Source organism: Rhizobacter koreensis (assembly GCF_013366375.1).
Taxonomy (GTDB): Bacteria; Pseudomonadota; Gammaproteobacteria; order Burkholderiales; family Burkholderiaceae_C; genus Schlegelella_A; species Schlegelella_A koreensis.
On sequence record NZ_JABWMJ010000005.1, the window covers coordinates 277886 to 333669 of the forward strand.

A 55784-nucleotide genomic window follows, 5' to 3' on the forward strand; every position below is an offset into this window, starting at 1 on the left:
CGCCGCGGGCGCGAGCGCGGCCGCGTAGAGCAGCTGCAGCGGGCTTGCGGTCGCGATCGAGTTCAGCGCGAGCAGCACCGCGCCGATCCCGCAGGCGGCATTGCCGAGCGTCAGGAAGTCGGCGAGCTGGAAGCTGCGCAGCATCGAGAAGTGACGGCGCGTGCGCGCGCCGGTCGAGGGCTGGGGCACTGAGGACATGCGGGCTCCGCCGGGTCGCTCCCGGTTTGACGAGCCCCGAGTGTTGACGATCGGCGCGGCTGCGTATGCCGGCGCTGTCCGACACGACGCCGCGACCGGCGCGGCTAGGATGCGCCGGTTGCCACGACCTGCGCTGCCGAGGCGGCGCCTGCGAGACGCCGCATGACGCATCGACCGACCCCGAACGCCGCCGCGCTCGCCGCCTTCCGAGTCGACGAGGTGTCCGCTTGAGCGGCCTGCGCTGCGACCGCACGCTCGCCTGGGCGACGCTGCAGGGCCACTACGCCGCGCACGGCCGCGACCTCGACCTGCGCGAGGCGTTCGCGCGCGACCCGCAGCGCTTCGAGGCGCTGAGCTTCGAGGCGCCCGAGGTCTTCGTCGACCTGTCGAAGAACCTCGTCGACACCGCGACGCTGCAGTTCCTGCTCGAGCTCGCGCGCGAGTGCGGCGTTGCCGAGCGGCGCGACGCGATGCTGCGCGGCGACACCATCAACGCCACCGAAGGGCGCGCCGTGCTGCACACCGCGCTGCGCGCGCCGCCCGGCAGCGCGCCGTTCAGCGCCGACGTGCACGGCGTTCTCGACGCGATGCTCGGCTGGGTCGACGCCCTGCACGCGCGCATCGCCGACGGTTCGTCGCCGATCCGCCACGTGGTCAATATCGGCATCGGCGGCAGCGACCTCGGCCCGCAGATGGTCGTGGGTGCGCTCGAGCCCTACGTCGACCGCGGGCTCGACGTGCGTTTCGTGTCGAACGTCGACGGCCACGACCTGCAGGCCGCGCTGCGCGGGATGGATGCGCGCGAGACGCTGTTCGTGATCGCGAGCAAGACCTTCACGACGCAGGAGACGATGGCCAATGCGGTCGCGGCCAAGGCCTGGTTCGACGCCGGCGGCGGCACCGACGTCGCCGGCCACTTCGTCGCGACCACCAGCAACGTCGAGGCCGCCGCGCGTTTCGGCATCACGACCACGTTCGGTTTCTGGGACTGGGTCGGCGGGCGCTATTCGCTCTGGTCGGCGATCGGCCTGCCGATCGCGCTGGCGATCGGTTCGGCACGCTTTCGCGAGCTGCTCGCCGGCGCACACGCGATGGACCGCCATTTCACCGAGGCGCCCGCGGATCGCAACGTGCCGCTGCTGCTCGGCCTGCTGGACGTCTGGTACCGCAACTTCCACGGCTTCGCGAGCCGCAGCGTCGCGCCGTACCACCAGGGTCTGGCGCGCTTGCCGGCGTTCCTGCAGCAGCTCGAGATGGAGAGCAACGGCAAGCGCGTCGACGCGAGCGGCGCCGCTCTGCCGTACGAGACCAGCCCGGTGGTGTGGGGCGAGCCCGGCACCAACGCGCAGCACGCGTACTTCCAGATGCTGCACCAGGGGACCGACGTGGTGCCGGTCGAGTTCATCCTCGTGAAGCAGCCCGCACCGGGCGTCGACGGCTCGACGCCGCTCGGTGCGCAGCTCGCGCGCCAGCACCGCATGCTGCTCTCGAACGGGCTTGCGCAGGCGCAGGCGCTGATGCTGGGCAAGACCGCCGAGCAGGCGCTCGAGGAGCGCGCCGGCACCGGCGGCGCAGCGGAGGCCGAGCAGGTGCTCGCCCGGCACCGCACCTTCCCCGGCAACCGGCCGAGCAGCACGTTCGTGCTGGACGCGCTGACGCCGCGCGCACTCGGCGCGCTGGTCGCGCTCTACGAGCATCGCGTGTTCACGAGCGGCGCGGTGTGGCGCATCAACAGCTTCGACCAGTGGGGCGTCGAGCTCGGCAAGACGCTGAGCGCCGCGCTGCTGCCGGCGTTCGAGCAGCGGGGTGGGCCACTGCCGGCGCACCTCGACCCGTCGACGCGCGGGCTCCTCGGCCGCCTGCTCGGTTGACCGGCGCGCGGCGCCCGGCGCGCCCGTCCGTCGCCTGCGGGTTTTTTCTCGGTGCCCCTCGCGGCGTGCGCGGCGACCGGTGCGCAGGTTTCGCGCATGATTGCGGGATTGCCACTGAAGGAGTCTCGATGCGCCGCATTGCTTACCTGATACCCGCCTTGTCGTCGCTGGCGCTGATCGCCAGCTGCGGCGGTGGGCACGACAACGACGACGACGACCAGTCGGCCCTCGAGTGCCAGGTGCTCACCGACGCGGGTGGCTCGGTCGTCGTCGGCTCGGGCCTTCCGGGTGACCCGGCGGCCCCGGAGCCCGCATCGGGCTACCGCACCGGCAAGAAGGTCGTCACGTCCAAGTCGTACATGGTCGTCACCAACAACCCGCTGTCGAGCAAGGCCGGCTGCGACGTGCTGAAGGCCGGCGGTTCGGCGGTCGACGCGGCGGTCGCGGTGCAGGCGGTACTGGGCCTCGTCGAGCCGCAGTCGAGCGGTCTCGGCGGCGGCGCGTTCATGGTGCACTACGACGCCAAGACCAAGACGGTCGAGACCTACGACGGCCGCGAGACCGCGCCGGCGGCGGCGACCGAGAACTACCTGCGCTGGGTCAGCGACACCAACCGCACCACGCCCACCCCGAGCGCGCGCGCCAGCGGTCGCTCGATCGGCACCCCGGGCGTGCTGCGCATGCTCGAACTCGCCCACAAGGACCACGGCAAGAAGGCCTGGAAGGACCTGTTCGGCGAAGGCATCCGCCTCGCGTCGGACGGCTTCCCGATCCCCGGCCGCATGGCACAGGCGATCGAAGGCAGCGCGACGCAGCTCAAGGCCGATGCCGAAGCCGCGGCGACCTACTTCAATGCCGACGGCTCGCCGAGGGCGCTCGGCACGACCCTGAAGATTCCCGCGTACGCGCAGACGCTGCAGACGATCGCCGCCGGCGGCGCCAACGCGTTCTACACCGGCCCGATCGCGCAGGCGATCGTCAACAAGATCGGCGTCACGACCAATGCGCTCACCGGCGCCCCGATCACCCCGGGCGTGACCACGCTGAACGACCTCGCGAACTACCAGGCCAAGAAGCGCACCTCGGTCTGCACCACCTATCGCAGCTGGTGGGTCTGCGGCATGGGGCCGCCGTCGTCGGGCGGCATCGCGGTCGCGCAGTCGCTGGGGATCCTCGAGAACTTCAACCTGTCGCTCTACCCGCCAACCGCGCTCGACCTCGAAGGCGGCAAGCCGTCGGTGTTCGGCGTGCACCTGGTCAGCGAGGCGAACCGCCTCGCCTACGCCGACCGCGACAAGTACGTGGCCGACACCGACTTCGTGCCGCTGCCCGGCGGAACGTGGGACACGATGCTGAACAAGGACTACCTGCGCAGCCGCGCGGCCCTGATCAGCTTCACCCGCAGCATGGGAACCGCGCAGCCGGGCAACCTCGGTCCGGTTCCGCTCGCCAGCTACACCGGTACCGAGAACGGCACGACGCACATGACGATCGTCGACAAGGACGGCAACGCCCTCGTGATGACGACCACCGTCGAGAGCGGCTTCGGCGCGTTCCACATGACGAACGGCTTCATCCTCAACAACCAGCTGACCGACTTCTCGGCCGCGCCGACCGACGGCACGGGCACGCCGATCGCGAACCGCGTGCAGCCGGGCAAGCGCCCGCGCAGCTCGATGGCGCCGACGCTGGTGTTCACGAAGGCGGCCGACGGCAAGATCGGCGACTTCTACATGGGGACGGGCTCGCCGGGCGGCAGCACGATCATCCAGTACGTCACCAAGACGCTGGTCGGTGCGCTCGACTGGGGCCTCGATGCGCAGCAGGCGACCTCGATGGTCGACTTCGGCGCCTCGAACAGCGCCACCACGAGCCTGGGCGGCGAGCACCCGAACATCAACACCGCCAACAGCGGCAACAACGATCCGCTGGTCACCGGCCTGCGCGCGCTGGGCCACACGGTGTCGACGGGTGCCCAGTCGAGCGGCATCGCGACGATCATCCGCAAGCCGTCGGGCACGGGTTCGGTGCTGACCGGCGGCGCCGACCCGCGTCGCGAAGGCATCGCCCTCGGCGACGTGATGCGTCCGTGACCGTCGGCAGCGGCGCTGCCGCCGCTCGCTGACAGCCGAAGGGCCGGGGTTCTCCCGGCCCTTTTTTCTTGTGGTCCGCGGCGAGACGGCCCCGCAGGCCATGACGTGGGCGGCGCTCTGCGACGATGCGACGACGCTCGTCGCGGTCGCATCCGCAGGACGGCCCTCAGCGACCCCGGATGGCCTCCGCGAGCCCGCGTAGCCCGGCGCGGGTGGCATCCAGCGACTGCTCGATCACCTGCGCCTTCCACTCCGGCTCGTCGACGTAGAACGCGTCGCGGATCTGGCGCTTGATCGCCTGGCGCTTGCCGGCGTCGGTTTGCGGATGGTTTAGCAGCCACTGATCGGCGCGCAGGGCGTACAACACCTCCGGAATCGGCAGGGTTCCGAACTCGAGCGCGATGCCGGTGTACCGCGCCTGCGGGCACTCCTCGTACGCGACGCTCCACATCTCGCCGTTCAGCATCGCCGACGTCGAGGAGCCGTCGTGGGTCGAGGTCACGTCGCCCCACCAGGCCTGCACGCGCGCGAGCGTCTCCGGGTCGTTGCGACCGGCGAAGATGCGCTCGCCCTTGCCCTTGGGCCCGAGGCCGGTGTGCCAGTCGATCCAGCCGAGTTCGCGGCAGCGGCTTGCGTGACGCCGCAGCACCGCGCGCAGCGTCTGCTGGCTCCACGTCGGCGCGGTGCCGCCGAAGAAGATCCCGTCCGGGTGGCGATACTGCCCGGCCGACACGGCCTGCTGGAAGCCTCGCTCGCCGTGCTCGGCAATGAAGCGCTCGATCGTTTCCTGTGCCTCGGGCGGTGGCGGCCAGCTCGCCGGCACCAACGCGTCTGCGAGCGCGTCGTAGCCCGCGTTCGCCGGCGCTTGGGCGCCGAACGAGTGGAAGTTGCGGTTGAGGTCGACGTTCTCGTGGGTGGTCCGTCGCCACCACGAGAAGCCGTAGGAGTTCAGCGCGTGGATGTGCAGCACCGCCACTCCGGCGGCGCGCGCAAGCGCTCGCAGCCGAGCGTCGCCCAGCAGCGCGACCTGGGCAGCCGACCCGCAGAAACCTTCGACGCCGTGGCACGCACTGCTGACGACGAGCAGCGCGGAAGCAGCGGGGTCACCGTCGACGACGACGTCCATCGCCAGCGTCTCGCCGTCGCGCCCGCGCTCCGGATGCACGTGCGAGTCGACCGCGAGCCCCGCGGCCGACGCGGCAGCGAGGAACCGTGCCCGCGCCTCGGCGTAGCTCTGGGCGAAGCAGTCTTCGGCAGCCGGGCTGCCGGCCCCGTCGGACGTCACCGCGGCGCCAGCCAGGCCTCCGCCAAGCGCACCCACAGCGTCGCGCCAAGCGGGATGAGGTCGTCGTTGAAGTCGTAGCTGGGGTTGTGCAGCATGCACGGGCCCATGCCGTGGCCGCCTTCGCGATGGCTGCCGTCGCCGTTGCCGATGAGGAAGTAGCAGCCGGGCTTCTCGAGCAGGAAGAAGCTGAAGTCCTCGGCGCCCATGGTCGGCTCGAACACCTGCACGTTCTCGGCGCCGACCATCTCGGTCATCACGCGCTGCACGAACTCGGTCTCGGCCGGATGGTTGATCGTCGGCGGGTAGTTGCGCTTGAACTCGAACTCGCAGGTGGCGTCGAACGCGGCGCAGGTGTTCTCGGCGACCGTGCGCATGCGCTGCTCGATCATGTCGAGCACCTCGAGCGTGAAGGTGCGCACCGTGCCCTGCAGCTCGCAGCTCTCGGGCACGACGTTGGTGGCTTCGCCGGCGTGGATCATCGTCACCGAGATCACGCCGGGGTCGATCGGCCGCTTGTTGCGGCTGACGATGGTCTGGAACGCCTGGACCATCTGGCATGCCACCGGCACCGGGTCGATGCCGTTGTGGGGCATCGCGGCGTGCGCGCCCTTGCCGCGGATCGTGATCCTGAACTCGTTGCTCGACGCGAACGCCGGCCCGGTCTTGAGGGCGAACTGGCCGGCCGCCATGCCGGGCCAGTTGTGCGCGCCGAAGATCGCCTCCATCGGGAACTGCTCGAAGAGGCCATCCCTGATCATCTCGCGCGCGCCGCCGCCGCCTTCCTCGGCCGGCTGGAAGATCAGGTACACGGTGCCGTCGTAGTTGCGGTGCTTGGCCAGATGCTTGGCCGCGCCGAGCAGCATCGCCACGTGGCCGTCGTGACCGCAGGCGTGCATCTTTCCCGGGTACTGGCTCGCGTGCTCGAAGCGGTTGTGCTCGGTGATCGGCAGCGCGTCCATGTCGGCGCGAAGGCCCACCGCGCGATCGCTGGTGCCCTGCTTGAGGATGGCGACGATGCCGGTCCTGCCGAGCCCGCGGTGGATCGGGATGCCCCACGCGGTGAGCTGCGCGGCGATCACGTCGGCGGTCCGCTGCTCCTCGAAGCAGAGCTCGGGGTGGGCGTGGAGGTCGCGACGCACGGCGGCGATGTCCGCGGCGTCGGCGAGGATCGATTCGATCATCTTCATCGGCTGGCTCCGTTGCGCGGGGCGGCCGTGGCTCGCCCGGCGTCGGACGAGTGTACGCGTCGGCCATCGCCCTCGAGCCGAGGTGCGCGGGTGGCCTGGCCGGCGCAGGGCACAGGCGGCGCGCGGTCGCCGCCTGCGCCGGCTCGCCGGAGCCCCGCACGCACGCTCCCCGCGCGGCGAGCTCGCACCGAGGCCTGTGCAATAGTGGCGCAATGACCGTGACGAGCGTCGTCCGCGCGGCCTGTCCGCACGACTGCCCCGACACCTGCGCCATGCTGGTGACGGTCGAGGATGGCCGCGCGATCAAGGTCCACGGCGACCCGGCGCACCCGACGACGATGGGTGCGCTCTGCACCAAGGTCTCGCGCTATCCCGAGCGCACCTATCACCCCGAGCGCGTCCTGCATCCGCTCAGGCGCGTGGGCCCCAAGGGCAGCAAGCGCTTCGTGCGCGTCAGCTGGGACGAGGCGCTCGGCGACGTCGCGGCGCGTCTGCAATCCATCGCCGCGCGCGACCCCGAGGCGATCGTTCCCTACAGCTATGCCGGCACGATGGGGCTGGTGCAGGGCGAGAGCATGGCGGCGCGCTTCTTCCACCGCCTGGGCGCATCGCGTCTCGACCGCACGATCTGTTCGGCGGCGGGCGGCGCCGGCCTGGCTGCGACATACGGCGGCAAGGTCGGCATGCACGTCGAGCACTTCGCCGAGAGCCGCCTCATCGTCATCTGGGGCAGCAACTCGATCACGTCGAACCTCCACTTCTGGGCCTTCGCGCAGGCCGCCAAGCGAAACGGCGCCAAGCTGATCTGCATCGACCCGCGGCGCACCGACACGGCCGACAAGTGCCACCAGCACATCGCCTTGTTGCCGGGCACCGACGGCGCGCTCGCGCTCGGCGTGATGCACGAGCTGATCGGCAACGACTGGCTCGACCACGACTACATCGAGCGTCACACCGAGGGCTGGCCCAAGCTGCGCGAGCGTGCGCTCGAATGGCCGCCCGAGCGCGTGGCGGCAACGTGCGGCATCACGGCCGACGAGGTGCGCGGCCTCGCGCGCGACTACGGCAGCACCGCGCCGGCCGCGATCCGTCTCAACTACGGCATGCAGCGGGTGAGGGGCGGCGGCAACGCGACACGGCTGATCGCGATCCTGCCGTGCCTCGTCGGCGCCTGGCGCCATCGCGCCGGTGGCCTCTTGCTGTCCGCGTCCGGCTGGTTCGCGCCGCGCGTCGGCGACGCTGCGCTCAAGCGGCCCGACCTGCTGGGCGGGCGTCGGCCGCGCACGATCAACATGAGCACGATCGGCGACGACCTGCTGCGCGAGGCCGACGAACGGCTGCCCGACGGCAGCCGCTTCGGCCCGAGGATCGAGGCGCTCGTCGTCTACAACAGCAACCCGGTCGCGGTCGCGCCGGAGTCGCCCAAGGTGCTCGCGGGCTTCCGGCGCGACGACCTGTTCACGGTGGTGCTCGAGCACTTCATGACCGACACCGCCGACGAGGCCGACTTCGTGCTGCCGGCGACCACCCAGCTCGAGCATCTCGACGTGCACACGAGCTATGGTCATACCTATGCACTGATCAACGAGCCGGCGATCGCGCCGCTCGGGGAAGCCAGGCCCAACACGCAAATCTTCCGCGAGCTCGCCGCGCGCATGGGGTTCGACGACGCCTGCTTCAAGGAGTCGGACGAGGCCATCGCGCGGCAGGCGTTCGACCCGGCGCGCTCGGGCATCGCGTTCGACACGCTGCGCGAGCACGGCTGGGCCAAGCTGCAGCTCGCCGAGGCGCCGTTCGCGAACGGCAACTTCCCGACGCGCTCGGGGCGCTGCATGATCGATTCGCCGACGCTCGGCATCCCCGACCACGTGCCGAACCACGAGACACCCGCGACCACGCCCGAGCTCGCCGCGCGCTATCCGCTCGCGATGATCTCGCCGCCGGCGCGCCATCACCTCAACTCGACCTTCGTCAACGTGACGAGCCTGCGCGCGATCGAAGGCGAGCCGCTGGTCGAGATCCACCCCGACGACGCGGTGCCGCGCGGCGTCGTGTCGGGCGCGCTGGTGCGCGTGTTCAACGACCGCGGCAGCTACCTCTGCAAGGCCGAGGTCGCGACGCGCGCGCGGCCCGGGGTCGTCAACGGGCTCGGCATCTGGTGGCGCAAGCTCGGGCCGGACGGCACCAACGTCAACGAACTGACGCACCAGCGCGTGACCGACCTCGGCGCCGGCCCCAGCTTCTACGACTGCCTGGTGCAGGTCGAAGTCGCAGCGCCCGCGACCGCGTGAGGCGCGCGCGGGCGATGGCAGCGCTCGGCGGATCGGGACTCGCGGCAGCGCTGCTCGTCACCGCGACCGCGTGTCTGACGAGCGGCTGCTCGACGCTCGGCTACTACGCACAGGCGGTCTCGGGACACCTCGCGATCGTGCGGGCGGCGCGGCCCGTCGCCGACTGGGTCGCCGACCCGGCAACGCCGCCGGCGCTGAAGCAGCGCCTCGAACTCAGTCAGCAGATGCGCGACTTCGCGGTGCAGAAGGTCGGGCTGCCCGACAACGCGAGCTACCGTCGCTACGCCGACCTCGGGCGTCCGGCGGCGGTGTGGAACGTCGTCGCCGCGCCCGAGCTCGGCCTTCGGCTCAAGACCTGGTGCTTCGTCGTGGTCGGCTGCGTCGGCTACCGCGGCTACTTCGACGAGGCCGCCGCCGAGGCGCTCGGCGCCGAGCTGCGCGCGGAGGGCTGGGACGTCGCGGTCTACCCGGTGCCGGCCTACTCGACGCTCGGCGCGCTGCCGGGTTCGTGGTTCGCCGACCCGCTGCTCAACACCTTCATCCGGCAGCCAGACGGCGAGCTGGCGCGGCTGATCTTCCACGAGCTCGCGCACCAGGTCGCGTTCGCCAAGGGCGACACGCTGTTCAACGAGTCGTTCGCGACCGCGGTCGAGCGCATCGGCGCGACGCGCTGGCTCGCGACGCACGCGGACGCGGCAGCGCTCGCCGCCGACGCCCGCCGCGATCAGCGTCGTGCCGACTTCCGCCGGCTCGTGATGCGCTACCGCGGCGAGCTCGAGGTGCTCTACGCCAGCCCGGCGAGCGAGGCCGACAAGCGCGCCGGCAAGGCACGCGTGCTGCAGGCGATGCGCGACGACTACGCCGAGCTCAAGCGCACGCGTTGGGACGGCTACGCCGGCTACGACCGCTGGTTCGAGCACGCCAACAACGCGTCGATCGGCGTCCTTTCCGCCTACAACGACGCCGCGCCGGCCTTCGAGCGCCTGTTCGAGCGCGAAGGGCGCGACTTTGCGCGCTTCTACGCCGAGGTGCGGCGCCTCGCGGCCGCCAGCCGTGCCGAGCGCCGCGCCGCGCTCGGCATCGATGACGCCGCCGCGCCTGGCGGCAAGGACGAACCCCGATGATCATCCGCTTCCGTCGCCAGCACGCGCTCGGTCTCGTCGAGATGCGCAGACTGGTCAGGCCCTGGATCCGCGACCTCGCGGCGCGCTACGCGTTGCAGACCTTCGTGGTGAAGGGCAGGAACGCCGACGTGGTCAAGTTCTCGCGCGCCGGTGTCGACGGCGAAGTCAGCGTCGGCGCCGACCACGTCGAGGTGAGCGCGCAGTTCGGGTTCCTGTTCGCCGCGTTCGGTCAGACCATCGGCGCCGAGATCGAGAAGAACCTCGACGCGTTCATGGCCGACGCGAGGCGCGCCTCTGCTGAAGCGACCGCTGCGGGCGCACCGTCAGGCAGCGACGCACCCGGCGCGGGCCCTGCGGCCGAGGCGGGCGCCGACCACCTCGACGGGGCCGCCGCAGCGCCGGGTGCGCGAACGCCGCCCCGCGCTGACGCCGGGCCCGGGCGCACGGCGGCGAAACGTGCCGGGAAAGCGAGCGATCCGAGCGCTGCGCCCCGGCCCGCACCTGGCGGCGCCGCTGCCGTCGATCGGGCGGCCGCGAAGCGACGCTCCCGCAAGGCGTGAGCCCGGCTGGCGCGCGCGTTGGGGTCGCGTCGCGCGTGGTGTCGCTGCTCGTCGTCGGGCTGCTCGGACTGCTCGCGCTCTACGTGGCGCTCTGCGCGCTGCTGTTCTTGGTGCAGCGCTCGCTCATCTACTACCCGCAGCCCGGACGCGCCGGCGGCGCCCAAACCATCGCGCTTGCCGCTCCCGATGCCGCACTCAACGTCGGCGTGCGGCCGCATCCCGGACACCGAGCGGTGCTCTACTTCGGCGGCAACGCCGAGGACGTCGGCGGGAGCCTGCCGACGCTCGCGGCGGCCTTTCCCGATCGCGCGCTGTTCCTGATGCACTACCGCGGCTACGGCGGCAGCAGCGGCGCGCCGAGCGAGCGCGCGCTCGTCGACGACGCCGTGCGGCTGTTCGATCACGCTTTCGCCGAGCATCCGGACGTGACGGTGGTCGGGCGCAGCCTCGGCAGCGGCGTCGCCGCGCAGCTCGCGGCGCGCCGGCCGGTCGCGCGGGTCGTGCTCGTCACACCGTACGACAGCGTCGAGGCGCTCGCCGCCGCTCAGTTCCCGTTCGTGCCGGTGCGCTGGCTGCTGCGCGACCGCTTCGATTCGGCGTCGGTGGCGCCGCGCATCGCCGTGCCGACGACGCTGGTGATCGCCGAGCACGACGAGGTGATCCCGCGCGCCAACTCGGAGCGCCTGCGTGAGCGCTTCGCACCGGGCGTCGCCAGCTGGCGTGTCTTGCCTCGCACCGGTCACAACTCGATTTCGGAGAGCCCGGAGTACCTGGACGCGCTGCGCGGGGATCAGCCCGCTCGTACCCGCGGACTCGGGCCACTGAGCGCCCACCGGTGAGCGCCCTGCCGCGGGCGCACCACATGCCTGTCGGCGTCGTGGTGCGAACCCGGGCAGGCGCGAACGCGGCGTCGACCCAGCGCACCGCGCCGCGGCTCGCGTTCCACGCCGGCGCAACCCGGTCCCTACAATCGCGCGCTCCATGCCAGCCATTTCGTTCCAGAACGTCGGCAAGACGTTCGCGTCGCCGCGCGGGAGCGTGCGGGCCCTCGACGACGTGAGCTTCGACATCGAGGCCGGCGAGTTCTTCGGGCTGCTCGGCCCGAATGGTGCCGGCAAGACCACGCTGATCAGCATCCTTGCGGGCCTCGCGCGCGCGACCAGCGGCCACATCACGGTGCTCGGCCACGACGTCGTCACCGCGTACGCCGACGCGCGGCGCAGCCTCGGCATCGTGCCGCAGGAGCTGGTGTTCGACCCGTTCTTCAGCGTGCGCGAGGCGCTGCGCATCCAGAGCGGCTATTTCGGCGTGCGCGGCAACGACGCGTGGATCGACGAGCTGCTCGTCAACCTGGGCCTGGCGGACAAGGCGAACGCCAACATGCGCCAGCTCTCGGGCGGCATGAAGCGCCGCGTGCTGGTTGCCCAGGCGCTGGTCCACCGGCCGCCGGTGATCGTGCTCGACGAGCCGACCGCGGGGGTCGACGTCGAGCTGCGCCAGACGCTCTGGCAGTTCGTCGCCCGCCTCAACAAGGAGGGCCATACGGTGCTGCTGACCACGCACTACCTCGAGGAAGCCGAGGCGCTGTGCCATCGCATCGCGATGCTCAAGCAAGGCCGCGTGGTCGCACTCGACCGCACCTCGGCGCTGCTCGCGGGCACCGCGAGCACGATGCTGCGCTTCAAGCTCGACAAGCCGCTGCCGGCGCAACTGGCCGATCGGGCCCGGGTCACCGGCCGCATCGTGCAGCTGAAGGCGCACGACGCGCGCGAGGTCGAGTCGATCCTCGCGGTGCTGCACGGCGCCGGCTGCGAGCCGGAAGACCTGGAAATCGGCCGCGCCGACCTCGAGGACGTGTTCATCGAGATCATGCAGGGCGAGACGCCGGCACGGGTCGCCGCATGAACGCGCCCGCACGACCGCCGGAAGGTGGCGCAGCGGCTGGCGACGCGCTCGCGGCGCGCCCGGCCGCGACGCGTTTGCGCCCACGGCCGCGCATCGACACCACCCTGCTCGCCGGCGCCCGCACGCTGCTCTACAAGGAGGTGCTGCGCTTCTGGAAGGTGAGCTTCCAGACCGTCGCGGCGCCGGTGCTCACCGCGATGCTGTACCTGCTGATCTTCGGCCACGTGCTCGAGGGCCGGGTCACGGTGTTCGAATCGGTCGGCTACACGAGCTTCCTGATTCCGGGCCTCGTGATGATGAGCGTGCTGCAGAACGCATTCGCCAACAGCAGCTCGTCGCTCATTCAAAGCAAGATCACCGGCAACCTGGTCTTTTTGCTGGTCGCGCCGCTCTCGCACTGGGCCTGGTTCGTCGCCTACGTCGGTGCGTCGGTGGTGCGCGGGGTGGCGGTCGGCGCCGGCGTGCTGCTGGTGACGGTGTGGTTCGCGCCGCTGCACGTGGCCAACGCGCTGTGGGTGCTCGTGTTCACGCTCTGCGGCGCGACGCTGATGGGCGCGCTCGGCCTGCTCGCGGGCCTCTGGGCCGAAAAGTTCGACCAGATCGCGGCGTTCCAGAACTTCATCATCATGCCGATGACGTTCCTCTCGGGCGTCTTCTACTCGGTGAAGTCGCTGCCGCCGTTCTGGTACGAGGCGAGCCACCTGAACCCGTTCTTCTACATGGTCGACGGCTTCCGGCACGGCTTCTTCGGCACCAGCGACGTCTCGCCGTGGACCAGCCTGGCGGTCGTGCTGGCGAGCCTCGTCGTCGTCTGCGGCACCTGCCTGCACCTGCTGCGCATCGGCTACAAGATCCGCCACTAGGCAGACCGCCTGCGCGCACCGCTTAGACTTTCCCGATGGCCGAACCGACCCCTGCCGACCTCGAGCGTTTCATCGCGGACGGGCTCGCCTGCGAGCACGTCGAGGTGACCGGCGACGGGCGCCACTTCTTCGCGACCATCGTGTCGAGCGAGTTCGAGGGCGCCAGCCGCATCCGCCGCCACCAGAGGGTTTACCAGGCGCTCGGCGATAGAATGCGCGACGAAATCCATGCGCTGTCGATGAGAACGCTGACCCCCACCGAGTGGACGCTGGACGCCAGCCAGGCGGGGTCGGGCGCGTCGGCCTCCCACCACCGCTGATCCTTCGGCCGCGGCTTCGCGGCAGGCTCGCTGCCCGTCGTTGTGCGCCGTGCGGCGCCGCCCGCCGGTCCGCACCGGGCAGCTTCTGACGAAGATCGATCGATGGACAAACTCCGCATCCGTGGGGGCCGCCGGCTGAACGGCGAGATCGCCATCGCGGGCGCGAAGAACGCCGCGCTTCCCGAGCTGTGCGCCGCGCTGCTCACCGCCGAGCCGGTGACGCTGGCCAACGTGCCCAAGCTGCACGACGTGCAGACAATGCTCAAGCTCCTGCGCGTGATGGGCGTCGCGACGCGCCCGAGCGAGAGCAGCGAGGACGCGCTGGTGCTCGACGCCGGCCGCATCGTCTCGCGCGAGGCGCCGTACGACCTCGTCAAGACGATGCGGGCGTCGATCCTCGTGCTCGGCCCGCTGCTCGCACGCTTCGGCGAGGCGCGCGTCTCGCTGCCCGGCGGCTGCGCGATCGGCACCCGGCCGGTCGACCAGCACATCAAGGGCTTGCAGGCGATGGGCGCCGACATCGTGGTCGAGCACGGCTACATCATCGCCCGCGCCGAACGCCTCAAGGGCGCGCGCATCACGACCGACATGGTCACGGTCACCGGCACCGAGAACCTGCTGATGGCGGCGACGCTCGCCGACGGCGAGACGGTGCTCGAGAACGCGGCGCAGGAGCCCGAGGTCCCTGACCTCGCCGAGATGCTGATCGCGATGGGCGCGCGCATCGAGGGCCACGGCACCAGCCGCATCCGCATCGAGGGCGTTCGCGAGCTGCACGGCGTCTCGCACCGGGTGGTGCCCGACCGCATCGAGGCGGGCACGTTCCTGTGCGCGGTGGCGGCGGCCGGCGGCGACGTGGTGCTGCGTGGCGCGCGCGCCGACCACCTCGAGGCGGTGATCGACAAGCTGCGCGAGGCCGGCGCGAGCATCGAGGCCGGCGACGGCTGGGTGCGCGTCGCGAGCGACGGCAAGCTGCGTGCGGTGAGCTTCCGCACCAGCGAGTACCCGGCGTTCCCGACCGACATGCAGGCGCAGCTGATGGCGGTCGACTGCATCGGCGAAGGCTCGGCGTCGATCGCCGAGACGATCTTCGAGAGCCGCTTCAACCACATCCCGGAATTGATGCGCCTGGGCGCCAGGATCGAGGTCGATGGCCGCGTCGCGCTGGTGCAGGGCACGCCCCGCCTGTCGGGCGCGACCGTGATGGCCACCGACCTGCGCGCGTCGGCGGGCCTCGTGATCGCCGGCCTCGTGGCCGATGGCGAGACCATCGTCGACCGCATCTACCACCTCGACCGCGGCTACGACCGCATGGAGGTCAAGCTGCGCGAGCTCGGCGCCGACATCGAGCGGCTGCGATGAGCGCCGTTTTCAGCCTGTCGGCGGGGCCGCGATGATCACGCTCGCGCTGTCCAAAGGTCGCATCCTCGACGAGGCACTGCCGCTGCTCGCCGCCGCCGGCATCGAGCTCGCCGAGGACCCCGAGAAGAGTCGCAAGCTGATCATCGGCACCGACCGCGCCGACGTCCGCATCGTGCTGGTGCGCGCGAGCGACGTGCCGACCTACGTGCAGCACGGCGGCGCGGACCTCGGCGTGGTCGGCAAGGACACGCTGCTCGAGCACGGCGGCGACGGCCTCTACCAGCCGCTCGACCTGCGCATCGCGGCGTGCCGCATGAGCGTCGCGGCGCGCGCCGACTTCGACTATGCGAACGCGGTGCGCCAGGGCTCGCGCATCCGCGTCGCGACCAAGTTCACGCAGATCGCGCGCGATCACTTCGCCGACAAGGGCGTCCACGTCGACCTGATCAAGCTCTACGGCTCCATGGAGCTCGCGCCGCTGACGGGACTCGCGGACGCCATCGTCGATCTCGTCGCATCGGGCAACACGCTGCGCGCCAACCATCTCGTCGAGGTCGAATCGATCATGCAGATCTCGGCACGTCTGGTGGTCAACAAGGCCGCGCTCAAGCTGCAGCGCGAGCCGATCCGGCGCCTGATCGACGCGCTCGGGGCGGCGGTGGAAGGTCGCGATGCCGGAGCGTCGTGCGGCACCCCTCTGGAGGCGCGTGCATGAGCGCCGAGACGATCGCGCTGCGCCAGTTCGCGACCACCGACGCCGACTTCGAAGCGGCGTTCGCCGGCGTGCTGCGGCCGTCCGAAGCGGCCGACGCAGCGATCGACGCGGCCGCCGCCGCGATCCTCGCCGACGTGCGCACGCGCGGCGACGCCGCGGTGCTCGAGTACACGCGCCGCTTCGACCGCCTCGATGCACCGTCGGTGGCCGCACTCGAGATCGGTCGCAGCGAGCTGCAGCAGTCCCTCGCGGCGATCACGCCGGCGCAGCGCGCCGCGCTCGAATCGGCCGCCGAACGACTGCGCATCTTCCACGAGCGCCAGCTCGAGGTGAGCGGGCGCAGCTGGAGCTATCGGGACGCCGACGACAGCCTGCTCGGCCAGAAGGTGACGCCGCTCGACCGCGTCGGCATCTACGTGCCCGGCGGCAAGGCCGCATACCCGTCGAGCGTGCTGATGAACGCGATCCCGGCCAAGGTCGCCGGCGTCGGCGAGATCGTGATGGTGGTGCCGACGCCGGCGGCGGTGCCGGCCGGCGCGACTGCCGCGCGCGGCGAGCGCAACCCGCTGGTGCTCGCCGCAGCAGCGATCGCCGGCGTCGATCGCGTCGTCACGATCGGCGGCGCGCAGGCGGTCGGCGCGCTCGCCTACGGCACCGCGACCATCCGCGCCGTCGACAAGATCACCGGCCCCGGCAACGCCTACGTCGCGGCCGCCAAGCGGCGCGTCTTCGGGCTGGTCGGCATCGACATGATCGCGGGCCCGAGCGAGATCCTGGTCCTTGCCGACGGCAGCACGCCGGCCGACTGGGTGGCGATGGACCTGTTCAGCCAGGCCGAGCACGACGAGCTCGCGCAAAGCATCCTGCTCTGTCCCGACGCGGGTTACCTCAGCCGGGTGCGCGAGGCGATCGAGCGCCTGCTGCCGACGATGCCCCGGTCCGCGGTGATCCGCGCGTCGCTCGAGGGCCGCGGCGCGCTGATCCACACGCGCTCGATGGAAGAGGCGTGCGAGATCAGCAACCGCATCGCGCCCGAGCACCTCGAGGTGAGCGCGCGCGACCCGGGCCGCTGGGAGCCGCTGCTGCGCCACGCCGGTGCGATCTTCCTCGGCGCGTACACGAGCGAGAGCCTCGGCGACTATTGCGCCGGGCCGAACCACGTGCTGCCGACGGCGGGCACCGCACGCTTCTCGTCGCCGCTCGGCGTCTACGACTTCCAGAAGCGCAGCAGCATCATCGAAGTGAGCGAGCGCGGCGCCCGTGTGCTCGGGCCCATCGCCGCCGAGCTCGCGTTCGGCGAGGGGTTGCATGCGCACGCGCAGGCGGCGTTGCTGCGCATGCCCGAGTTACCGGAAGGCGCGGCGACCGTGGGTGAAAGTGGTCGCCCGGCGGCGAACGCGACGAGCGCCGCGGCGGCGTCCGGTGCGTCGGCCGGCGGTGCCGGGCCTGAAGCCGACGGGGGCGCTGCCGCCGGCGATAGCGCCGACGGCGGCGGAGGCGGCAAGTGAGCGCGAGCCTCGCCGAGCGCATGCGCCGCGTCGTCCGCCAGGACGTGCAGTCGATGCACGCCTATGCCGTGCAGCCGAGCGCCGGGCTCGTCAAGCTCGACGCGATGGAGAACCCGTTCCGCCTCCCCGAGCCGCTGCAGCGCGAACTCGGCGAGCGGCTGGGCCGGGTCGCCATCAACCGCTACCCGGCCGGCTGCGTCGCCGACGTGATCGCGGCGCTCTCGATCTACGTCGACCTGCCGGACGGCTGCAAGCTGATGCTCGGCAACGGCTCCGACGAGTTGATCTCGCTGCTCGCGCTCGCCTGCGACGCACCGGGCCCGGACGGCGGCCCGGCGACCATCGTCGCGCCGGTGCCCGGGTTCGTGATGTACGAGATGTCGGCGCGCCTGCAGGGCCTTCGCTTCGTCGGCGTGCCGCTCACCGCCGACTTCGAGCTCGACGCCGACGCGATGGTCGCGGCGATGGAGCGGCACCGGCCGGCGCTCACCTACATCGCGTATCCGAACAACCCGACCGCGAACCTGTTCGACGAGCGCGCGGTCGAGCGGGTGGTCGAGGCGGTCGCGCGCCACGCCGGCTTCGTGGTATTCGACGAGGCCTACCAGCCGTTCGCGTCGCGCACCTGGATGGCGCGCCTTGCCGACCACGACCACGTGGTCGTGATGCGCACGCTCAGCAAGTTCGGCCTCGCGGGCGTACGCCTCGGCTACCTCGCCGCACGGGCAGCGCTCGTCGACGAGTTCGACAAGGTGCGCCCGCCGTACAACATCAGCGCGCTCAACGCCGAGGCGACGCTGTTCGCGATCGAGCACGCCGGCACCTTCGCGGCGCAGGCGGCGCTGCTGCGCGCCGAGCGCGAGCGCCTGCTGCGCATGCTGGCCGAGCTGCCGAACGCGAGGCCGTTCCCGAGCGAAGCCAACATGATCCTGGTGCGCGTGCCCGACGCGGCGGCGTCGTTCGCCGGCATGAAGGCGCGCGGCGTCCTCGTGAAGAACGTGTCGGCGCTGCACCCGCTGCTCGCGAACTGCCTGCGGCTGACGGTCGGCACGCCCGACGAGAATCGCCTCATGTTCGACGCGCTCGTCGCGACGCTGTAGGCTCCGACCCGCTTCCTGCTCCCGCCCTTGACTGCCGAGACCCCGATGAACGCCGAGCCGCGCACCGCCACGATCCAGCGCGACACCAAGGAGACGCAGATCCGCGTCGCCGTCAACCTCGACGGCAGCGGGCGCGCGAAGCTCGCCACCGGCATCGGCTTCTTCGATCACATGCTCGACCAGATCGCCCGCCACGGGCTGATCGACCTCGACATCGACGCCACCGGCGACCTCCACATCGACGGCCATCACACGGTCGAGGACGTCGGCATCACGCTCGGCATGGCGGTCGGCAAGGCAGTCGGCGACAAGAAGGGCCTCACCCGCTACGGGCACGCCTACGTGCCGCTCGACGAGGCGCTGTCGCGCGTCGTCGTCGACTTTTCCGGCCGGCCGGGCCTCGTCATGAACGTGCCGTGGAAGGCCGGGATGATCGGCGGCTTCGACGTGCAGCTCGCGCACGAGTTCTTCCAGGGCTTCGCCAACCACGCACTCGTCACGCTGCACATCGACAACCTGCGCGGCGAGAACGCGCACCATCAGTGCGAGACGGTGTTCAAGGCGTTCGCGCGCGCACTGCGCAGCGCGCTCGAGCTCGACCCGCGCAGCGCCGGGGTGGTGCCCTCGACCAAGGGCACGCTCTAGTCGCGCGCGCGGCGCCAGCGGCCGCCGCGATTCACGACAACCTGCTTTCCTCACATCTGCCATGCGCGTCGTCGCGATCGTCGATCACGGAATGGGCAACCTGCGCTCGGTCGAGCAGGCGGTGCGCCACGTCGCGCGCGAAGCCGCCGCGGTCGGGGGACCCAGCTTCGACGTCGTCGTCACGGCCGATCCGGATCAGGTGCGGGCGGCCGAACGCATCGTGCTGCCGGGGCAGGGGGCGATGCGCGACTGCATGCACGAGCTGCAGTCGCTCGGGCTCGAACCGGCGGTTCGCGAGGCGGCGGCGACGAAGCCGCTGCTCGGCGTCTGCGTGGGCATGCAGATGCTGCTCGACTGCAGCGAGGAGGGCGCCGGTGCCGACGGCGTGCCGACACCCGGCCTCGGCCTCATCACCGGCGAGGTGCTGCGCTTTCGGCTCGAGGGGCGCCTGCAGCCCGACGGCAGCCGCTTCAAGGTGCCGCAGATGGGCTGGAACAGCGTCACCCAGGTCGTTCACGAAGGCCGCGTGCACCCGCTCTGGAACGGCGTGCCCGACGACGCGTACTTCTACTTCGTGCACAGCTACTACGCGCGGCCGTTCGACCCGCGGCACAGCGCCGGCGAGACCGACTACGGCGGCCGCTTTACCTCCGTGCTGGCGCGCGATAACATTTTCGCCACGCAGTTCCACCCCGAGAAGAGCGCCGCCAACGGCCTGGCTCTCTACCGAAACTTCCTGCACTGGAACCCCTGAGCCGCGCGGCTGCGCGTCGGCTCCCTTCCCGCCCGTCCCGCACGTTCGAACTGCGGCGCCCCACCTCCCAGACCTTCGGCCATGTTGCTGATTCCCGCGATCGACCTGAAAGACGGTCACTGTGTTCGGCTCAAGCAAGGCAACATGGACGACTCGACGGTCTTCAGCGAAGACCCGGCAGCCATGGCGCGGCGCTGGGTCGATGCCGGGGCGCGGCGCCTGCACCTCGTCGACCTGAACGGCGCGTTCGCCGGCAAGCCGGTCAACGAGAGCGCGGTCAAGGCGATCATTGCCGAGGTCGGCGACGAAATCCCGGTGCAGCTCGGCGGCGGCATCCGCGACCTCGACACCATCGAGCGCTACCTCGACGACGGCCTGTCGTACATCATCATCGGCACCGCGGCGGTCAAGAGCCCCGGCTTCCTGCGCGATGCCTGCACCGCGTTCGGCGGCCACATCATCGTGGGGCTCGACGCCAAGGACGGCAAGGTCGCCACCGACGGCTGGAGCAAGCTCACCGGCCACGAGGTGATCGACCTCGCCAGGAAGTTCGAGGACTACGGCGTCGACGGCCTCATCTACACCGACATCGGCCGCGACGGCATGCTGAGCGGCATCAACATCGACGCCACCGTCAAGCTTGCGCAGGCACTGAAGATCCCCATCTTCGCGTCGGGCGGCCTGTCGAGCCTTGCCGACATCGATCGCCTCTGCGCGGTCGCCGACCAGGGCATCGAGGGCGTGATCTGCGGTCGCGCCATCTACAGCGGCGATCTCGACTTCGCTGCCGCACAGGCGCGCGCCGACGAGCTCACCGCCGACGCCTGACGGCGGCGGCCGACCACCTTCCGGGCCTGCCGGCCGCGCCGGCCGCTCGCCACCACCCATGCTGGCCAAACGAATCATTCCGTGCCTCGACGTGACCGCCGGTCGCGTGGTCAAGGGGGTCAACTTCGTCGAACTGCGCGACGCCGGCGATCCGGTCGAGATCGCGGCGCGCTACAACGAGCAGGGCGCCGACGAGCTCACGTTCCTCGACATCACCGCCACCAGCGACGGTCGCGACGTCATCCTGCACATCATCGAAGCGGTCGCGTCGCAGGTCTTCATTCCGCTCACGGTCGGTGGCGGCGTGCGCACGGTCGCCGACGTGCGACGCCTGCTGAACGCAGGCGCCGACAAGGTGAGCTTCAACTCGGCCGCGGTCGCCAACCCGCAGGTGATCTTCGATTCGGCGGCGCGCTACGGCTCGCAGGCGATCGTCGTGGCGATCGACGCCAAGCGGCGCGCGAACGGCGACGGCTGGGACGTCTACACGCGCGGCGGACGCACCAACACCGGGCTGGACGCGGTCGAGTGGGCCACCCGCATGGCCGCGGCCGGCGCCGGCGAGCTGCTGCTGACCAGCATGGACCGCGACGGCACGCGCAGCGGCTTCGACCTCGCGCTGACGCGTGCGGTGAGCGACGCGGTACCGGTGCCGGTCATCGCCTCGGGCGGCGTCGGGGCGCTCGAGCACCTGTCGGAAGGCATTCGGGTCGGCGGCGCCGACGCCGTGCTCGCCGCGAGCATCTTCCACTACGGCGAGTTCACGGTCGGCCAGGCGAAGGCGCTGCTCGCGCGCGACGGCGTGCCGGTGCGCACATGAGCCCTTTCTTCCTTGTGGCGCTCATCACCCGCGCCGGCGTGCCGCTCGCGGCGACCGGGCGGACTTCGGCTGCGTCGATCGCCACCAGGCCGCTGCCATGAGCGGCCCCGCACGCCGGCCACTGCCGAACGAGGTGCGCATCATCGGCGGCCAGTGGAAGCGCAGCAAGCTGCCGGTGGCCGACGCGGCGGGCTTGCGCCCGACACCCGACCGCGTGCGCGAGACGCTCTTCAACTGGCTCGGCCAGTCGCTCGACGGCTGGCGCTGCATCGACGCGTTCGCCGGTTCGGGCGCGCTCGGGTTCGAGGCCGCCTCGCGCGGCGCCGGTGAGGTGGTGCTGATCGAGCGCGAGCGGCGCCTGGCCGCGCGTCTTGAAGAAGCCAAGGCGCGGCTCAAGGCCGAGAGCGTGCGGGTCGTCAACGCCGACGCCATCACCTGGATGGCACGCGGTGCGGCCGCGAGCGTCGACCTCGTCTTCATCGATCCGCCGTTCGACGCCGATCTTGCCGCGCCGGCGCTCGACGCGGCCGCGCGCATCGTCGTGCCCGGCGGCTTCGTCTACCTCGAGGCCGCCAGCCCGCTCGACGCCGAACGGCTCGCCAGCGCGGGCCGCTACGAGCTCTACCGCCACGCACGGGCCGGCGCGGTGCATGCCCACCTGCTGCGCCGGGTCGTCGAAGCGCGCGAGAGCGACAGCTACACTGCGCCGCTCGACAACGGCGGCAGCGCCGCGGAGGCGCCATGACCTCGGTGACCCGGCTGACGGCGGTTTATCCCGGCACGTTCGACCCGATGACGCTCGGTCACGAAGACCTGATGCGGCGGGCGAGCCGGCTGTTCGAGCGCCTGATCGTGGCGGTCGCGGTGGGGCACCACAAGCGCACCATGTTCACGATCGACGAGCGCCTCGAGATCGCCGGCGAGATCGCGGCGAGCTACCCGAACGTCGAGGTGATCCCGTTCCGCGGTTTGCTGCGCGACTTCGTCGTCGAGCAGGGCGGCAAGGTCGTCGTGCGGGGCCTGCGCGCCATGAGCGATTTCGACTACGAGTTCCAGATGGCCGGCATGAACCGCCAGCTGATGCCCGACGTCGAGACGCTCTTCCTGACCCCGAGCGACCAGTTCCAGTTCATTTCGGGCACCTTCGTACGCGAGATCGCGCAGCTCGGCGGCGACGTCTCGAAGTTCGTTTCCGGGAAGGTGCTCGAGCGGCTGCACGCGCGCGTGAAGGGCGCCGAGGCGTGAGCGCGGCGTGCCGAGGGGCTTACCCCAGGCGAGGTGACGCATGTCGCTGACCATCACCGACGAGTGCATCAACTGCGACGTCTGCGAGCCCGAGTGCCCGAACCAGGCGATCTCGATGGGCGAGACGATCTACGTGATCGCGCCCGACCGCTGCACCGAGTGCGTCGGCCACTTCGACGAGCCGCAGTGCGTGCAGGTCTGCCCGGTGTCGTGCATTCCGGTCGACCCGGCCAACATCGAATCGCGCGACTCGCTGTGGGCGAAGTTCAACCGATTGCAGGCGCAGGCGCAGCAGGCGCAGGCGCAGCACGCCCAGGCGCAGGCTGCCGCGGCTGCCCGTGTCGAGCCGGCGCTCGTCGGCTCGCCGGCCGAAGGGCCGAAGTGAGCTGATGCTTGTGAGCGGCCGCTAGCGCTTGCGGCCCGACCCCGGCACGGCGGCGATGAAGTCGCGCTGCTCGTCGGGCGCCGCCTTGGGCCGCCTCTTCTTCGCGGGACGCTGGCTCGGCGGTGCCGGCTCGACGGCGCGCTTGGGCGGCCCGCTCAGGCTGCCGGCCAGCGCCGGCCTGATCGACGCCTCGCGGCGCAGGCGGTCGCGCTCCATGTCGTCGGCAAGCCGTCTGGTTCGCTCGATTTCGCGGCGCGCGTCGGCAGCGTGCGCGGTGCCCTGCGGTTCGGCCCTGCCGACCACCTGCGCGCCGGGGCAGGCGACCTCGCTGTAGGCGTTGCCGCAGCGGTAGAGGGTCTGCGCGGCAGCGCCGCCCGCGAGCAGTGCCAGGAGCACGGAGGCCGCAGCCTTCATGGCGAGCCGTCGTCCTCGTCGAGGCGGCGGTCGAGCGTCGCGCTGGCCGGCCCGGCGGTGGCGCCGGCGCGCCCCTCGGGCGCTGCTCCGGAGAGGGGCCCCGCGCCTTCGCGCGGGAACGCGGGCGAGCCCGGGCGAGCATCGGCGGGTACCGCCGCCTCGCGCGGCGGACGCGGCGGCTTCGGACGTGGCGGCCGCGCGTGGATCACGAGGCCCGCCTGCGCCATGTCACCCGCCAGCATGGCGTCGAGCCCGCCGAGCGATTGCTCGATGCTCTTGTCGATCAGCTCGCGCTCCGAAAGGGGCGGCTTGCGCAGCACGTAGTCGACGACCTCCGCCTTCACGCCGGGGTGGCCGATGCCGAGGCGCAGGCGCCAGAAGTCGGCGCTGCCGAGCTGCGCGTTGATGTCCTTGAGGCCGTTGTGGCCCGCGTTGCCGCCGCCGAGCTTGAGCTTGGCGAGCCCTGGCAGCAGGTCGAGCTCGTCGTGCGCGACGAGGATCTCGGCGGGCTCGATCTTGAAGAAGCGGGCGAGCGGCGCAACCGACTTGCCCGAGAGGTTCATGTAGGTCGTGGGCTGCAGCAGCCAGACGGCCTGGCCGCGCACGTTCACGCGGGCGACGCGCCCGGAGTACGCGCGGTCGGGAACGAGCGTGGCGCCGAGCTTGCGGGCGGCCTCGTCGATGAACCAGAAGCCCGCGTTGTGGCGCGTCGCCGCGTACTCGGGGCCCGGGTTGCCGAGCCCCACGAGGAGTCGAATCATCGTCCGATTATCGAGTCGGCCGGCAGCGAGGCAGCCCGCCGGCGGAGTGGTGACGTGGAGGGCCCTCGCTCAGGCGGCCGGCGCGACCGGGTTGGAAGCGCAAGCGAGCACAGGGCAGCACGGCGGCGCCGACATGCGCAAGGCAGGCCCGCAGGCCGACAGCCGGTGCAGCGGGCCCACGAGGCGCAGACACAAAAAAGCCCCGCACGCGGCGGGGCTCGAGCGCGCTAGGAGCGCATCACTTCTTGTTCTGCTTCTCGCTCTTCTTGCCCTTGGTCGGCGCGGCAGCCGGTGCGGCGACCACCGGCGCGGCTTCTTCCTCTTCGGCGGCCGGCGGGTTGGCGGACACGATCACCGGGTTCGGCTTGCCGTGCGTGACGACCTTGATGCCGTCGCCGAGCGACACGTCGTTGACGTGCAGCGACTGGCCCTTGACCAGATTGCCGAGGTCGATCGTGAGGTACTCGGGCAGCTGCGAGGCGAGGCACTGGACGAGCAGTTCGTTGACGACGTGGTTGACCACGCAGGCGTCGAGCTTGACCGCCGGCGAGTTCTCCTCGTTGACGAAGTGCAGCGGCACCTTCTTGGTGATCTTGGTCGTCGCGTCGACGCGCTGGAAGTCCACGTGCAGCACGAGCGGCTTGTACGGGTGCATCTGGTAGTCGCGCAGCAGGACCTGCTCGGTCTTGCCGCCGAGCTCCATGTCGAGCAGCGACGAGTGGAACGCTTCCTTCTTCAGCGCGAAGAAGAGCGCGTTGTGATCGAGCTCGATCGTGGTCGGGCTGCCTGCGCCGTAGACGATGCCAGGCACCTTTTGCGCATTGCGCAGGCGGCGGCTCGCTCCGGTCCCCTGCTGCGTGCGCTCGTAAGCGACGAATTTCATGTTGACTCCAAAAGTTCGGACACCCGCGACCAGGCTGTCCAGGATGGTCTTGCGACCGGCTTACCGCCCTCTCGCGAGGGCCGATGAGGCAGGGGCTGCGCTGGGGGCGCAGCCGCTTCAGAAATTGCTGTTCTGCTCGGCGAACAGCGACGTGACGGACTCGCCGTCGGAGATGCGGCGGATGGTCTCCGCGAACAGGAACGCGACCGACAGCTGCCGGATCTTCGAGCAGACCTTGGCGTCCTCGGCGAGCGGGATGGTGTCGGTGACGACCACCTCGTCGATCTGCGAGCCGCGGATGCGCTCGATCGCGGGGCCCGAGAACACGGCGTGCGTGCAGTACGCGTAGACCTTCCTGGCGCCGCGGTCCTTCAGCACGTCGGCCGCCTTCACCAGGGTGCCGGCGGTATCGATCATGTCGTCCATGATCACGCAGTTGCGGCCCTCGATCTCGCCGATGACGTGCATCACCTCGGACACGTTCGCCTTGGGACGCCGCTTGTCGATGATCGCGAGGTCGCAGCCGAGCTGCTTGGCGAGCGCACGCGCGCGCACCACGCCGCCGACATCGGGCGAGACCACCACCAAGTCGTCGTAGCGCCGGGACTGCAGGTCGGACAGCAGCACCGGCGAGGCGTAGATGTTGTCGACCGGAATGTTGAAGAAGCCCTGGATCTGGTCGGCGTGCAGGTCCATGGTGAGCAGCCGCTCGACGCCGACCGCCTCGAGCATGTTGGCGACGACCTTGGCGCTGATCGGCACGCGCGTCGAGCGCGGCCGGCGATCCTGCCGGGCGTAGCCGAAGTACGGAATCACGGCCGTGACGCGGCGGGCAGAAGCCCGCTTGAGCGCGTCGACCATGATGCAGAGCTCCATCAGGTACTCGTTCGTCGGCGAGCACGTCGGCTGCAGCACGAAAATGTCGCGCGCGCGGACGTTCTGCTCGATCTCGACATTCACCTCGCCGTCCGAGAAGCGGCCGACCTTGGCCTTGCCGAGCTCGATGCCCAGGTGCGACGCGATTTCGCCGGCCAGCGCGGGGTTCGCGTTGCCGGTGAACAGGACGGTGTTGAAAAGCACGACGGCTCCGTTGTCAGCGCCCGCGGCGCTTAGCTTTGGCAGGGGAGGAAGGACTCGAACCCTCGCATGTCGGAATCAAAATCCGATGCCTTAACCAACTTGGCGACTCCCCTACACAGGTCGACGGCTTGCGCCGCCAACCTTCAACCTTGCGCTGTGTAGCTGCGCATTCACGCCGGCTCGTCGGCCCAGCCGAGCAACGGATGCGCGGCGAGGCTTCGGCAGATCCGTCCGGTCCAGCCGGCGGGAAGCTCGTCGGGCAACCCGGTGCTCTCGAGGCTCGTTCGCGCGAAGACCGCGCTTCCCGAACCCGTCATGCGGCTGTTGCCGTAACGCTCTTCGAGCCACGACGAGACGGCTGCCACATCGCTGCTGAGCGCCTCGGCGGCGCGTTGCAGGTCGTTTCTGCCGTATTCCCGTCCGCTGTCGTCGAATTGCCTAGCGGTGAAACCCTCGACTATAGCAGCCTCTTGGCTGCGTCCCACGAGAGGGCTCGTGAAGACGGCGCGCGTCTCGATGCCGTCGGCGGGTTTGACCACTGCGAAGGTGCGCGGCGCGGCTTCGATCGGCGTGATCCGCTCGCCGATGCCCTCGACCGCGGCGTTGCGGCCGCGCAGGAAGAACGGCACGTCGGCACCGAGCGCGAGGCCGAGCGGCAGCAGCTTCTCGAGCGGCCAGCCAAGTCCCCAGAGCCGGTTCAGCGCGAGCAGCGTGGAAGCGGCGTCGGAGCTGCCGCCGCCCATGCCGGCGCCCCAGGGCACGCGCTTCTCGATCGAGATGTCGGCGCCCAGCGAGGTGCCCGACGCAGCGCGCAGCGCACGGGCCGCGCGCAGGCAGAGGTCGTCGGCCGGGAGCGCAGGCCCCAGGTCGTGGCGAGCCAGCCTGCCGTCGTCACGGCGCTCGACGTGCAGCACGTCGGCCCAGTCGATCAGCACCATCACCGACTGCAGCAGGTGATAGCCGTCGGTCCGCCGCCCGACCACGTGCAGGAACAGGTTGAGCTTCGCCGGCGCGGCGACGTCGATGATCGAACGCAGCGCCACGTCAGGGCCGATCGAGCTGGACGCGCACGCTCATGACCGGCGGCTCGGGGTGCACCGCCGACACTGCCGCGTCGGCGAGGCGCGAGAGATCGACACGCCAGCCGAGCTGCTCGAAACCGCCGTCAGGCCCTGGCGCGCTCGGGGCGCCGGGCCACGGCCGGCCGCGCAGCCAGTCGAACAGCGCGGCGAGCGGCACCGGCTCGCCGAGCACGTCGCGCGACAGCGCGTCGAGGTCGGCGTATCGGCGCGAGCCCTGCGGCGTGCGCAGCGCGACCTCGCCGGGCTGCCAGCGCGCCTGCGCGAGAAGGCTGCCGAGCGGCGTCGACAGGTCGAGCCCGCCGGCATCGGCGCTGCCGCGCAGGTCGAACGCCGCGGCGAAGGCGCGCGCCGGCTGGGTGCCGCTAGCTTCGATCCGCAGCGCGAGGCGGCCGGTGAGCGCGTCGCCCCCCGGCGCGAACGGCTGCGGCGTGAGCGCGCAGCCGGCGAGCAGCAGGGCGCCGAGCAGCGCTGCGGCGCGGAGGCCCGCACGACCCGCACGCCGATCTGCTGCCCCGCCGCCGCCACGAACGTCCGGCTCCGGCGCGCCGCGAGCTGCGCGCGCCGTCGTCGTCGCACCGGTCACAGATCGACGCCCAGGCGGGCCAGCGTCTCGCGCAGGACGTCGTTGCTGGCGTCGCGCGCGCGTGCCTCGCGCCAGACTCGCTTGGCCTCTTCGGACTGGCCGACGCTCCACAGCACCTCGCCGAGGTGCGCGCCGATTTCGGGATCGGGCCGCGACTGGTAGGCGCCGCGCAGCAGGCGCAGCGCCTCGTCGCGGTTGCCGAGGCGGAACTCGACCCAGCCGAGGCTGTCGGTGATGAACGGCTCGCCGGGGCTCAGCTCGAGCGCCTTGCGGATCAGGTCGCGCGCCTCGGGCAGCCGCACGCGCCGCTCCGCGAGCGAGTAGCCGAGCGCGTTGTAGGCGTGGTGGTGGTCGGGCTTGAGCTCGATCACCCGGCGCAGCAGGCGCTCCATTTCGTCGACCCGCGCGAGCTTCTCGGCCATCATGGCCTGCTCGTAGAGCATGTCGATGTCGTTCGGGAAGCGCTGGCCCGCAGCCGCGAGCACCTGTTCGGCGTCGGACCAGAGCTTCTGGTCTCGCAGCAGCTGCACCTCGGCCATGACCTTCGCGCGCGCGTCCTCGGCGCGCGTTTCGGGGATGTTGCGGATCAGCTCGCGCGCGGCGCCGACCTTGCCTTGCCTGGCGAGCAGCGAGGCGCGCCGCGTCTGCAGCTCCATGCCGCCCTGCGCCGGGTCGACACGCGCCAGCCACGCCTCGGCGCCGGCGAAGTCGCTCTTGAGCTCGGCGGCCTGCGCGAGCATCAGGAGCGCCGGCGTGAGCGTGCGGGCACGCGACGGCGGCTCGTCGTCATCGTCGTCGCTCTGACGCGCCGGCGCCGCGACCACCGCCCCCGACTCGACGAGGCGCACGTAGGTCTGCAGCGCCTTGATTGCCGCGTCGGGGTGACGCAGCTCGATCTCGAGCGCGCCGAGCGTGAGCCACGGCTGCGGCAGGTCGGGGTCGCTGCGCGTCAGCAGCTCGACCTGTGCGCGCGCGTCGCCGATGCGCTGCGACGCCGCGAGGGTTCGCGTGTAGAGCAGGCGCATGCCCGTGTTGGCGGGGTTCGCGGCGAGGTGGCGCGTGACGATTGCCTCGGCGGCCGGCTGGCCCGGCAGCAGGTCGAGCGCCACCAGCGCCGGCGCTTCGGCGCCCGGCTCGTCGACGCTTGCGCGCTCGACGAGCGCGAGCGCCTTCGCGGGCTCTCCGGCAGCGAGCCAGGCGCGCGCCGCGGCGACGCGCGCCGAGGTACGCGCGACCGGCGCCTCGAGGTACGGCGCGACGAGGCGCTCGATCAGCGCAGCGGCGGCGGCGCGCTGTGCCGCGGTGTCGGTGCGGCGCGACACCAGCGCCGGAAGGCCGTCGATCGCCGCCGGCCGGGTCACGTCGGATAGGCCCGCCAGCAGCGCACGCAGCGGCTCCTCGGCCTCGGCGACACGGTTGAGCGCCACCAGCAACTGCACCTGGAAGCGCAGCGCGTCCTGCGACTGCGGAATGGCATTGCGCCACGCCACCACCGCGGCGAGCGCCTGCTCGCCGGCACGCGCGCGCAGCGCGATCTCGGTGGTGCGGCGGAACAGCTGCTCGCTCCGGGTCCGGCGCGCGGCGTCGAGCATCACCTGATAAGCCGTGCCGGCATCTCCCTGGCGCAGCTCCATCTCGGCGATCAGCAGCTGGTAGAGCAGCGTGGCGTCGAGCGCCGAATTCTCGACCGCAGGTTTGCGCGGCGAGGTGGGGTCCGACGCCGCAGCAGCGGGCGGTGCAGGCGGGCTCGCCGGATCGGCGGCCGGCGCAGCCGGAGCGGCGGGTGCGGCCGAGGGCGGCGTCGCGGCCGGCGCCGCGGGTTGCCCCGGCGGCGTCGGCGCCGGCGTGATCGGCGTGGTGGCCGGCGCAGTGGGGCTGGCCGGGTCCGAGGGACTCGTGCCGGCGGGGGCGCCCTGCGGCTGCGCGCCGACGGCCAGCGCACTCAGGCCGGCAAGCGCAACCAGGGTGCGCCAGGTGAATCGGGACGCCGACATCGGGTGCTCCTGAGCCAAACCGCAATTTTATGAGGCGGCCCGCGCCGGCGGCCGTGCAGGGCGATCGACGGCAGGTCGGGATAATCCGGCGCCTTCCTGCACCCGCTGCCCATGCCCGAGCTACCCGAGGTCGAAGTCACGCGCCAGAGCTTCGCCGAGCGCATTCGCGGCGCGAGCGTGCTGCACGTGCGGCTCGGCAAGGCGCTGCGCTGGCCGCTCGGCTGCGCGCCCGAGGTCCTGAAGGGGCAGACCGTCACCGGCGTCACCCGGCGCGGCAAGTACCTGTGGCTCGCGCTCGACGACGGCGGCCTGCTGATGCATCTGGGCATGTCGGGCTCGCTCGGCTTCGGGCCGGCCGGTGGGGCGCCCGGCGTGCACGACCATTTCGACCTCGTCACCGACCGCGGCACCCTGCGCCTGACGGACCCCCGCCGCTTCGGCGCGGTCGTCTGGTCGCCGGGCCTCGAGAGCGGCATGGCTGCCAAGCTGCTCGGCTCGCTCGGCATCGAGCCGTTCGACGAGGGCTTCACCGGCGCCTACCTGCATGCCGCGCTGCAGCGGCGCAAGGTGGCGGTGAAGGTCGCGCTGCTCGGCGGCGACATCGTCGTCGGCGCCGGCAACATCTACGCCTGCGAGGCACTGTTCGACGCGCGCATCGACCCGCGCACGCGCAGCGACCGCCTCAGCAAGCCGCGCTGCGACCTGCTCGCGGCGGCGGTGCGGGGCACCCTGCTGCGCGCCGTCGAGGCGGGCGGCTCGACGCTGCGCAACTATCGCAACGCCGACGGCGACGCCGGCCGCTTCCAGTCGCTGGCGAGCGTCTACGGGCGCGCCGGCGAGCCGTGCGTGCGCTGCGACGGGACGGTGCGCCGCATCGTCCAGGGGCAGCGCGCGACCTTCTTCTGCGCGGGGTGCCAGAAGCGATAGCCGCCGGGCGCCGACACCCCCGTCGGAACGAGTCACCCGGCGCCGGCAGCGATTGCCCGGCCCGCGTACAGTGCCCGCCACGCTGCGCCTGACTCGGCGTCGCCAAACCCCTCACGAAATTTGCGGAGCACGCGTGCAGGCCCGATGCGAAGATGCCACGCTCATCCCGCCAGGTTTCCCGACGTCGGTCGGAGAGCCGTCACCGCCCGTGAACGACCGCCGATGACGACGTCCTTTGCCACCAGTCTCGACGCCCTCGGCGCCTGGCGCTCCGAGGTCGGTCGCCGCGTCGACGAGCTGGCGCGCTTTCTGGCCGACCACGCGCTCACCGAGAACATCGCCGCCGACCAGCTCGGCGCGCTGCGCGAGCGGCTGCGCAACGAGAAGCTGGTGGTCGCGTTCGTCGCCGAGTTCTCGCGCGGCAAGTCGGAGCTGATCAACGCGATCTTCTTCGCCGACACCGGCCGGCGGATCCTGCCGGCGACGCCGGGCCGCACCACCATGTGCCCGGTCGAGCTCGGCTGGCGCGCCGACGAGCCGGCGTCGCTGATGCTGCTGCCGATCGAGACGCGTCTGGAGGGCGTCGCGCTCGGCGAGCTGCGCAACCAGCCGCGCGCCTGGCGCCGCCTCGAGCTCGACATCGACGATCCGCAGCGCCTGGCGGACGCGCTGCTCGAGGTGACGCTCACCGAAAGCGTCAGCGAGGAGCGCGCGCGCGCCCTCGGCTTCTGGGACGACGAGAACCCCGAGGAAAACCCGCCGCGCGACGCGTTCGGCAAGGTCGAGGTGCCGGCCTGGCGCCACGCGATCATCAACTACCCGCACCCGCTGCTGAAGCAGGGGCTGGTGGTGCTCGACACGCCCGGCCTCAACGCGATCGGCGCCGAGCCCGAGCTGACGCTGAGCCTGTTGCCGACCGCGCACGCCACCGTCTTCATCCTGGGCGCCGACACTGGCGTCACGCGCTCCGATCTGGCGATCTGGCGCGACCACCTGGGGCCGCAGGCGCCCGGACGCTTCGTCGTCCTGAACAAGATCGATGCGCTCGAGGACCCGCTCGCGACCTGGGAGCAGGTGCAGGCGCAGATCACGATGCAGCAGCACGACACGGCGCGGCTGCTCGGGGTGCCCGCCGAGCGCGTGTTCCCGCTGTCGGCGCGTCAGGGCCTCACCGCGCGCGTGAACCGCGACGCCCGTGCGCTCGCCCGCAGCCGGCTGCCGGCGCTCGAGGCCGCGCTCGGCGCGCAGCTGCTGCCGCAGCGCCGCGAGGTGCTCGAGCAGGTGGTCACCGACAGCGTCCAGCAGATCGAGAACCTCGTTGCGCGCCAGATCGGCGACAGCCGGCGTCAGCTCGCCGAGCAGATGCTCGAGCTGCGGGGCTTGCGCGGGAAGAACGCCGCCAAGGTGAGCCTGATGCTCACGCGCATCGACAACGAGTCCGACGAGTTCGAGGCGTGCACGCCCGTCGTCCAGGCGATGCGCTCGGTGCACGGCCGGATGCTGCGCGACCTGCTGAACGATCTGTCGTCCGATCGCCTGCGCGACGAGATCGCGACCATGCAGAAGGAGATGGGCGGCACCTTCCTGAAGTTCGGTGCGAAGAAGGCGTTCATCGCGCTCGGGGAGCGCCTGCGCGTGCTGCTCGCCGAGGCCGAGCGGCGCAGCAACGAGATCCGCGACATGCTCGGCGCGTCGTTCAACCGTCTCAACGCGGAGTTCGGCTTCAGCCTGCAGCTCGGCAAGCCGCTCGAACTCGGCCGCTTCGCGAGCGAGCTCGAGCTGATCGAGACGAGCTACGTGCAGTACCTCGGGCTCACCCTCTCGCTGCGCCTGGTGCAGCCGAAGTTCATGGAGCAGTTCCGGCGCATGCTGCTCTCCAAGCTGCGCATCGTGTTCGAGAACGCGAGCGGCGAGGTCGAGCTGTGGAACAAGGCGCTCACCAGCCAGGTCGATTCGCAGCTGCGTGAGCGCCGGCGCGGCTTCGGCCGGCGCCGCGAGGCGCTCGAGCGCATCCAGACCGCGTCGAGCGAGCTCGAAAAGCGCATCACCGAGCTCGAAGGCCAGGACCATCGCCTCCTGGTGTTCCATTCGAAAAGTCGCGAGCTCGCTCACGCGCTGCGCGAGCAGGCCGCCGAGATGCCGGTTGCGGCGCCCGAGGCACCCGCTTCGGCAGGCGACGAGAGCGTGCCGCTGATCCGCATCGGTCTGCCCGATCCGGCGGACGAGCAGGCGGGCGAAGGCGCGGCGCCGCGCGTGACCGAAGGCTTCGCGACAGCGAGCGATGGCGCCGGATCCGCGCGGGTGGTCGACCTCGCCGACGTCGAGTCGTCGCGGCTCGGATCGCGCGCCGAGCGCGCGGGCGCGGCTGGCGAAACAGTCGGTGCGGATGGCGACGGCAGCGCGAGCAGGGCCGCCGGGCGCGCCACGGTCGACGGGGCGGAACGGGAGTCCTCCGGCCCCGGCGGCAGCGTTCAACCGCTGGCGAGCGCGCCGGCCCCGGCCTCGGCGGCCGCCGAACCGATGGACCTGCCGCTGTTCGGCGACGCCGAACCGGTCACGATCGATCTGCCGCTGTTCGACGACATCGAGCCCGTGCGGCAGCGTGTTCGCGCCTGAGCACGACCGCGTCGTCGCGCCGGCGCGTGCCGGCGGAGTTGGCGCCCGAAGCGGCGTTGCCGTCCGGGGCTGACGTCGCCCGCGAGACGCCGGCGTCGCCCACGGCGATCGATGCGCGCGAGGACTTGCCGGCGTTCGGGCCGCGTCGAGCGTTGCACCCGAGCATCGCCGGGACGGACCCCGTGCCGCGAGCCGATCGCGAGGCACCCGCCCGCGGATCGTCCGCGCGCCGCCAGCCCGACCTGTTCGCCGCGAGCGATGCCGAAGCGGCTGCCGCGGACGGCGCTCCGGCGTCGATCGCCGAGCTCGTGATCGCGTGGCAGCGCACGCACGGGCGCCATCACCTGCCCTGGCAGAACACGCGCGATCCGTACCGGGTGTGGCTGTCCGAAGTGATGCTGCAGCAGACGCAGGTCTCGACCGTGCTCGGCTACTACAAGCGCTTTCTCGCGCGCTTTCCCGACGTGCGCGCGCTTGCCGCGGCGCCGCTCGACGACGTGCTCGCGCTGTGGAGCGGCCTCGGTTACTACAGCCGGGCGCGCCTGCTGCATCGATGCGCGCAGGTGGTCGTCGCCGAGCACGCCGGCGCGTTCCCCGCGACCAGCGCGGGGCTCGAGCAGTTGCCTGGCATCGGGCGCTCGACCGCGGCGGCGATTGCCGCGTTCTGCTTCGGCGAGCGCGTCGCGATCCTCGACGGCAACGTCAAGCGCGTGCTGGCGCGCGTGCTCGCATTCGACGTCGACCTCGCCTCGGGCGCCGAGCAGAAGCGGCTCTGGCAGCACGCGACCGACCTCCTGCCGGCCGCCGGCATCGAGCGCTACACGCAGGGCCTGATGGACCTCGGCGCCGGCGTCTGCCACGTCCGCACGCCGGCATGCACGGCGTGCCCGCTGCGGGTGCGCTGCGCCGCCGCGGCCAGCGGGGAGCCGGAGCGCTATCCGTTCAAGACGCGGCGCCTGCGGCGCGGCACGCGCGAGGCTGTCTGGCTGCAGCTCGAGTGGCGGGGATCGATCTGGCTGGTGCGGCGCGACGCCAAGGGCGTCTGGGGCGGGCTCTGGAGCCTTCCCGAATTCGCGAGCGCCGCCGAGTTCGATGCCGCGACGCACGGCTGGCCCGGCAGCGCCACCGTGCGACCGAGCTTCACGCACGTGCTGACGCACCTCGACTGGACCCTGCACCCGGTGCGTTGGGTGCTGCCGGAAGCGACGGCCGAGGCGGCGGTGAGCCGGATCGTCGACGCGTGGCCGAGCGGCCGCTGGTTCGCGAACGACGCGGCGCCGGCAGCCGGCATTCCGGCGCCGCTGCGCAGGCTGCTCGAAGAGGGCTAGTCGGCGGCGAGGCTCGGTGCTAAGTCAGCGGGAAGACCGGGGCGGTCCACGCCACGCGATAGGCGCCAGGCCCTCGGCGCACGCCTTCGACTCCCACGACGGCTGCTTCTTATCGTGGAGTTGCCGCACCCCTGACGCGCGGAAGGCGCGTCGGCCCGCGGGCCTTCAGGCGTTCGTCGCCGCCTGCGAACGCAGCACCGAGTCGACCACCGCGAGCCGCCCGACGGGGTCGACCATCTCGAGCAGGAGCTGGCGGTCCTCGACCGCGATCGGCAGGATTTCGCACCAGCGGTTGGCGACCCAGCCGGCGCTCTCGAAGCGCAACGGCTGCAGGAACGGCAGCTCGCCCTGCTCCTGCAGCGCGTCGATCACCTGGCGCAGCCCGGTGACCGCCGACGCCTGCGGCTCGAGCGGCGCGACGACCGGGTCGTCGGGCCACTCGGTCGCGTCGGCGCGCCAGAGGCCGTCCGGCTGCTGGTGGGCGGGCCCGAGCCTGAAGCGGCGCGTGCCGCGGCAGCGGATCTGCAGGATGCCGGTCTGGGCGCTGTCGACGTCGATCAGCTCGGCGAGCGTACCGGTGCCCTGCAGCGCGACCTCTTCCCCGCTGCCGGGGCGGCGCACCTCGGAGCCGGCACGCAGCGCGACCACGCCGAACGGGCGGCGCTCGCGCAGGCACGCCGCCACCATGTCGACGTAGCGCGTCTCGAACACCTTCAGCACGAGCAGCCCGCCGGGGAACAGCACGGTCTGCAGCGGAAAGAGCGCGAGGTCGGGATGGACGGTCGGTGCGTCGGCCATGTCAGGCCTCGAGTTCGCGATGGCGGATCAGCGTGACGACGCGCGAGCGGAAGCGCTGCGCCAGCGTCTCGGCGAAGTAGACCGAGCGGTGCTGGCCGCCGGTGCAGCCGATTGCGACCGTGAGGTAGCTGCGCTGGTCGGCCTCGAACGCCGGCAGCCAGCGCGCGAGGAAGTCCTCGATCTGGCCGAGCATGTCGGCCACCTCGGGCTGCGCCGCGAGGAACTCGGCGACGGGCGCGTCGCGCCCGGTGAGCGGGCGCAGCTCGCGCACGTAGTGCGGGTTCGGCAGCACCCGAACGTCGAACACGAAGTCGGCGTCGAGGGGGACGCCGTGGCGGAACGCGAAGCTCTCGAAGACCAGCGTGAGGCGGCTGTCGACCGCGCTCACGAGCTCGCGGATCCAGCTGCGCAGCTGGGTCGGGCGCAGCTGGCTGGTGTCCATCACGATCGACATCTCGCGCAGCTCGGCGAGCAGCTGGCGCTCGAGCTCGATCGCGTCGATCAGCGCGCGGCGGCCCTCGAGTTCGTCGCTGGCGAGGCGCGCGAACGCGCTCGTCGAGAGCTCGTCCGAGAGCGGGTGCGGGCGCCGTGTTTCGGAGAAGCGCCGCACCAGCGCGTCGGTGCTGGCGTCGAGGAACACGGCCTGGATCGACACGCCTTCGGAGCGCAGCTGCGTGAGCAGCGAGAGCAGGTGCGGCAGCGAGCCCGCGCTGCGCACGTCGACCGCGATCGCGACCCGACGCTCGGGCCGGTGCGCCTCGAGGCGCAGGAAGTCGCGCAGCAGCTCGGGGGGCAGGTTGTCGACGCAGAAGAAGCCGGCATCCTCGAGCGCGTGCAGCGCGACCGACTTGCCCGACCCGGAAATGCCGGTGACGAGCACGATCTCCTGCAGGGACGCCGGCCCGGGGCCCGGCGGCGTATCGCTCATGTTCGCCTGGTCGCCCGACTCGCGGGCTTGGACGGCGCGGCGGGCGGGTCGGCCGCGCCGCTGCCGACGGCGAGCATCTCCTGCGCGTGGGCGAGGCTGGTTCCGGAGAGACGCTCCCCGCCGAGCATGCGGGCGATCTCGGCCACGCGCGTTTCGCCGGTCACGAAGCCGATCTCGCTGCGCGCACGCCCGTCGACGACGCGCTTGGCGACGACCGCGTGGTGGTCGGCGCAGGCGGCGACCTGCGGCAGATGGGTCACGGCCAGCACCTGCCGCTCGCGCCCGAGCTGCTTCATCATTCGGCCGACCGTCTCGGCGACTGCGCCGCCGACGCCGGCGTCGACCTCGTCGAAGATCAGCGTTGCGGCGGCGTCGTGGCGATCGGCGAGCTGGCTCGTCGTCACCGCGATCGCCAGCGCGATGCGGGAAAGCTCGCCGCCCGACGCGACCTTGGCGAGCGGGCGCGGCGTGCTGCCGGCGTGGCCGGCGACCAGGAACTCGGCCGATTCGGCGCCATACGACTGCGGCGAGTCGCCGGCGACGAGCTCGACCTCGAAGCGCCCGCCGGTCATGCCGAGCTGCTGCATCGACTGCGTGACCGAGCGGGCGAGCGCCGGCGCGGCGCGGCGCCGTGCCTGGCTGACGCGCGCCGCCTCGGCTTCGTAGGCCGCCGCGGCGCGGTCGAGGCGCTGCTGCAGGCCATCGAGGTCGGATGCCTCGTCGAGCTTCCTCAGCTCGGCCTGCCACTCGGCCAGCAGCCCGGCGAGCTCGGCCGGTGGACGGCGGTAGCGGCGCGCGAGCGCGAGCCAGGCCGAGAGGCGCTCGTCGAGCGCCTGCAGCCGGTCGGGGTCGAGCTCGATCGCGTGCAGGTAGCCGGCAAGCGTGTGGGCGGCGTCCTGCAGCTGCGCCTGCGCGCCCTGCAGCGCGCCGATCGCCGATTCGAGGCGCGGGTCGAACGCGGCCACGTCGGAAAGCGCGTCGAGCGCGCGCGCGGTGAGCGCCTCGGCGCTCTCGTCGGCCTCGTCGATCGCCTGGTAGGCCTTGCGGGCGGCGTCGATCAGCGACTGCGCGTTGGCCAGGCGCGTGTGCTCGGCGTCGAGCTCGGTCCACTCGTCGGCGCCGGGGCCGAGTCGCTCCACCTCGCCGATCTGCCAGGCGAGCCGCTCGCGCTCGCGCTCGAGATCGCCGTAGCGGGCCCGCGCGTCGGCCAGCGCGCTGTTGGCGTCGCGCCAGGCAGCCCAGGCGGCGGCGAGCGCGGCGGTGTCGATCTGCGCGTAGGCATCGAGCAGCCCGCGCACCGAGGCGCCGCGGGTGAGGCTCTGCCACGCGTGCTGGCCGTGGATGTCGACGAGGTGCTCGGCAGCCTCGCGCAGCTGCGCGACAGTTGCCGCGCTGCCGTTGATCCACGCCCGGCTCTTGCCCTGCGCGTCGATGGTCCGGCGCAGCAGCAGGCGCCCGTCGTCGGCGTCGAAGCCGGCGTCGTCGAGCCAGCCCGCAAGACCCGCCGGCGCGTCGAACTCGGCGCCGATCTCGGCTCGGCCGGCGCCTTCGCGCACCACGCCGGCGTCGCCGCGTCCGCCGAGCGCGAGCTGCAGCGCGTCGACGAGGATCGACTTGCCGGCGCCGGTCTCGCCGGTGAGCACGGTGAACCCGGCGTCGAGTTCGAGCTCGAGCTCGCTGACGATGACGAAGTCGCGGATCGCGAGGCGGCGCAGCATCGTGGGCTAGGAAAGGTCAGGTGAGCTGGACGCCGTAGTTCCAGTGCAGCTTGCCGCGCAGCGTGGCGTAGTAGTTCCACCCGCGCGGGTGGAGAAAGTGCACTTCGTGGGTGGAGCGCCGCACCTGCACGCGATCGCCGTGCTGCAGGCTGGTGAGCGCCTGCATGTCGAAGTTCACGCTCGCGTCGCGGCCGGCGACGATCTCGACCGAGACCTCGCCCGAGTTCGGCACCACGATCGGTCGGTTCGAGAGGTCGTGCGGCGCGATCGGCACGAGCACCCAGCCGCCGATCGACGGGTGCAGGATCGGCCCGCCGGCCGAGAGCGCGTACGCAGTCGAGCCCGTGGCCGAGGCGACGATCAGGCCGTCGGCGCGCAGGCTGGAGACGAACTCGCCGTCGATCTCGACCTGCAACTGCACCATGCCCGAGGTGCTGCCGCGGCTCACGACAACGTCGTTGAGCGCGAAGCTCTCGAAGATCGTGTCGGCGCCGCGCCGCACGCCGCCTTCGAGCATGGCGCGTGTCTCGTCGACGTAGTCGCCGGCGAGCATCGGGCGCAGCGTGTCCTCGAGGCCCTCGATCGCGATGTCGGTGATGAAGCCGAGGCGGCCCTGGTTGATGCCCACGAGGGGGGTGCGGTGACGCGCGAGCTGGCGCGCGATGCCGAGCATGGTGCCGTCTCCGCCGAGCACGATCGCGACGTCGCAACGACGCCCCAGTTCGTCGACCGAGCAAGCCGCGTAGCCGGCCAGACCGGTGTTGCGCGCGGTCTGCTCCTCGAGCGAGACCTCGAGGCCTTCCTCGACCAGGAAACGGGCAATGCGATCGAGCACGTCGCGCACGCCTTCGGCCTGGTATTTGCCGACGAGCGCAGCATGACGGAAGCGGGTCGACATTCGCGGGATTACACCACAGGGCCCCTCGGCGACGAGCCCCAGAATTCGCCATCATCCGACCCTGAACCATGCTGGACGAGCGCGCCAAAACCCTCCTGAAAACGCTGGTCGAGCGCTACATCGCCGACGGCCAACCGGTCGGCTCCCGGACCCTCTCGCGAGCCAGCGGCCTCGAGCTGTCGCCGGCGACGATCCGCAACGTGATGGCCGACCTCGAGGAGCTCGGCCTCATCGCGAGCCCGCACACCAGCGCCGGGCGCATTCCGACGGCACGCGGCTACCGGCTCTTCGTCGACACCATGCTCACCGCGCAGCCGGTGACGTCGGTGCCGCCCGACATGGAGCCGCAGCTGCACCCCGAGCAACCGCAGCGCGTGATCGCCAACGCGGCCAACCTGCTGTCGAGCCTGTCGAACTTCGTCGGCGTGATCACCGCGCCGAAGAAGCCGGGCGTGTTCCACCACATCGAGTTCATGCGCCTCTCGGAACGGCGCATCCTGGTGATCATGGTGGCACCGGACGGCGACGTGCAGAACCGCGTCATCTTCACGGCGCAGGACTACACGCAGGCGCAGCTCATCGAGGCCAGCAACTATCTCACCACGAACTACGCCGGACTCACGCTCGAGGAGGTGCGCGAGCGCCTCAAGACCGAGGTCGACGCGCTGCGCGGCGAGATCGCCGCGTTGATGCACGCGGCGGTGCAGGCGGGCAGCGACGCGATCGCCGAGAGCCACGAGCAGGTCGTCGTCGCCGGCGAGCGCAACCTGCTGACGGTGCGCGACTTCTCGAGCGACATGGGGAGCCTGCGCAAGCTGTTCGACCTGTTCGAGCAGAAGACGCAGCTGATGCGTCTGCTCGACGTGAGCAGCCGTGCCGACGGCGTGCGCATCTACATCGGCGGCGAGAGTCAGGTCGTACCATTCGAGGAGCTCTCGGTGGTGTCGGCGCCGTACGAGGTCAACGGCACCGTGGTCGGCACGCTCGGCGTGATCGGTCCGACCCGCATGGCGTACGACCGCATGATCCAGATCGTCGACATCACGTCGCGGCTGGTGTCGAACGCGCTGTCGCAGAAGTAGGGCGCGGTGGCGCGGGATCGCACCACAATTGGCGCGACGGTTCCACAGGCGTGCAGACGCGGGCGCACTGCCCCTACCTTGTCCGGGCGCCTCATAGAATCCGCGCGGAGGGGCCGTTAGCTCAGTTGGTCAGAGCAGAGGACTCATAATCCTTTGGTCGTTGGTTCAAGTCCAACACGGCCTACCAGCGACATGGTCGGTGTTCCTGTCGCGCGGCAGCCGTCGGACAGGTTTCGGGCTTGATCTCTTCGCGCAGCCGCCACCGCAGGCAGGCGCCGAGCGCGAGACGGCCGAACCCCGGATCTCGAGGCACCGCGGCCCTCTGTCGATATGGGTCCGGCGCTCACGCGACCGTGCTTTTGCGACGCGTGTTTCGGCGACATGCATGTCCGACACTCGGCACGCGGCTACGATCGTGCGCGCGATATCCAGAACCCCGGCCGCGCCACACGCATGACCGTGCCCACGCCATCCGCCGACTTCGAGCCGGAACTCGTTCTGCTGCTCTGCAGTGACCCGGCCGATGCGGTGACGCGTGCCCTCATGCAAAAGCGGGCGTCGCTCGGCTGGCCGTTGATCGCGCTGTCGGCGCAACAGCTGATCGACGGCATCGAGCTTGGCACACGCTGGGTGGTCGACGGCCGCCGAGTCGATCCCGATCGCACGGCGCTGATCAACCGGCTGCCGCTGGGTGACCGCCTCGAACCCGGTCCAGCGACTCCCGACGCCACAGTGGTCCGACAGGCGGTGTGGTGCCGCCTGCGCGACGAACTGGGGCGGTTTCGCTACGTGTCGTCGCTGCCGACCGCGACCTCGATCATGGGGTGCTACGGCTCGCTGCTCGACCAGTGGCAGGACCTGCCTCGCCTCGTACCGGGCCTGCGGGTGCCCGAGCATTCGGCGGCCTCGGTGCCGCGTGCGCTGCAGGGACGCGTGTTCGCGGTCAACCGGTGGACGCCGTACAGCCTCGGAAAGCCGCTCGACGCCACCGGCCAGAGTGAGGTCCCTGCGACGCAGCGTGTGGACTACGTGATGCCGGAAGGCGGCATGGTCCACCTGGCGCAGGTCGGCGACGCCATGTTCTTCCCGAACGCGCCGCCGACGATGTCGGCGTCGCAGCGGCAGGCGATGATCGATATCGCTCGTGCATTCGCGGCGGTGTCGGCCATCCGCGTTCTCGAGCACGCGTTGTTCCTGGGGGATGGGCCGCCGGTGCTCTACAGCAGCTTCCCCGTGCCGGTCATGAGCGGCGGACATCCGCTCTATGCGCAGCTCGTCGAACAAGGTCTGACCAATGACATCAGGAAGTGGGCTGGACGACGTGCTGCGTGAGCTGCGGTTCGGTGCACCCGCGGCCTCGAGCGGCGCGGGTCGAGATCGGTCGGAACGCAGCCAGGACAACCGGTTCGGCTTCGTCATCGACTTCGATTCCCCGCAGACCTGGCCGGACGTGGCGTACGACACCGCTGCGCCGTCGGCGCGCCACGACGCGCCCGGGCGGGCTCGCAGTCTCGCGGCACTGGACGAAGCCGCAGAAACGATGGCGCGGCGCGTTCCTGCGGCCTGGCGCCTGGTAGACGAGCAGCTGCAGCGCGTGCTGCTGCGCTCCGACGCAGGCGTCCCGGGCGGTTCGGCGTCGCACCGCCTGCACGTCGGCGCGTGCCTGCTGACCAACCTGCACCAGCCCAGCGAGGCAACGCTGGTCGCGATCGAGGCGCTCACCCACGAAGCGACGCATCAGCTGCTTTACCGCATGGAAGAGGCTCACGGGCACGTCTGCGACCTTGCGCCGCTGCCGACCTATCGCTCTCCGTGGTCAGGCGCACGCTTGCCGCTGCACTCGTTGGTGCATGCAAGCTTCGTCTGGTTCGGATTGCTGGCGCTTTGGGCCGAGCTCGGGCGTCAGCCGGCGTCCGCCGGCGAGGCGACGCATGCGCGCGCGCGCGTCGCGCACTGCCTGTTCGGCTTTGCGTTCCTGGAAGACCTGCTCAGCAGCCCGGTGTTCGCGTCGGCCAAGATCGACCCGCAGGCGCTCGCCGCGATGCGCGGGATGTCAACCGCCGCCGGTGCGGCGACGCGCGCGGCCGAGCCGTTCGCGAGCCTGCGCGAAGTGGCGTCGGCGAGGCAGCAGGCAGGCTGGATGGCGGCCATCGCAAGCGCCCTCGGATGAGCCGCTGGTCGGGCGAGCAGCGCCAGCGGCCTCGCGCGGCCGCACCGGCGTTCGTCTGGAACGGCCGAGGCGGCTTCGGCAGGCGTTGAGTCGCTGGCCCTTCGCCCGATCGCGCGATCTCGCCTGCAACCCGCACGAGCAAAGAAAAGGGCGCCGTGCCGGCGCCCTGGGTCGAGAGCGGCGCGCCGCGCCGAACTCAGGCCTTGCGCCGACGGCGCGAGGCCCAGCCCACGCAGCCGAGGCCGAGCAGCGCGAGCGCGTAGGTGGCCGGTTCGGGCACCGACGCGATCAGCACATCGATGCCGTTGGCGCTGTAGACCAAGCTCGCCGTCAGATATGGGTTGAGGCCGACGAAGCTCACGTTCCTGAACGCGCCGGTCGAGCTGGCGAAGTCCATCAGATCGAACAGCCCTGGCGCATTCGAGTAGTTGCCGGGGAACGTGATCTGCAGCAGCCCGTTCAGCGTGGCGACGCCGTCGACATCGAGCAGCAGGCTGGCCCAGCGGCTGAAGCCAAGGTCGAGCACGCTGTCGGGACCGAGCGTCAGGTTGCCGGCGATCATCAGCGGACTGTCGGCGACGCGGGTGGCGAGCGTCGCGTTCCCCACCGAGACGTTGCCGGTGCCGAGCGCGGTGCGCGAGCCCGCGACCAGCGTGCCACCCATGACCTGGGTTCCGCCCGTGTAGCTGTTCATTCCGGTCAGCGTCAGCGCGCCGGCACCTAGCTTCGTCAGGCTGCCGTTGTAGACCCGCGAGTTGCGCGCGGCTTCGCGGGCGAGGCCGACCTGGTACTCGGTGTAGTCGTTGACCGCGTCGCTCGCGTAGTACGCCTGCTGGTCGGCAGCTGCGGTGGGCACCGCAGGAGGCGGCGGCGGCGGCGTGACGTTCCAGCCCTTTTCGGCCTTGCGGGCAGCCCAGGCCGTCGCCTCGGTCTGATCTTCCGCCTGCCGCGCGCGGATCGCGACATCGGAGATGTTGTTCGACCAGGTGTCGTTCTGTCCCTGCGTATTGACCGCGAAGTTGCCCATGAACTGGCCGGGGCCGTTCATGGCGTTGCGCAGGCTGACCGTGCCCCAGCCGTTGCGATCGTCGGGCACCTGCACGATCTGACCGGCCGTCGGGTTGATGATCTGCGCGCCGGCCGAGTTGTTGATGGTGGCGTTCTGGACCGCCGTGGTGCGCATGACCATGACCGCCTGTTCGTTGGTCATGTAGGGGAAGCGCTCCATGATGAGCGCAAGCGCTGCCGTGGCGTGCGGCTGCGCGGCCGACGTGCCGCTGAAGGTGCCGACACCGGCGGTCGGCGACGTGGCGATGTTGCCGACGTTGCTGGTGACCGTGCCCGCTGACGGCGCCGACACGCACGACCACTTGGCGTAGCCGCACTGGTTGTAGACCTGCACGCCGGGGATGTTCACGCTGCCGTCGGCGTTGTACGTCGTCCCGACGGTGGTGCCGTTGACGGTGGCGGACTGCTGGATGCCCGTGACCGCCGTCCAGCGCCCTTCCAGCTCAGGACGGAAGTACGCTGCGCCGGAACGCGGGCTCGAGTTCAAGTAGCCCGTGTTGCCATTGCTGAAGTTGATCGCGTCGCCGGTGGCCCAGGCGTCGAGCGCACCCTGGAACCAGGTGTCGCCGCGGGTCAGATACGCCCAGTTCCCCAATGCGCCGGCTCGGCCCGTCAGGTTGGTGCCGGTGGTCGGACGCAGCGTCTGATACTGCTCGGTGTTCGGCTGGCTGCCCCAGCTGGTGCCGACGATCCGAACGCCCGGCGTGGCGGCGACGGCACGGTAGACGTTGGCGATGTAAGCCTGATCGATGGTCTGACCAACGGTCTGGGTCGCCTGCGGAACGCCGAACAGCGCCCCGTCACCCTTGAGGGTGTTGCCCATGTAGACCTGGGAGTTGAACGCGACGCCGTGGAAGTTGGTGGTGGCGTTGCCGTCGCGCGAGCCCGCCGCCAGCCCGGACACGCCAGTGCCGTGGCTGTCGTTGTAGGCCGCGTTCCAGGTACCCGACACCCCGTTGACGGTCACCGGGGTGTACCGCGAAGCGGGCAGGTCGGGGTGTGCGAAGTAGAAGCCGGAATCGACGAGGCCGATGGGAACGCCGGCACCGGCGAAGCCAGCGGCATAGGCGTACTCGGCACCCATGGCTCGCAGGCCGAAGCTGCGCATGAATTCGGGAGTCCGCCAACTCGCCGGATCGCCGGCGGTACCGGGGTCGCCAGCGTAGGTCACGATCGCTGCGGTCGCGGCCTGGCCCGCGAAGCAGCCGAGCATCAGCGCCGTCAGCAGGCGCGGCTTGAACGGAATGGACTTGAGCAAGAGAGCCTCCGGTTCGGTTGCGTTGTTCAACCTCACTCGTGTACGCAAGACGCGTACCACGAGCCGAAATCAATCACTTGCCGGATGGCGTGCAATCCTCCACGTTTTCCCTGTAAAAGTCGTCGACACCGCTGGCCCGGTGCAGCTCGACGCCGCCGACACACGCGCAGGTCACGCCCACAGCGGATTTCGAGTGCCGCCAGCGACTGCGACCGCGTTGGTCAGGTCGCGCCTGCGAAGCGACATTGCGCTCGTGGCGAGCCGTGGCGAGGGGATGCGCCCGGGTTTCAAGCGCCTGCGCCGCCGCCGCGCCGGGCGCCAGGTCCGCACCACCCGGCGGACCGTCGCCCTGCGCTGCGCCGCGCCGCCAGGTCGGCCATGACGCCGCCGACTGCGTCGGGCCTAGCGCGCAACCCGGGCGTCGCCTTCAGAACATCACCTGAAGCCCGGCCTTCACCGCCCGTCCCGGAAGCGGCACCAGGCCGCGGATCGTCTCGATCGTCGAGGCGCTGTACGCGAGCTTGTCGCCGAGGTTGATCGCCTTGAGGAACGCGTTGCCCTCGAAGCCGCCGATGCTGAAGCGATGGCTCACCGAGGCATTGAAGAGCGTGTATCCGGCGGTGGAGGTGTCGTAGTCGGGCACGCGCCGCTGCCGCGCAGCGCTTTCCATCTCGAACCGCAGGCGCCAGGGACCGGTACCGGCGTCCAGGGCGAGGGCGGCGCGAAGCGGCGCGATCCGGGGCAATGGTTCCCCGCCGGCTTGAGTGGCGCGCGTGTAGTCCAGCTTGCCCGAGATGTCGAGCGTCCAGAGTCGCTCGAGCAGGCGATGGCTGCCTTCGAGCTCGATTCCGGCGAGCTTCGCGCGCACCGGCCTGAACACGTACTCCGGGAAGTCTTCGGGCCCGTCTTCGCCTTCCTGACTGATGGTTCGGCCGCTCGGCTGGAGCGAGATGAAGCGCGAGAAGCGAGCGACGTAGGCACCGACCCGGAACCGGTTGGCTCCGGACTTCCACTGGGCCGCCACATCGAGGTTGTTGCCTCTCTCGACCTTGAGGCTGGGGTCGCCACGCTCGTAAGTCCCCGTGGCGGCGTGAACGCCGTTTGCGAAGAGCTCGAACGAGGTCGGCGCCCGGGCCGTACTGCTGAGGGATCCGGTCAGGGTCCAGTCTCCACCGAGCTTGACCACGTCGCCGATGGATGCGCTATGCAGCGTGAATCGCCGCTGCGTCGCCTCGCCGAAGCGAACCTCGTCCATGTCGGCGTCGCCCTTCGATGAGACGCTGGCGCGTTCGACTCGAAAGCCCACGCTCAGCGTACCGACAGGCGAGGCCAGTTCCTCGAGCACGAAGAGGGCGCGACGCCGTGTCTTCGTGGATGGCACGAAGGCCTCTTCCCCGAGTGCCGAGAAATCGAAATCCTCGATCTGAGCGCCGATGACTCCCCTCAGGGGGCCAATCTGCGCATGCTGCGCCTGCACGCGCAGTTCCGATCCCGACGTCTTGAACGTGGTGCCGATCTCTCCGGAACCCTCGACCTCGTCGTGTCGATAGCGGGTGTCGCTGAAGTGGAAGCTGATCGAGCGGAGCGGCCCGTTGAGGTCGCGCGCCTCACCCGCGAGGGCGACGCGATCGCGCTTCATGCGAATGATCACGTCTTCTTCCGCGACGATGCCGTAGCGGTTGTCGTAGGTGTCGCCCGAGATTCCCAGGTAGCCGGATCCGTAGGTGTACGAGGCTCCGACCGCGCCGCCCGAGGCGCGGGATGCGGAGTTGCGGACGTGCCGCGTCGGATCGAGTGCATCACCTTCGGCATCGATCGGCGTGTAACGGGGAACGCGCAGATCGGAGGTTTCGCGCTTGAACGCATCGGCATGCAGGGCGAACGTGCCGTTGCCGGTCTCGACAGCGGCGCCGCCGCCGCGCTCGCGGTCTGCGCCACCGAGGCGCACCTCGGCGCTTCCCGAGGGGCCCGTGAGGGAGTACTTCGGGATACGGTTGTCGATGGCGTTCACCACGCCACCGATGGCATTGCCGCCGTACAGCAGCGCGCCCGGGCCGCGCAGGACCTCGACGCGCTCGACCACCAGCGGGTCGATCGGCACGGCATGGTCGAAGCTCAGGCTCGACGCATCGATGGAGGCGCCGCCGTTGTTGAGGATCCGGATGCGGTCGCCGTCGAGCCCTCGGATCACGGGCCGGTTCGCGTTCGGGCCGAAGTAGGTCGACGACACCCCCGGCAGGCCGTTGAGCGTCTCGCCCAAGGTTGTGCCCCGCCGGAGCAGGAGCTCCGTGCCGCCGAGCGCCGTCACAGGCGAGGCGAGCTCGGTCGAGCCCAGGGGATTGCCGGTCACGATCACGGGCGCGAGCGTGGTGGTCGGCGTGTCGTTGGAAGATGCGTTGGGCGTGGCTGGCGAGGTCGTCTGAGCGTGGATCGGACTGACGGAAGCGAGCGCGAGCGTCAACGTGCCGAGACGTCGGCGTCGGCGGGAGATGGTCTGGGATGGCATGAGAGGTTCCCGAAGGGCCCGTGCGGGCCGGCATGAACAGGTGCGGTGCCGCAGCCGCGCGAAGCTCCACAGGAGCTCGCGTGGCGGGCGTGCCGCGGCGGCCGTCGAGGGACGGCTTATGCGGGTTCAAGCGATCGGGGGACCTCGGGCAAGAAAGCCCTGCGCCTGCGCTGCGACGTGCCAGGCGGAGTGGGCCGCCGGCAACTCGTTCTGCGGCGATGCTTGGAGAAGAACGGGAGCACTGCCGAACGCCAGGACGTCGGCACTCAGGTCGTCGTAGTGCTCGCACTGGCGCAGCTGATCGTGACCGGCGAACAGCGCTCGCAGCCAACCCCTGTCACATTTGACGCCGGCCCTGCACTCGCTCGACGCGACGAACGGCGCGATCACGCCGTCGCCCATGGCCTGAGAGGCTGCCACCCGGTCCAGCAGGATGTGCCTCGCGTGGGCTGCTCGATGCAGCAGACCCAGTGTCTGCACCAGGACCAGCACGACGAGCAGCCCGAGCACGAGGGCTCGTCGACGGGCCGGAGCCTTGCTGGTTGAGAGGCGGGGTCGCATGGGATGGGTGACAAACTCTAGCGTACGGTTCTCGCTCGCGAAAGAGAGGTCGCGGCGGCGCAAGAGTCCGACCTTTCCCTCATTCCGCCGGACACCCCGGTGCCCGCAGGCGGGCCAGGTGCCGTTCGCAGGCAACCTTCGCCGCGCGGCCGCGGCGTCTGCCTAGCGCGCAGGCGCCCGGTATGGCTCCACCGCCGACGCCTCCAACCTGTAGCCGCTGTTCCCGAAGGGAGAACCGTTGCGCTCGGTCCTCATGGTGCCCGTCACCCACACGACGTCCATCGTCTTCAAGGGCTTGGGTGCCTCGAGAGTCACGTACACGAGCTGGTTGGCAGGTGGCGGCGGGGTGTGCACGCAGGCGCCGAAGTACGGCACCAGCAGGAACTCCTTGATGTCGCCCACGAGCATCTCGACCGGTACGACGTAGCCGGGGAGCTTCACGACGAGTCCGTTCAGCTCGAGCCGCGTGGGTGCGTTGTCCCAGATCTGCCTCATCTCCCGCATCAACGCTCGCTCGCCCACGTCACCCTCGCGGACGGCGCCAACCTGCTTGTCACGGAAGAACTTCTGCGGGTCCCAGTCCTTCGGGATCAGCTCATCCCACGAGAGCCTGCGAATCGATGCAGCCTTCTCGGCAGCTCGTGCCTTGTCGCCGACACACCCAAGGCCGCCAGCCAGCATCAGCAAGGCCATGTCGCGCCGCGACAGACGAAGCTCGTTCATTCCTAACCTTTCGGGGACAAGCCGTCCGCCAGTGACATTCGGTAGGCGCGCCAGCCCGGAACCAGGCTGGCGATGATGCCGGCGACAACGACGGCCGACAAGAGTGCCCACTCCGTTGCGCCGGGCCAGGCAGGCCGAACCCCGATGCCGAACTCGGCCTCGGCCCAGGGTCCCAGGAGGCGCACGACGGCAGTGCAGGCGAGCGCGCCGAGCAGCGCGCCGAGCACCGTGACGAGTATGCATTCCGTGATCAACAACACCAGTATCTCGCGTGGGCCGGCGCCGATGGAGCGCAGGACCGCCAGCTCGCGTCGGCGCTGCTCCAGCCCGGTGACGATGACGGCGACGAGTCCCGCGAAGCTGACCATCGCCACCAGGGCGCTCATGATCAGCAAGGCGCGCTCACCCACTGCGATCGTGCTCCACAGCTCGTCGAGTGCGACCCCCGGAAGAGGCTCTGCCTCGTACTCGGCGATGCGCCGCTGCAGCGAGAACACCTGAACGCGCGACTTCAGACCCACCAGCGCAGCGGTCACCGCCTTGGGCGTGAGGTCGTGCTCCTGAACCCTGTCGACGGGAACGGCCAGCCCCGGGAGCGGCATCCCGGCGATCCAGTCCAGGTGGATGGCCTGCATGCCCGCCAGCGAGATGTGGACCGATCGATCCACCGGCGTGCCTGTTCGCGCCAGGATGCCCACGACCTTGAACGGCTTGTCCGCATGGTCCGTACCGGCGATCTCACCCTTGCCGTGGCTGAGCACGAGGCGCTCGCCGAGCCCGTAGCCGAGGCGCGCGGCCACTTCGGCGCCGAGGACCGCGTCGAACACACCGACGAACGGCTTGCCCTGCGCGAAGCGCAGCGCGCGGCGCGCTCCGTACTGGAAGCGCTCGAAGTAGAGCGGCGTCGTTCCGACGACAGGAAAGCCGCGGTGCGAATCGCCCAGCGAGAGCGGAACGACCCACGCGACCGCAGGGTCGCGCTCGAGGTCCTTCACGCTGCTCCACTCGATGGTGTTGGTCGCGTTCCCGATCCGAAACACCGTGTACAGCATCAGCTGCACCGCACCGGTGCGGGCGCCGACGATCAGATCGGTGCCGGAGACGGCTTGCGAGAAGTTCTCGCGCACGTCGTGCCTCACGCGCTCCACCGCGAGGAGCAGGAAGGTCGACAGTGCGACCGAGACGACGACGACGGACAGGCCGAAGCGCCGGTGCCACGCGCTGTGCCAGGCCACCGTCCACAACGCGCTCAATTGACTTCCCTCTGCACGGCTCGATTGATGCTCGGCAGATCGATCACGCGTTCGAAGTGTGCGGCCAGTCGTGCATCGTGGCTGACGAACAGCAGGGCGCTGCCGACGTCCTCGCAGACCCGTGTCAGCAGCCTCATGAAGACGTCGCGGCGACCTTCGTCCAGCGCCGAGGTCGGCTCGTCCGCGATCACCAGCTCCGGGCGACCGATCATCGCGCGCGCAGCCGCCACGCGCTGCTGCTGGCCCACCGACAGCTCACCGGCAGGCCGCCGCCAGTCCGCTGCCTGCAGCTGAAGTTCCGCCAGCAATGCCTCGGCCTGCTCGCGGGCGTGCCCGAGCGAGCCACCGCAGCGAGCCGCACGCGCCGGCGAGAACCGGCACGGCAGCAGCACGTTGTCCAGAACGCTCAGGTAGGGCAGGAGATTGAACTGCTGAAAGATGTAGCCGATGTGGTCGGTGCGGCGGCGATCTCGTCGTCCGGCCGACAAGCGTCGCCAATCCTCGCCGAGCAGGTTGACCGTGCCGCTCTGTGGCACGAGAACGCCCGCTGCCAGCGAGAGCAAGGTGCTCTTGCCGCATCCGCTGTCGCCACGCAGGAGCACGCGTTCCCCGCGTTGCACCTCGAGGCTCTCGATGTCGAGCACGTCCGACATGCCGCGCGGCCAGCGAAAGCGAACATTCGATAGCAGCAATGCCGGTACGTCCACGCGTCGTGCCTCAGCGGCGGATGTTGATCACTCGGGCGGGACGTTGAAGCGTCGCTTTGGCTTGCCCACCCGGGCCGGCGACCTGAACGTCGACGCGTTGGATTCGCTTGAAGGCATCGAACAAGCCGACGTCGAGTGTACGCAGCGACCCGGGTTGCGCGCAGCGGTACTCGTACGTTGCATCCAGGTCGGCGTGCTCTGTGTTGGCGGGGTGCCTGGCACCCGCCTCGAGCACGCCGGCGCGCACGTCGGACCTGACGCGGCGGCACTGGGCCGCGGCGTCGGGGCTGAACAGCGCGGCACCCTCACGCAAGCGGCTCAGCACGTCCGCGGCAGCACGACGCTCGGAGTCCGTGCGAGGCGCGCGCTCGAAGCCGAGCACGATGTCGAGCGGGGCCTCCATGGCGACGCTCAGGTTCTCGCCCTCGACCGCGACGTCGAGCTTGACGACGCCGTGCTCGTGGGGCTTCGACGCTGCGCCAGCGAGGGAGGCAGCGCTGGCAAGCGCGAGCAGGAAAGCTGCAGCGGAAATCGGCTTCATGTAACTCCTGGTGGCGGACTGCAATTCAGTGCGAGAGCGCGTCGACCAAGGTGCGCGCGTTGTGGGCCATCAAGTCGACGTACGTCTCGGCCGGCCCGCCGCGTCGCGACAGTGCGTCGGAATAGAGCACGCCGCCCACGCGCGCGCCGCCTTCGCGTGCGATGCGTTCGATGAGTCGCGGGTCGCTGATGTTCTCGACGAAGAGGGCGCGCACGCCGTCGCGCTGGACCTGGCGGATCAGCCGCGCCACGGCTGCGGCCGAGGGCTCGCTGAGCGTGCTCCAGCCTTGCGGCGCGAGGAAGTCGATTCCGTAGGCGTGGCCGAAGTAGCCGAACGCATCGTGCGACGTGATGACGCGTCGCTGCTGACGAGGGATTGCGTCGATCCAGCCATGGATCCGGGCGTCGAGCTGCTCGAGCTGCGCCAGGTAGGCCGTGCTGCGCGCCCGGATCTCGGAAGCAGCGGCCGGCCAGCGTCGAGCGAAGGCCGCGGCCAGGTTCGCCGTGTAGCGACGCATCAACGTCAAGCTCTGCCAGACATGCGGGTCAGGCACGCCGGCGACGGTTCGGGGCTCAAGGCCCGCGCTGGCGGTAATTACCGCGCCGGGAGCGGCCGACAAGCGCACGAGGCGTTCCATCCAGCCTTCGAACCCGAGTCCGTTGACCAGCACCAGATCGGCGGTCGCGAGCCGCCTCGCGTCGGCGGCGCTCGGCTCGTAGACGTGAGCGTCGGCGTCCGGACCGACCAGCGAAGCAACCTCGATCCCGGCAGGAAGCAGCTGATGCGCGATGTCGGCAAGGATCGAGAAGCTGGCAACGACCCGGCCCGCGGGCCCCGTGGCGCCTCGAACCGGCCGCGCAAGCAGCGCCGAGCCCGCGAGGAGGATCTGCCGCCGAAGCATCATGAGCCTGCGCGAGCGCGGTAGAGGCTCTTGGGCAGGTGCCCTGCGAGCAAGCCGTTCCGGCGTCCGAAAAGAAGCGAGACCATGTAGACGGCCCCGCAGATCAGCACGATGCAGGGGCCGGACGGAAGCTCCGCATGGAAGCTGACGAGCAGGCCTGCCGCGCCCGAAACGGCGCCGATGGCCGCGGCTGCCGCTGCCATTGCGGGCAGCCCCTCGACCCAGAACCGTGCCGACGCGGCCGGAAGCATCATCAGCCCGATCGCCAGCAGCGTGCCGAGCGCGAGAAACGAGCTGACGAGGTTGGCCACGACGAGCACCAGCAGCAGAACGTGAGCCGCAGCGCCCGGGCCGCCGACACTTCGCAGGTGCCCGGGATCGAGGCTGTGCAGGACGAGCGGCCTGTACATCAGCGCCAGAGCACAGAGGGTTCCGCTCGACACCAGGGCGATCTGGACGAGCGCTGCGTCGTCGACTGCGAGCACGCTGCCAAACAGCATGTGCATGAGGTCCACGGGGCTCCCGTGCAGCGACACGAGCAGTACGCCCAGTGCCAGGGCGATCAGGTAGAACGCCGCGAAGCTCGCATCGTCGCGCTGCGGTGTCGCATGGCTGACGAACCCGGCCAGCAGCGCGACGGCCATGGCCGCGATGAAGCCGCCGACGCTCATCGCGGGCAACGACAGCCCTGCCGCGATGAACCCGATCGCCGCACCGGGAAGGACGGCGTGGGCCATCGCGTCGCCTGCCAGGCTCATCCGTCGCAGCACCATCAGGCAGCCGATCGGCGCGCTGCTCACCGACAAGGCGGTGACGGCGGCCAAGGCCCGTCGCATGAAGGCGAACTCGGCGAAGGGCGAAAGCAATTCGCTCACGCGGCCGCCCTGTACGGCCCATCGGCGATCCGCCACTGCTCCGCCACGCGGCGTGCCGCCGACAGGTGCTCGGACGTTAGAACCTCGCTCACGGGGCCGAAAGCGACAAGCTCGGTTGCCAGCAGGCGCGCGTGGTCGCATCTCGTACGCGCTTGCGCGAGGTCATGCGTCACCAGGACGACGGCCTTGCCTTCACGCGTCCACACACGCAGGACGCCGAGCAGATCGGCGGTGGTCCGTTCGTCCATCGCGGCGAAGGGCTCGTCGAGCAGAACGAGTCCTGCATCCTGCACGAGTGCCCGCGCGAACAGGACGCGCTGCACCTGACCCGCCGACAACTCGCGCATCCAGCGCCGCTCGAGACCTCCGAGGCCGACGGCGTCGAGGGCACCGGCGATCTGGGCGCGCTCGGCGCTGCCGACCGCGCCGAAGCTGCCAATCCGGAACCAGAGGCCGCTCGACACCACCTCCTGCACGCGAATCGGGAAGCCGAGGTCAAGCGTCGAGGCCTGGGGAAGGTATGCAATGCGCCGAACCGCCGCCCGGTCCACGGCGCCTTCGAACCGGGGTACGGCTCCGGCGAGCGCCGCCAGCAACGTGCTCTTGCCGGCGCCGTTGGGTCCGACCAGCGCCGTCAGCGCGCCCGCGGGAATCTCGGCGCTCACGCGCCAGACCGCCGGGCGCCCGCGATACGAGATCGTCAGGTCGTGCGTGCGGATCGCTGGCTCACCCGGGCAATGGCTCGAGGGCATCACCAGTAGGCCCAGGTCACGATCAGCCACAGCATGAAGACGATCGCCGAGGCACCCAGGAGCCTCGCGCCTGCACCGCGCGTCAGCATGACGCGGGCGAGCGCGAGGCGGTCAGCGCGCGCGATGAACGTGCGCGGACCTTCTCCGGCGCGGGGTACTCCGCGCGAGGCATTCCTTGCAGCGACCGTAGAGCGTCAGCTCGTGATCGTCGACCACGAAGCCTGCCGGAGCAAGCTTCGAGAGGTCTCCCGGGCACGCGTGAACCTCGAACACGCGATTGCACTGCGCGCACTGGAAGTGATGGTGGTGCGGCCGGCCGAAGAGCTCGTAGCGCAGGTTCTCGCCTGGCAGGCTGACGGGTTGCAGCTCCCCTTCCTGCACGAGCGCCTTCAGGTTGCGATAGACGGTCGCGATGCCCAGACCTGGCGCCTGAAGCTGCGCGGCCTCCAGCACCTCGAGCGGCAGCAGCGGTCGGTCCGCCTGCGCGATTGCTTCGCGAATGGCCGCCCGCTGGCGGGTGTTGCGTTCCATGCATGCAGCGTACCGGATAAGCGCTGAGCGGATGATATCGCATTATCGTTAGAACGTGCGCTGCAGTGTCGCGAGTGGCGCGCCTGGAACTATCGAGGAGAGCGTGGCGGTGACGTCTACGGAGGGCAGGAGCAGCCTGCCCGACGTGATGTCCGGTGGGCGGGCGCTGCTGTCGCTGCTCGACCCTGTTGGAAGCGACGGTCAGCGGTTCGACGCAGCGAGGCCCCGCAGCGCGTCGGCTTCTCGCCCGCTTGCCGCCTGCTCGCGGGGCATCTCCGGGCCATGGGAGCCGCCGATCGTGCTCCGCAGAGGCTGGCGAGCGATGGCCGCCCGCCCCTTCAGAGATCGATCGCGCGAACTCCGGGCAATGCGCGCAGACGGTCCGCGAGCGCGAGTAGTTCGCTGCGCGCGATGCTGCTCGAGAGCGAGAGCGACACCGAGTCGCGTCCGCCGTCTTGGTCGCGCTGGATCTCGATGCGGGCGATGCCGATGCCGGCTGCCTCCAGCACTTCCTCGATCCGCGCGAGGCTGGCCGCACCGGGTTCGACCTGCAGCGCCAGGCGGCGCAGCTCGCCCCGGCGAAACAGGCGACGCTCGAGCGGGCGCACCAAGCCGAGGATGACGAGCGCGATCGTGGTCGTCGCCGCCGCGGCGACGTAGAGCCCGCTCCCGACCGCAAGGCCCACCGCCGCGATCGTCCACAGGCTCGCCGCCGTGGTCAGACCACGGATGACCTCCTGGCGAAGGAACAGGATGGTGCCGGCGCCGAGAAAGCCGATGCCGCTGACCACCTGTGCGGCGACACGCGAAGGGTCGAACGAGACGTGCGGTGCGCCCTGCACGTCGGAAAACCCGAACATCGACACCAGCATCACGAGCGCCGATCCGACGCAGACCAGCATGTGCGTGCGCAGGCCTGCGGCCCACTCGTGGCGCTCGCGTTCGAGCCCGACGAGCGCACCCAGAAGGGCGGCGACGCCGAGCCGCACGACGACCTCGAGCGGCGTGATCATGGAGACGTCCTCATGCGGCGGAGCATAGCCATCGCGCCGATCGGCATCGGGCACCCGGCCGACCGACCCTTCGGCCTTTTGCGTATGCTCGCCGCATGACCGATCCGCAAGTCACGTCCGACGGCCGCAAGCACGTCGCGCGGGCCGTCCACGCCGGCCACGAGATCACCGTCGTGGTCGCGTTCAGTCCGACGCGCCAGCGCTACCAGGTGCATCTCGGGGTCGCCAAGGGCGACGGGCCCGACCGCATGGACACGAGCTTCGACGTCGGCTTCCACGAGTACGACAGCGTCGACGCGGCGGTGCGATTCGGCGTCGACTACGCGCACACCGAGATCGACGCCGGACGCATCGACTGGAGCAGCAACAAGCAGCCGCACCGCTGAGGGCTGCGCTCGGCGGCGGCGCTGCTCGCGAGCGGGCTCCGCAGCTCTTTTCCACCCTGGCCATGAGAGACGAACGTTGAGCACGCGATCCCGGATCTGCATCGTCGGCGCCGGCGCGATCGGCGGCTTCATCGGAACTCGCCTGGCGCTCGGCGGCGAGGCCGACGTGAGCGCGGTGGCGCGCGGCGCCACGCTGTCGGCGCTCGAGCGCCACGGCTGGCGCCTGCGCCAGGGCGGCGAACTGCTGCAGGCGCCGGTGCGCGCCGTCGCCGATGCGCGCGAACTCGGCCCGCAGGACATCGTGATCGTCGCCGTGAAGGGTCATGCGATGAGCGAGGCGGCCGCCTCGGTCGCGCCCCTGCTCGGGCCCGAAACCATCGTCGTGCCC

54 protein-coding genes and 2 tRNA genes (2 of these 56 running past the window's edge) are annotated in these 55784 nt (G+C 70.9%); 29 read left to right on the forward strand and 27 right to left on the reverse strand.

Annotated features, from left to right (window positions below; translation table 11 throughout):
* Positions 1-198, reverse strand: partial view of a CDP-alcohol phosphatidyltransferase family protein gene (locus tag HQN59_RS12780; RefSeq protein WP_246294881.1) — the start only. The gene continues 453 nt to the left of window position 1, outside the view; the window shows 198 of its 651 coding nt (coding positions 1-198); the start codon lies at positions 196-198; the stop codon falls past the left edge of the window.
* A gap of 227 nt (positions 199-425) precedes the next feature.
* Between HQN59_RS12780 and pgi the strand changes: the two genes are divergently transcribed.
* Together pgi and HQN59_RS12790 are read left to right on the forward strand one after the other, a co-directional pair.
* A complete protein-coding gene (gene pgi / locus HQN59_RS12785; protein WP_246294882.1) occupies positions 426-2069 on the forward strand; it encodes a glucose-6-phosphate isomerase in 1644 nt (547 codons plus the stop codon).
* Between the two features lie 128 nt (positions 2070-2197).
* A complete protein-coding gene (locus tag HQN59_RS12790) occupies positions 2198-4162 on the forward strand; it encodes a gamma-glutamyltransferase family protein (RefSeq protein WP_176069484.1) in 1965 nt (654 codons plus the stop codon).
* A 166-nt stretch (positions 4163-4328) separates the two neighbouring features.
* Here HQN59_RS12790 and HQN59_RS12795 read toward each other — a convergent pair whose 3' ends face one another.
* Positions 4329-5447: a DUF2817 domain-containing protein gene (locus HQN59_RS12795; RefSeq protein WP_176069485.1), complete on the reverse strand. Its 1119-nt coding sequence runs from the start codon at positions 5445-5447 to the stop codon at positions 4329-4331.
* The gene (locus HQN59_RS12800) at positions 5444-6634 is read right to left on the reverse strand and encodes a M20 aminoacylase family protein (protein WP_176069486.1); all 1191 of its coding nucleotides are present in this window, start codon (positions 6632-6634) and stop codon (positions 5444-5446) included. Before HQN59_RS12800 ends, HQN59_RS12795 begins: the two co-directional genes overlap by 4 nt.
* 212 nt (positions 6635-6846) lie before the next feature.
* On the opposite strand from HQN59_RS12800, the gene HQN59_RS12805 reads away from it, so the two are divergent.
* The 18 genes from HQN59_RS12805 (at position 6847) to HQN59_RS12890 (ending at position 23059) form a co-directional block, all read left to right on the forward strand.
* Positions 6847-8925 carry a molybdopterin-containing oxidoreductase family protein gene (locus HQN59_RS12805; protein ID WP_176069487.1) on the forward strand — a complete coding sequence of 693 codons (2079 nt, stop codon included), beginning with the start codon at positions 6847-6849 and terminating at the stop codon, positions 8923-8925.
* Positions 8926-8939: 14 nt separating this feature from the next.
* On the forward strand, positions 8940-10049 hold the full coding sequence (locus tag HQN59_RS12810; protein ID WP_176069488.1) for an aminopeptidase: 1110 nt from the start codon (positions 8940-8942) through the stop codon (positions 10047-10049).
* Complete coding sequence (locus tag HQN59_RS12815) at positions 10046-10609, forward strand: polyhydroxyalkanoic acid system family protein (protein ID WP_176069489.1); 564 nt, start codon at positions 10046-10048, stop codon at positions 10607-10609. The genes HQN59_RS12810 and HQN59_RS12815 overlap by 4 nt, the downstream gene beginning before the upstream one ends.
* Positions 10606-11448, forward strand: coding sequence for an alpha/beta fold hydrolase (locus HQN59_RS12820; protein ID WP_176069490.1), 843 nt, complete (start codon positions 10606-10608; stop codon positions 11446-11448). The genes HQN59_RS12815 and HQN59_RS12820 overlap by 4 nt, the downstream gene beginning before the upstream one ends.
* A 142-nt stretch (positions 11449-11590) precedes the next feature.
* On the forward strand, positions 11591-12514 hold the full coding sequence (locus tag HQN59_RS12825) for an ABC transporter ATP-binding protein (RefSeq protein WP_176069491.1): 924 nt from the start codon (positions 11591-11593) through the stop codon (positions 12512-12514).
* A complete protein-coding gene (locus HQN59_RS12830; RefSeq protein WP_176069492.1) occupies positions 12511-13377 on the forward strand; it encodes an ABC transporter permease in 867 nt (288 codons plus the stop codon). Before HQN59_RS12825 ends, HQN59_RS12830 begins: the two co-directional genes overlap by 4 nt.
* 35 nt (positions 13378-13412) lie before the next feature.
* Positions 13413-13697 (forward strand): BolA family protein, encoded by a 285-nt coding sequence (locus tag HQN59_RS12835; protein ID WP_176069493.1) that lies wholly within the window; start codon positions 13413-13415, stop codon positions 13695-13697.
* A gap of 102 nt (positions 13698-13799) precedes the next feature.
* Entirely contained in the window at positions 13800-15059 is a 1260-nt protein-coding gene (gene murA, locus HQN59_RS12840; RefSeq protein ID WP_176069494.1) for a UDP-N-acetylglucosamine 1-carboxyvinyltransferase, read from the forward strand.
* 31 nt (positions 15060-15090) lie between these two features.
* Entirely contained in the window at positions 15091-15774 is a 684-nt protein-coding gene (gene hisG / locus HQN59_RS12845) for an ATP phosphoribosyltransferase (protein WP_176069495.1), read from the forward strand.
* On the forward strand, positions 15771-17282 hold the full coding sequence (gene hisD, locus HQN59_RS12850) for a histidinol dehydrogenase (protein ID WP_176069496.1): 1512 nt from the start codon (positions 15771-15773) through the stop codon (positions 17280-17282). The genes hisG and hisD overlap by 4 nt, the downstream gene beginning before the upstream one ends.
* 20 nt (positions 17283-17302) lie before the next feature.
* Complete coding sequence (gene hisC, locus HQN59_RS12855) at positions 17303-18382, forward strand: histidinol-phosphate transaminase (RefSeq protein WP_176069584.1); 1080 nt, start codon at positions 17303-17305, stop codon at positions 18380-18382.
* 15 nt (positions 18383-18397) lie between these two features.
* The gene (gene hisB / locus HQN59_RS12860; protein ID WP_425342725.1) at positions 18398-19027 is read left to right on the forward strand and encodes an imidazoleglycerol-phosphate dehydratase HisB; all 630 of its coding nucleotides are present in this window, start codon (positions 18398-18400) and stop codon (positions 19025-19027) included.
* A gap of 61 nt (positions 19028-19088) precedes the next feature.
* Positions 19089-19781, forward strand: a complete 693-nt coding sequence (gene hisH, locus HQN59_RS12865; protein WP_176069498.1) for an imidazole glycerol phosphate synthase subunit HisH — start codon at positions 19089-19091, stop codon at positions 19779-19781.
* A gap of 81 nt (positions 19782-19862) precedes the next feature.
* Positions 19863-20609 (forward strand): 1-(5-phosphoribosyl)-5-[(5-phosphoribosylamino)methylideneamino]imidazole-4-carboxamide isomerase, encoded by a 747-nt coding sequence (gene hisA / locus HQN59_RS12870; protein ID WP_176069499.1) that lies wholly within the window; start codon positions 19863-19865, stop codon positions 20607-20609.
* Between the two features lie 58 nt (positions 20610-20667).
* Entirely contained in the window at positions 20668-21429 is a 762-nt protein-coding gene (gene hisF, locus HQN59_RS12875) for an imidazole glycerol phosphate synthase subunit HisF (protein ID WP_176069500.1), read from the forward strand.
* Between the two features lie 97 nt (positions 21430-21526).
* The gene (rsmD, locus tag HQN59_RS12880; protein ID WP_176069501.1) at positions 21527-22174 is read left to right on the forward strand and encodes a 16S rRNA (guanine(966)-N(2))-methyltransferase RsmD; all 648 of its coding nucleotides are present in this window, start codon (positions 21527-21529) and stop codon (positions 22172-22174) included.
* Positions 22171-22674 carry a pantetheine-phosphate adenylyltransferase gene (gene coaD / locus HQN59_RS12885; RefSeq protein WP_176069502.1) on the forward strand — a complete coding sequence of 168 codons (504 nt, stop codon included), beginning with the start codon at positions 22171-22173 and terminating at the stop codon, positions 22672-22674. Before rsmD ends, coaD begins: the two co-directional genes overlap by 4 nt.
* 40 nt (positions 22675-22714) lie before the next feature.
* Positions 22715-23059 carry a YfhL family 4Fe-4S dicluster ferredoxin gene (locus HQN59_RS12890; RefSeq protein WP_176069503.1) on the forward strand — a complete coding sequence of 115 codons (345 nt, stop codon included), beginning with the start codon at positions 22715-22717 and terminating at the stop codon, positions 23057-23059.
* Between the two features lie 21 nt (positions 23060-23080).
* On the opposite strand, the gene HQN59_RS12895 is transcribed toward HQN59_RS12890, so the two are convergent.
* The 8 genes from HQN59_RS12895 to HQN59_RS12930 form a co-directional block, all read right to left on the reverse strand.
* Positions 23081-23473 carry a hypothetical protein gene (locus HQN59_RS12895; protein WP_176069504.1) on the reverse strand — a complete coding sequence of 131 codons (393 nt, stop codon included), beginning with the start codon at positions 23471-23473 and terminating at the stop codon, positions 23081-23083.
* Positions 23470-24234, reverse strand: a complete 765-nt coding sequence (gene pth / locus HQN59_RS12900; protein ID WP_176069505.1) for an aminoacyl-tRNA hydrolase — start codon at positions 24232-24234, stop codon at positions 23470-23472. Before pth ends, HQN59_RS12895 begins: the two co-directional genes overlap by 4 nt.
* Before the next feature lie 238 nt (positions 24235-24472).
* Complete coding sequence (locus HQN59_RS12905) at positions 24473-25117, reverse strand: 50S ribosomal protein L25/general stress protein Ctc (protein WP_176069506.1); 645 nt, start codon at positions 25115-25117, stop codon at positions 24473-24475.
* A 117-nt stretch (positions 25118-25234) separates the two neighbouring features.
* Positions 25235-26197, reverse strand: a complete 963-nt coding sequence (locus HQN59_RS12910) for a ribose-phosphate diphosphokinase (RefSeq protein WP_176069507.1) — start codon at positions 26195-26197, stop codon at positions 25235-25237.
* Positions 26198-26233: 36 nt separating this feature from the next.
* Positions 26234-26310, reverse strand: a tRNA-Gln gene (locus HQN59_RS12915).
* Between the two features lie 57 nt (positions 26311-26367).
* Entirely contained in the window at positions 26368-27240 is an 873-nt protein-coding gene (gene ispE / locus HQN59_RS12920; RefSeq protein WP_176069508.1) for a 4-(cytidine 5'-diphospho)-2-C-methyl-D-erythritol kinase, read from the reverse strand.
* A 1-nt stretch (position 27241) separates the two neighbouring features.
* The gene (locus HQN59_RS12925) at positions 27242-27862 is read right to left on the reverse strand and encodes a lipoprotein insertase outer membrane protein LolB (RefSeq protein WP_176069509.1); all 621 of its coding nucleotides are present in this window, start codon (positions 27860-27862) and stop codon (positions 27242-27244) included.
* Positions 27859-29856, reverse strand: a complete 1998-nt coding sequence (locus HQN59_RS12930; protein ID WP_176069510.1) for a tetratricopeptide repeat protein — start codon at positions 29854-29856, stop codon at positions 27859-27861. Before HQN59_RS12930 ends, HQN59_RS12925 begins: the two co-directional genes overlap by 4 nt.
* Before the next feature lie 111 nt (positions 29857-29967).
* On the opposite strand from HQN59_RS12930, the gene mutM reads away from it, so the two are divergent.
* From mutM to mutY, 3 genes are all read left to right on the forward strand, one after another.
* On the forward strand, positions 29968-30783 hold the full coding sequence (gene mutM / locus HQN59_RS12935; RefSeq protein WP_176069511.1) for a bifunctional DNA-formamidopyrimidine glycosylase/DNA-(apurinic or apyrimidinic site) lyase: 816 nt from the start codon (positions 29968-29970) through the stop codon (positions 30781-30783).
* 222 nt (positions 30784-31005) lie between these two features.
* Positions 31006-33399 (forward strand): dynamin family protein, encoded by a 2394-nt coding sequence (locus tag HQN59_RS12940; protein WP_176069512.1) that lies wholly within the window; start codon positions 31006-31008, stop codon positions 33397-33399.
* A gap of 308 nt (positions 33400-33707) precedes the next feature.
* Positions 33708-34727 (forward strand): A/G-specific adenine glycosylase, encoded by a 1020-nt coding sequence (gene mutY / locus HQN59_RS12945; protein WP_176069585.1) that lies wholly within the window; start codon positions 33708-33710, stop codon positions 34725-34727.
* Positions 34728-34892: 165 nt separating this feature from the next.
* Here mutY and HQN59_RS12950 read toward each other — a convergent pair whose 3' ends face one another.
* The 4 genes from HQN59_RS12950 to HQN59_RS12965 are packed head-to-tail and all read right to left on the reverse strand — an operon-like array spanning position 34893 to position 39069.
* Positions 34893-35525, reverse strand: a complete 633-nt coding sequence (locus HQN59_RS12950; protein WP_176069513.1) for an LON peptidase substrate-binding domain-containing protein — start codon at positions 35523-35525, stop codon at positions 34893-34895.
* 1 nt (position 35526) lies between these two features.
* Positions 35527-36453, reverse strand: a complete 927-nt coding sequence (gene rapZ / locus HQN59_RS12955) for an RNase adapter RapZ (RefSeq protein ID WP_176069514.1) — start codon at positions 36451-36453, stop codon at positions 35527-35529.
* On the reverse strand, positions 36450-38171 hold the full coding sequence (recN, locus tag HQN59_RS12960; RefSeq protein ID WP_176069515.1) for a DNA repair protein RecN: 1722 nt from the start codon (positions 38169-38171) through the stop codon (positions 36450-36452). Before recN ends, rapZ begins: the two co-directional genes overlap by 4 nt.
* Before the next feature lie 16 nt (positions 38172-38187).
* Complete coding sequence (locus HQN59_RS12965; protein WP_176069516.1) at positions 38188-39069, reverse strand: NAD kinase; 882 nt, start codon at positions 39067-39069, stop codon at positions 38188-38190.
* A gap of 68 nt (positions 39070-39137) precedes the next feature.
* Here HQN59_RS12965 and hrcA point away from each other — a divergent pair, with 68 nt between their 5' ends.
* The 4 genes from hrcA (at position 39138) to HQN59_RS12985 (ending at position 42321) form a co-directional block, all read left to right on the forward strand.
* Positions 39138-40151: a heat-inducible transcriptional repressor HrcA gene (gene hrcA / locus HQN59_RS12970; RefSeq protein ID WP_176069517.1), complete on the forward strand. Its 1014-nt coding sequence runs from the start codon at positions 39138-39140 to the stop codon at positions 40149-40151.
* A gap of 110 nt (positions 40152-40261) precedes the next feature.
* A tRNA-Ile gene (locus tag HQN59_RS12975) sits at positions 40262-40338 on the forward strand.
* Between the two features lie 143 nt (positions 40339-40481).
* On the forward strand, positions 40482-41483 hold the full coding sequence (locus HQN59_RS12980; protein ID WP_176069518.1) for a hypothetical protein: 1002 nt from the start codon (positions 40482-40484) through the stop codon (positions 41481-41483).
* Positions 41446-42321, forward strand: a complete 876-nt coding sequence (locus HQN59_RS12985) for an aKG-HExxH-type peptide beta-hydroxylase (RefSeq protein ID WP_176069519.1) — start codon at positions 41446-41448, stop codon at positions 42319-42321. The genes HQN59_RS12980 and HQN59_RS12985 overlap by 38 nt, the downstream gene beginning before the upstream one ends.
* A 196-nt stretch (positions 42322-42517) precedes the next feature.
* Here HQN59_RS12985 and HQN59_RS12990 read toward each other — a convergent pair whose 3' ends face one another.
* The 12 genes from HQN59_RS12990 to HQN59_RS13045 form a co-directional block, all read right to left on the reverse strand.
* Entirely contained in the window at positions 42518-44647 is a 2130-nt protein-coding gene (locus tag HQN59_RS12990; RefSeq protein ID WP_176069520.1) for a S8 family serine peptidase, read from the reverse strand.
* Positions 44648-45074: 427 nt separating this feature from the next.
* Positions 45075-47108: a TonB-dependent receptor gene (locus HQN59_RS12995; protein WP_246294883.1), complete on the reverse strand. Its 2034-nt coding sequence runs from the start codon at positions 47106-47108 to the stop codon at positions 45075-45077.
* A 171-nt stretch (positions 47109-47279) separates the two neighbouring features.
* The gene (locus HQN59_RS13000) at positions 47280-47663 is read right to left on the reverse strand and encodes a hypothetical protein (protein ID WP_176069522.1); all 384 of its coding nucleotides are present in this window, start codon (positions 47661-47663) and stop codon (positions 47280-47282) included.
* A 213-nt stretch (positions 47664-47876) separates the two neighbouring features.
* On the reverse strand, positions 47877-48437 hold the full coding sequence (locus HQN59_RS13005; RefSeq protein WP_176069523.1) for a DUF3299 domain-containing protein: 561 nt from the start codon (positions 48435-48437) through the stop codon (positions 47877-47879).
* Between the two features lie 2 nt (positions 48438-48439).
* The gene (locus HQN59_RS13010; RefSeq protein WP_176069524.1) at positions 48440-49690 is read right to left on the reverse strand and encodes an ABC transporter permease; all 1251 of its coding nucleotides are present in this window, start codon (positions 49688-49690) and stop codon (positions 48440-48442) included.
* Positions 49687-50397 carry an ABC transporter ATP-binding protein gene (locus HQN59_RS13015; RefSeq protein WP_425342722.1) on the reverse strand — a complete coding sequence of 237 codons (711 nt, stop codon included), beginning with the start codon at positions 50395-50397 and terminating at the stop codon, positions 49687-49689. Before HQN59_RS13015 ends, HQN59_RS13010 begins: the two co-directional genes overlap by 4 nt.
* A 10-nt stretch (positions 50398-50407) precedes the next feature.
* Positions 50408-50938, reverse strand: coding sequence for a DUF2796 domain-containing protein (locus HQN59_RS13020; RefSeq protein WP_176069525.1), 531 nt, complete (start codon positions 50936-50938; stop codon positions 50408-50410).
* 25 nt (positions 50939-50963) lie between these two features.
* On the reverse strand, positions 50964-51842 hold the full coding sequence (locus HQN59_RS13025; RefSeq protein WP_176069526.1) for a metal ABC transporter solute-binding protein, Zn/Mn family: 879 nt from the start codon (positions 51840-51842) through the stop codon (positions 50964-50966).
* Positions 51839-52675 carry a metal ABC transporter permease gene (locus HQN59_RS13030; RefSeq protein WP_176069587.1) on the reverse strand — a complete coding sequence of 279 codons (837 nt, stop codon included), beginning with the start codon at positions 52673-52675 and terminating at the stop codon, positions 51839-51841. The genes HQN59_RS13025 and HQN59_RS13030 overlap by 4 nt, the downstream gene beginning before the upstream one ends.
* 35 nt (positions 52676-52710) lie before the next feature.
* Positions 52711-53466, reverse strand: a complete 756-nt coding sequence (locus tag HQN59_RS13035) for a metal ABC transporter ATP-binding protein (protein WP_176069527.1) — start codon at positions 53464-53466, stop codon at positions 52711-52713.
* A 111-nt stretch (positions 53467-53577) separates the two neighbouring features.
* Positions 53578-53997: a Fur family transcriptional regulator gene (locus HQN59_RS13040; RefSeq protein ID WP_176069528.1), complete on the reverse strand. Its 420-nt coding sequence runs from the start codon at positions 53995-53997 to the stop codon at positions 53578-53580.
* 338 nt (positions 53998-54335) lie between these two features.
* Complete coding sequence (locus HQN59_RS13045; RefSeq protein ID WP_176069529.1) at positions 54336-55010, reverse strand: MgtC/SapB family protein; 675 nt, start codon at positions 55008-55010, stop codon at positions 54336-54338.
* 95 nt (positions 55011-55105) lie between these two features.
* On the opposite strand from HQN59_RS13045, the gene HQN59_RS13050 reads away from it, so the two are divergent.
* Positions 55106-55396 (forward strand): hypothetical protein, encoded by a 291-nt coding sequence (locus HQN59_RS13050; protein ID WP_176069530.1) that lies wholly within the window; start codon positions 55106-55108, stop codon positions 55394-55396.
* A 76-nt stretch (positions 55397-55472) separates the two neighbouring features.
* A protein-coding gene (locus HQN59_RS13055) for a 2-dehydropantoate 2-reductase (protein WP_176069531.1) crosses the window boundary here: on the forward strand, positions 55473-55784 show its beginning. The gene runs 723 nt beyond the window's last position; the window shows 312 of its 1035 coding nt (coding positions 1-312); it begins with the start codon at positions 55473-55475; its stop codon lies beyond the right edge, outside the window.

What these genes read in the sequence shown, in the direction of transcription:
- HQN59_RS12805 (WP_176069487.1), top strand. Translation starts at nt 6,847, where the DNA reads ATGACCGTGACGAGCGTCGTCCGCGCGGCCTGTCCGCACGACTGCCCC.
- hisA (WP_176069499.1), top strand. Translation starts at nt 19,863, where the DNA reads ATGTTGCTGATTCCCGCGATCGACCTGAAAGACGGTCACTGTGTTCGG.
- hisG (WP_176069495.1), top strand. Translation starts at nt 15,091, where the DNA reads ATGATCACGCTCGCGCTGTCCAAAGGTCGCATCCTCGACGAGGCACTG.
- rsmD (WP_176069501.1), top strand. Translation starts at nt 21,527, where the DNA reads ATGAGCGGCCCCGCACGCCGGCCACTGCCGAACGAGGTGCGCATCATC.
- HQN59_RS13025 (WP_176069526.1), bottom strand. Translation starts at nt 51,842, where the DNA reads ATGATGCTTCGGCGGCAGATCCTCCTCGCGGGCTCGGCGCTGCTTGCG.
- pth (WP_176069505.1), bottom strand. Translation starts at nt 24,234, where the DNA reads ATGATTCGACTCCTCGTGGGGCTCGGCAACCCGGGCCCCGAGTACGCG.
- HQN59_RS12940 (WP_176069512.1), top strand. Translation starts at nt 31,006, where the DNA reads ATGACGACGTCCTTTGCCACCAGTCTCGACGCCCTCGGCGCCTGGCGC.
- recN (WP_176069515.1), bottom strand. Translation starts at nt 38,171, where the DNA reads ATGCTGCGCCGCCTCGCGATCCGCGACTTCGTCATCGTCAGCGAGCTC.
- hisD (WP_176069496.1), top strand. Translation starts at nt 15,771, where the DNA reads ATGAGCGCCGAGACGATCGCGCTGCGCCAGTTCGCGACCACCGACGCC.
- mutM (WP_176069511.1), top strand. Translation starts at nt 29,968, where the DNA reads ATGCCCGAGCTACCCGAGGTCGAAGTCACGCGCCAGAGCTTCGCCGAG.
- coaD (WP_176069502.1), top strand. Translation starts at nt 22,171, where the DNA reads ATGACCTCGGTGACCCGGCTGACGGCGGTTTATCCCGGCACGTTCGAC.
- HQN59_RS12825 (WP_176069491.1), top strand. Translation starts at nt 11,591, where the DNA reads ATGCCAGCCATTTCGTTCCAGAACGTCGGCAAGACGTTCGCGTCGCCG.
- hisC (WP_176069584.1), top strand. Translation starts at nt 17,303, where the DNA reads ATGCGCCGCGTCGTCCGCCAGGACGTGCAGTCGATGCACGCCTATGCC.
- HQN59_RS12965 (WP_176069516.1), bottom strand. Translation starts at nt 39,069, where the DNA reads ATGTCGACCCGCTTCCGTCATGCTGCGCTCGTCGGCAAATACCAGGCC.
- murA (WP_176069494.1), top strand. Translation starts at nt 13,800, where the DNA reads ATGGACAAACTCCGCATCCGTGGGGGCCGCCGGCTGAACGGCGAGATC.
- HQN59_RS12790 (WP_176069484.1), top strand. Translation starts at nt 2,198, where the DNA reads ATGCGCCGCATTGCTTACCTGATACCCGCCTTGTCGTCGCTGGCGCTG.
- HQN59_RS12800 (WP_176069486.1), bottom strand. Translation starts at nt 6,634, where the DNA reads ATGAAGATGATCGAATCGATCCTCGCCGACGCCGCGGACATCGCCGCC.
- HQN59_RS12890 (WP_176069503.1), top strand. Translation starts at nt 22,715, where the DNA reads ATGTCGCTGACCATCACCGACGAGTGCATCAACTGCGACGTCTGCGAG.
- HQN59_RS12985 (WP_176069519.1), top strand. Translation starts at nt 41,446, where the DNA reads ATGACATCAGGAAGTGGGCTGGACGACGTGCTGCGTGAGCTGCGGTTC.
- HQN59_RS13030 (WP_176069587.1), bottom strand. Translation starts at nt 52,675, where the DNA reads ATGCGACGGGCCTTGGCCGCCGTCACCGCCTTGTCGGTGAGCAGCGCG.
- HQN59_RS13050 (WP_176069530.1), top strand. Translation starts at nt 55,106, where the DNA reads ATGACCGATCCGCAAGTCACGTCCGACGGCCGCAAGCACGTCGCGCGG.
- hrcA (WP_176069517.1), top strand. Translation starts at nt 39,138, where the DNA reads ATGCTGGACGAGCGCGCCAAAACCCTCCTGAAAACGCTGGTCGAGCGC.
- HQN59_RS12930 (WP_176069510.1), bottom strand. Translation starts at nt 29,856, where the DNA reads ATGTCGGCGTCCCGATTCACCTGGCGCACCCTGGTTGCGCTTGCCGGC.
- HQN59_RS12905 (WP_176069506.1), bottom strand. Translation starts at nt 25,117, where the DNA reads ATGAAATTCGTCGCTTACGAGCGCACGCAGCAGGGGACCGGAGCGAGC.
- HQN59_RS13045 (WP_176069529.1), bottom strand. Translation starts at nt 55,010, where the DNA reads ATGATCACGCCGCTCGAGGTCGTCGTGCGGCTCGGCGTCGCCGCCCTT.
- HQN59_RS13020 (WP_176069525.1), bottom strand. Translation starts at nt 50,938, where the DNA reads ATGAAGCCGATTTCCGCTGCAGCTTTCCTGCTCGCGCTTGCCAGCGCT.
- HQN59_RS12835 (WP_176069493.1), top strand. Translation starts at nt 13,413, where the DNA reads ATGGCCGAACCGACCCCTGCCGACCTCGAGCGTTTCATCGCGGACGGG.
- HQN59_RS13040 (WP_176069528.1), bottom strand. Translation starts at nt 53,997, where the DNA reads ATGGAACGCAACACCCGCCAGCGGGCGGCCATTCGCGAAGCAATCGCG.
- HQN59_RS12950 (WP_176069513.1), bottom strand. Translation starts at nt 35,525, where the DNA reads ATGGCCGACGCACCGACCGTCCATCCCGACCTCGCGCTCTTTCCGCTG.
- rapZ (WP_176069514.1), bottom strand. Translation starts at nt 36,453, where the DNA reads ATGAGCGATACGCCGCCGGGCCCCGGGCCGGCGTCCCTGCAGGAGATC.
- HQN59_RS12830 (WP_176069492.1), top strand. Translation starts at nt 12,511, where the DNA reads ATGAACGCGCCCGCACGACCGCCGGAAGGTGGCGCAGCGGCTGGCGAC.
- HQN59_RS12980 (WP_176069518.1), top strand. Translation starts at nt 40,482, where the DNA reads ATGGGTCCGGCGCTCACGCGACCGTGCTTTTGCGACGCGTGTTTCGGC.
- HQN59_RS12895 (WP_176069504.1), bottom strand. Translation starts at nt 23,473, where the DNA reads ATGAAGGCTGCGGCCTCCGTGCTCCTGGCACTGCTCGCGGGCGGCGCT.
- HQN59_RS13035 (WP_176069527.1), bottom strand. Translation starts at nt 53,466, where the DNA reads ATGCCCTCGAGCCATTGCCCGGGTGAGCCAGCGATCCGCACGCACGAC.
- HQN59_RS13005 (WP_176069523.1), bottom strand. Translation starts at nt 48,437, where the DNA reads ATGAACGAGCTTCGTCTGTCGCGGCGCGACATGGCCTTGCTGATGCTG.
- hisF (WP_176069500.1), top strand. Translation starts at nt 20,668, where the DNA reads ATGCTGGCCAAACGAATCATTCCGTGCCTCGACGTGACCGCCGGTCGC.
- HQN59_RS12815 (WP_176069489.1), top strand. Translation starts at nt 10,046, where the DNA reads ATGATCATCCGCTTCCGTCGCCAGCACGCGCTCGGTCTCGTCGAGATG.
- HQN59_RS12810 (WP_176069488.1), top strand. Translation starts at nt 8,940, where the DNA reads ATGGCAGCGCTCGGCGGATCGGGACTCGCGGCAGCGCTGCTCGTCACC.
- hisH (WP_176069498.1), top strand. Translation starts at nt 19,089, where the DNA reads ATGCGCGTCGTCGCGATCGTCGATCACGGAATGGGCAACCTGCGCTCG.